At 70.5% G+C, this 56218-nt stretch carries 51 protein-coding genes and 2 pseudogenes (1 of these 53 cut by a window edge); 27 read left to right on the top strand and 26 right to left on the bottom strand.

Annotated elements, in window-relative coordinates; translation table 11 throughout:
* Positions 1 to 130, top strand: partial view of a pentapeptide repeat-containing protein gene (locus tag ACO1BR_RS18825; protein WP_426796325.1) — the end only. It extends 605 nt beyond the left edge of the window; 130 of the gene's 735 nt are visible here — the last part of the coding sequence; its start codon lies off the left edge, out of view; its stop codon occupies positions 128 to 130.
* 594 nt (positions 131 to 724) lie between these two features.
* On the opposite strand, the gene ACO1BR_RS18820 is transcribed toward ACO1BR_RS18825, so the two are convergent.
* Complete coding sequence (locus ACO1BR_RS18820; protein WP_426796225.1) at positions 725 to 1261, bottom strand: ATP-binding protein; 537 nt, start codon at positions 1259 to 1261, stop codon at positions 725 to 727.
* A 211-nt stretch (positions 1262 to 1472) separates the two neighbouring features.
* Here ACO1BR_RS18820 and ACO1BR_RS18815 point away from each other — a divergent pair, with 211 nt between their 5' ends.
* Positions 1473 to 1715 (top strand): DUF397 domain-containing protein, encoded by a 243-nt coding sequence (locus ACO1BR_RS18815; RefSeq protein ID WP_159507126.1) that lies wholly within the window; start codon positions 1473 to 1475, stop codon positions 1713 to 1715.
* A 122-nt stretch (positions 1716 to 1837) separates the two neighbouring features.
* A complete protein-coding gene (locus ACO1BR_RS18810; RefSeq protein WP_426796224.1) occupies positions 1838 to 2746 on the top strand; it encodes a helix-turn-helix domain-containing protein in 909 nt (302 codons plus the stop codon).
* A 64-nt stretch (positions 2747 to 2810) separates the two neighbouring features.
* Here ACO1BR_RS18810 and ACO1BR_RS18805 read toward each other — a convergent pair whose 3' ends face one another.
* Positions 2811 to 3629: an SAM-dependent methyltransferase gene (locus ACO1BR_RS18805; protein WP_426796223.1), complete on the bottom strand. Its 819-nt coding sequence runs from the start codon at positions 3627 to 3629 to the stop codon at positions 2811 to 2813.
* Between the two features lie 318 nt (positions 3630 to 3947).
* On the opposite strand from ACO1BR_RS18805, the gene ACO1BR_RS18800 reads away from it, so the two are divergent.
* Positions 3948 to 4691, top strand: coding sequence for an ATP-binding cassette domain-containing protein (locus ACO1BR_RS18800; protein ID WP_426796222.1), 744 nt, complete (start codon positions 3948 to 3950; stop codon positions 4689 to 4691).
* Between the two features lie 10 nt (positions 4692 to 4701).
* On the top strand, positions 4702 to 5592 hold the full coding sequence (locus ACO1BR_RS18795; protein ID WP_426796221.1) for a class I SAM-dependent methyltransferase: 891 nt from the start codon (positions 4702 to 4704) through the stop codon (positions 5590 to 5592).
* A gap of 17 nt (positions 5593 to 5609) precedes the next feature.
* Here ACO1BR_RS18795 and ACO1BR_RS18790 read toward each other — a convergent pair whose 3' ends face one another.
* Complete coding sequence (locus ACO1BR_RS18790; protein WP_426796220.1) at positions 5610 to 6044, bottom strand: DUF6314 family protein; 435 nt, start codon at positions 6042 to 6044, stop codon at positions 5610 to 5612.
* Positions 6045 to 6220: 176 nt separating this feature from the next.
* Between ACO1BR_RS18790 and ACO1BR_RS18785 the strand changes: the two genes are divergently transcribed.
* The 3 genes from ACO1BR_RS18785 to ACO1BR_RS18775 are packed head-to-tail and all read left to right on the top strand — an operon-like array spanning position 6221 to position 10871.
* Complete coding sequence (locus ACO1BR_RS18785) at positions 6221 to 7690, top strand: aldehyde dehydrogenase family protein (RefSeq protein ID WP_426796219.1); 1470 nt, start codon at positions 6221 to 6223, stop codon at positions 7688 to 7690.
* Positions 7687 to 9273 (top strand): APC family permease, encoded by a 1587-nt coding sequence (locus tag ACO1BR_RS18780; RefSeq protein WP_426796218.1) that lies wholly within the window; start codon positions 7687 to 7689, stop codon positions 9271 to 9273. Before ACO1BR_RS18785 ends, ACO1BR_RS18780 begins: the two co-directional genes overlap by 4 nt.
* 26 nt (positions 9274 to 9299) lie before the next feature.
* A complete protein-coding gene (locus ACO1BR_RS18775; RefSeq protein WP_426796217.1) occupies positions 9300 to 10871 on the top strand; it encodes a GMC family oxidoreductase in 1572 nt (523 codons plus the stop codon).
* A gap of 269 nt (positions 10872 to 11140) precedes the next feature.
* On the opposite strand, the gene ACO1BR_RS18770 is transcribed toward ACO1BR_RS18775, so the two are convergent.
* A complete protein-coding gene (locus ACO1BR_RS18770) occupies positions 11141 to 12286 on the bottom strand; it encodes a HoxN/HupN/NixA family nickel/cobalt transporter (protein ID WP_426796216.1) in 1146 nt (381 codons plus the stop codon).
* A gap of 155 nt (positions 12287 to 12441) precedes the next feature.
* Positions 12442 to 12963 carry a GtrA family protein gene (locus ACO1BR_RS18765; protein WP_426796215.1) on the bottom strand — a complete coding sequence of 174 codons (522 nt, stop codon included), beginning with the start codon at positions 12961 to 12963 and terminating at the stop codon, positions 12442 to 12444.
* A gap of 116 nt (positions 12964 to 13079) precedes the next feature.
* On the opposite strand from ACO1BR_RS18765, the gene ACO1BR_RS18760 reads away from it, so the two are divergent.
* The 4 genes from ACO1BR_RS18760 (at position 13080) to ACO1BR_RS18745 (ending at position 17920) form a co-directional block, all read left to right on the top strand.
* The gene (locus ACO1BR_RS18760) at positions 13080 to 14162 is read left to right on the top strand and encodes a sugar phosphate nucleotidyltransferase (protein WP_426796214.1); all 1083 of its coding nucleotides are present in this window, start codon (positions 13080 to 13082) and stop codon (positions 14160 to 14162) included.
* Positions 14163 to 14215: 53 nt separating this feature from the next.
* Positions 14216 to 15028, top strand: coding sequence for a polyprenol monophosphomannose synthase (locus ACO1BR_RS18755; RefSeq protein ID WP_426796213.1), 813 nt, complete (start codon positions 14216 to 14218; stop codon positions 15026 to 15028).
* Entirely contained in the window at positions 15025 to 16437 is a 1413-nt protein-coding gene (locus tag ACO1BR_RS18750; RefSeq protein ID WP_426796212.1) for a hypothetical protein, read from the top strand. Before ACO1BR_RS18755 ends, ACO1BR_RS18750 begins: the two co-directional genes overlap by 4 nt.
* Positions 16438 to 16543: 106 nt before the next feature.
* Positions 16544 to 17920: a phosphomannomutase/phosphoglucomutase gene (locus ACO1BR_RS18745; RefSeq protein ID WP_426796211.1), complete on the top strand. Its 1377-nt coding sequence runs from the start codon at positions 16544 to 16546 to the stop codon at positions 17918 to 17920.
* An 11-nt stretch (positions 17921 to 17931) separates the two neighbouring features.
* Here the strand turns inward: ACO1BR_RS18745 and ACO1BR_RS18740 are convergent, their stop codons facing one another.
* Positions 17932 to 18519 (bottom strand): GNAT family N-acetyltransferase, encoded by a 588-nt coding sequence (locus ACO1BR_RS18740; protein WP_426796210.1) that lies wholly within the window; start codon positions 18517 to 18519, stop codon positions 17932 to 17934.
* 258 nt (positions 18520 to 18777) lie between these two features.
* On the opposite strand from ACO1BR_RS18740, the gene ACO1BR_RS18735 reads away from it, so the two are divergent.
* On the top strand, positions 18778 to 18966 hold the full coding sequence (locus tag ACO1BR_RS18735; protein WP_426796209.1) for a hypothetical protein: 189 nt from the start codon (positions 18778 to 18780) through the stop codon (positions 18964 to 18966).
* A gap of 158 nt (positions 18967 to 19124) precedes the next feature.
* On the opposite strand, the gene ACO1BR_RS18730 is transcribed toward ACO1BR_RS18735, so the two are convergent.
* From ACO1BR_RS18730 to ACO1BR_RS18720, 3 genes and pseudogenes are all read right to left on the bottom strand, one after another.
* Positions 19125 to 20306 carry a serine hydrolase domain-containing protein gene (locus tag ACO1BR_RS18730; protein ID WP_426796208.1) on the bottom strand — a complete coding sequence of 394 codons (1182 nt, stop codon included), beginning with the start codon at positions 20304 to 20306 and terminating at the stop codon, positions 19125 to 19127.
* 520 nt (positions 20307 to 20826) lie between these two features.
* Positions 20827 to 20928, bottom strand: a pseudogene (locus tag ACO1BR_RS18725) (LPXTG cell wall anchor domain-containing protein); the annotation flags it as partial.
* Between the two features lie 216 nt (positions 20929 to 21144).
* A pseudogene (locus ACO1BR_RS18720) lies at positions 21145 to 21372 on the bottom strand (chaplin); the annotation flags it as partial.
* Positions 21373 to 22452: 1080 nt separating this feature from the next.
* Here ACO1BR_RS18720 and ACO1BR_RS18715 point away from each other — a divergent pair.
* Positions 22453 to 22740, top strand: coding sequence for a hypothetical protein (locus ACO1BR_RS18715; RefSeq protein WP_426796207.1), 288 nt, complete (start codon positions 22453 to 22455; stop codon positions 22738 to 22740).
* A gap of 378 nt (positions 22741 to 23118) precedes the next feature.
* On the opposite strand, the gene ACO1BR_RS18710 is transcribed toward ACO1BR_RS18715, so the two are convergent.
* Positions 23119 to 23466: a hypothetical protein gene (locus ACO1BR_RS18710; RefSeq protein WP_426796206.1), complete on the bottom strand. Its 348-nt coding sequence runs from the start codon at positions 23464 to 23466 to the stop codon at positions 23119 to 23121.
* Between the two features lie 129 nt (positions 23467 to 23595).
* Positions 23596 to 24144: a hypothetical protein gene (locus tag ACO1BR_RS18705; protein WP_426796335.1), complete on the bottom strand. Its 549-nt coding sequence runs from the start codon at positions 24142 to 24144 to the stop codon at positions 23596 to 23598.
* Between the two features lie 748 nt (positions 24145 to 24892).
* On the opposite strand from ACO1BR_RS18705, the gene ACO1BR_RS18700 reads away from it, so the two are divergent.
* From ACO1BR_RS18700 to ACO1BR_RS18690, 3 genes are all read left to right on the top strand, one after another.
* Complete coding sequence (locus tag ACO1BR_RS18700) at positions 24893 to 25144, top strand: hypothetical protein (protein ID WP_426796205.1); 252 nt, start codon at positions 24893 to 24895, stop codon at positions 25142 to 25144.
* A gap of 325 nt (positions 25145 to 25469) precedes the next feature.
* The gene (locus tag ACO1BR_RS18695) at positions 25470 to 25757 is read left to right on the top strand and encodes a hypothetical protein (protein WP_426796204.1); all 288 of its coding nucleotides are present in this window, start codon (positions 25470 to 25472) and stop codon (positions 25755 to 25757) included.
* Positions 25758 to 25883: 126 nt separating this feature from the next.
* The gene (locus tag ACO1BR_RS18690; protein WP_426796203.1) at positions 25884 to 26234 is read left to right on the top strand and encodes a hypothetical protein; all 351 of its coding nucleotides are present in this window, start codon (positions 25884 to 25886) and stop codon (positions 26232 to 26234) included.
* Between the two features lie 583 nt (positions 26235 to 26817).
* Here ACO1BR_RS18690 and ACO1BR_RS18685 read toward each other — a convergent pair.
* The 4 genes from ACO1BR_RS18685 to ACO1BR_RS18670 form a co-directional block, all read right to left on the bottom strand.
* Complete coding sequence (locus ACO1BR_RS18685; RefSeq protein ID WP_159507147.1) at positions 26818 to 27093, bottom strand: hypothetical protein; 276 nt, start codon at positions 27091 to 27093, stop codon at positions 26818 to 26820.
* Between the two features lie 390 nt (positions 27094 to 27483).
* Positions 27484 to 28338 (bottom strand): hypothetical protein, encoded by an 855-nt coding sequence (locus ACO1BR_RS18680; protein WP_426796202.1) that lies wholly within the window; start codon positions 28336 to 28338, stop codon positions 27484 to 27486.
* A gap of 821 nt (positions 28339 to 29159) precedes the next feature.
* On the bottom strand, positions 29160 to 29441 hold the full coding sequence (locus tag ACO1BR_RS18675) for a hypothetical protein (protein ID WP_159507149.1): 282 nt from the start codon (positions 29439 to 29441) through the stop codon (positions 29160 to 29162).
* Positions 29442 to 29764: 323 nt separating this feature from the next.
* Entirely contained in the window at positions 29765 to 30268 is a 504-nt protein-coding gene (locus ACO1BR_RS18670; RefSeq protein WP_426796201.1) for a hypothetical protein, read from the bottom strand.
* 1513 nt (positions 30269 to 31781) lie between these two features.
* On the opposite strand from ACO1BR_RS18670, the gene ACO1BR_RS18665 reads away from it, so the two are divergent.
* Together ACO1BR_RS18665 and ACO1BR_RS18660 are read left to right on the top strand one after the other, a co-directional pair.
* Positions 31782 to 32021 (top strand): hypothetical protein, encoded by a 240-nt coding sequence (locus ACO1BR_RS18665; protein ID WP_159507151.1) that lies wholly within the window; start codon positions 31782 to 31784, stop codon positions 32019 to 32021.
* Positions 32022 to 32216: 195 nt separating this feature from the next.
* The gene (locus ACO1BR_RS18660) at positions 32217 to 33158 is read left to right on the top strand and encodes an NAD-dependent epimerase/dehydratase family protein (protein ID WP_426796200.1); all 942 of its coding nucleotides are present in this window, start codon (positions 32217 to 32219) and stop codon (positions 33156 to 33158) included.
* A gap of 84 nt (positions 33159 to 33242) precedes the next feature.
* Here ACO1BR_RS18660 and ACO1BR_RS18655 read toward each other — a convergent pair whose 3' ends face one another.
* Positions 33243 to 33437, bottom strand: coding sequence for a hypothetical protein (locus ACO1BR_RS18655; RefSeq protein ID WP_426796199.1), 195 nt, complete (start codon positions 33435 to 33437; stop codon positions 33243 to 33245).
* 73 nt (positions 33438 to 33510) lie between these two features.
* Entirely contained in the window at positions 33511 to 34923 is a 1413-nt protein-coding gene (locus tag ACO1BR_RS18650) for an amino acid permease (RefSeq protein ID WP_426796198.1), read from the bottom strand.
* Positions 34924 to 35463: 540 nt separating this feature from the next.
* Between ACO1BR_RS18650 and ACO1BR_RS18645 the strand changes: the two genes are divergently transcribed.
* The 6 genes from ACO1BR_RS18645 (at position 35464) to ACO1BR_RS18620 (ending at position 43972) form a co-directional block, all read left to right on the top strand.
* Complete coding sequence (locus tag ACO1BR_RS18645; RefSeq protein ID WP_426796197.1) at positions 35464 to 37950, top strand: SpoIIE family protein phosphatase; 2487 nt, start codon at positions 35464 to 35466, stop codon at positions 37948 to 37950.
* 10 nt (positions 37951 to 37960) lie between these two features.
* Positions 37961 to 39061, top strand: a complete 1101-nt coding sequence (locus tag ACO1BR_RS18640) for a sugar ABC transporter substrate-binding protein (RefSeq protein WP_426796196.1) — start codon at positions 37961 to 37963, stop codon at positions 39059 to 39061.
* Between the two features lie 11 nt (positions 39062 to 39072).
* A complete protein-coding gene (locus ACO1BR_RS18635) occupies positions 39073 to 39852 on the top strand; it encodes an ATP-binding cassette domain-containing protein (RefSeq protein WP_426796195.1) in 780 nt (259 codons plus the stop codon).
* Positions 39849 to 41141 (top strand): sugar ABC transporter permease, encoded by a 1293-nt coding sequence (locus ACO1BR_RS18630; RefSeq protein ID WP_426796194.1) that lies wholly within the window; start codon positions 39849 to 39851, stop codon positions 41139 to 41141. The genes ACO1BR_RS18635 and ACO1BR_RS18630 overlap by 4 nt, the downstream gene beginning before the upstream one ends.
* A 221-nt stretch (positions 41142 to 41362) precedes the next feature.
* Positions 41363 to 42292, top strand: a complete 930-nt coding sequence (locus ACO1BR_RS18625; protein WP_426796193.1) for a phytoene/squalene synthase family protein — start codon at positions 41363 to 41365, stop codon at positions 42290 to 42292.
* Between the two features lie 696 nt (positions 42293 to 42988).
* On the top strand, positions 42989 to 43972 hold the full coding sequence (locus ACO1BR_RS18620) for a terpene synthase family protein (protein ID WP_426796192.1): 984 nt from the start codon (positions 42989 to 42991) through the stop codon (positions 43970 to 43972).
* Between the two features lie 301 nt (positions 43973 to 44273).
* Here the strand turns inward: ACO1BR_RS18620 and ACO1BR_RS18615 are convergent, their stop codons facing one another.
* From ACO1BR_RS18615 to ACO1BR_RS18595, 5 genes are read right to left on the bottom strand one after another with little or no spacing between them, the layout of a single operon-like run.
* Entirely contained in the window at positions 44274 to 45716 is a 1443-nt protein-coding gene (locus ACO1BR_RS18615) for a cytochrome P450 (RefSeq protein ID WP_426796191.1), read from the bottom strand.
* Entirely contained in the window at positions 45713 to 46336 is a 624-nt protein-coding gene (locus ACO1BR_RS18610; RefSeq protein WP_426796190.1) for a GTP-binding protein, read from the bottom strand. The genes ACO1BR_RS18615 and ACO1BR_RS18610 overlap by 4 nt, the downstream gene beginning before the upstream one ends.
* Positions 46317 to 46691, bottom strand: coding sequence for a DUF742 domain-containing protein (locus ACO1BR_RS18605; protein ID WP_426796189.1), 375 nt, complete (start codon positions 46689 to 46691; stop codon positions 46317 to 46319). Before ACO1BR_RS18605 ends, ACO1BR_RS18610 begins: the two co-directional genes overlap by 20 nt.
* Positions 46688 to 47095 carry a roadblock/LC7 domain-containing protein gene (locus ACO1BR_RS18600; RefSeq protein WP_426796188.1) on the bottom strand — a complete coding sequence of 136 codons (408 nt, stop codon included), beginning with the start codon at positions 47093 to 47095 and terminating at the stop codon, positions 46688 to 46690. The genes ACO1BR_RS18605 and ACO1BR_RS18600 overlap by 4 nt, the downstream gene beginning before the upstream one ends.
* 4 nt (positions 47096 to 47099) lie before the next feature.
* Positions 47100 to 48599 carry a sensor histidine kinase gene (locus ACO1BR_RS18595; protein ID WP_426796187.1) on the bottom strand — a complete coding sequence of 500 codons (1500 nt, stop codon included), beginning with the start codon at positions 48597 to 48599 and terminating at the stop codon, positions 47100 to 47102.
* Positions 48600 to 49790: 1191 nt separating this feature from the next.
* Here ACO1BR_RS18595 and ACO1BR_RS18590 point away from each other — a divergent pair.
* Entirely contained in the window at positions 49791 to 51395 is a 1605-nt protein-coding gene (locus ACO1BR_RS18590) for a multicopper oxidase family protein (RefSeq protein WP_426796186.1), read from the top strand.
* Between the two features lie 186 nt (positions 51396 to 51581).
* Here ACO1BR_RS18590 and ACO1BR_RS18585 read toward each other — a convergent pair whose 3' ends face one another.
* The 4 genes from ACO1BR_RS18585 to ACO1BR_RS18570 form a co-directional block, all read right to left on the bottom strand.
* Positions 51582 to 52106, bottom strand: coding sequence for a MepB family protein (locus tag ACO1BR_RS18585; RefSeq protein ID WP_426796185.1), 525 nt, complete (start codon positions 52104 to 52106; stop codon positions 51582 to 51584).
* Positions 52107 to 52179: 73 nt separating this feature from the next.
* Positions 52180 to 53316 (bottom strand): agmatine deiminase family protein, encoded by a 1137-nt coding sequence (locus ACO1BR_RS18580; protein WP_426796184.1) that lies wholly within the window; start codon positions 53314 to 53316, stop codon positions 52180 to 52182.
* Positions 53317 to 53514: 198 nt separating this feature from the next.
* Positions 53515 to 54471, bottom strand: coding sequence for an agmatine deiminase family protein (locus tag ACO1BR_RS18575; protein WP_426796183.1), 957 nt, complete (start codon positions 54469 to 54471; stop codon positions 53515 to 53517).
* Positions 54472 to 54974: 503 nt separating this feature from the next.
* Positions 54975 to 55532: a TetR/AcrR family transcriptional regulator gene (locus ACO1BR_RS18570; protein ID WP_426796324.1), complete on the bottom strand. Its 558-nt coding sequence runs from the start codon at positions 55530 to 55532 to the stop codon at positions 54975 to 54977.
* A gap of 310 nt (positions 55533 to 55842) precedes the next feature.
* Here ACO1BR_RS18570 and ACO1BR_RS18565 point away from each other — a divergent pair.
* Positions 55843 to 56218 (top strand): bile acid:sodium symporter (locus tag ACO1BR_RS18565; RefSeq protein WP_426796182.1); only part of this gene is annotated, 376 nt, incomplete at its 3' end.

The following is a 56218-nucleotide window of genomic DNA, read 5'->3' as shown; positions in this document are numbered from 1 at the left end:
CCGGGAGGCGATCTGCCGGGAGGCGATCTGCCGGGAGGCGATCTGCCGGGAGGCGCCGGCGCCCCACCCCCACACGCCGCACTGGCCGCACTCCGTGCCGTCGCCACGGACGCCGACCACCCCGCCCTGACCGACGCCGTCCGGGCACGGGTACGGACCACGGTGACCGAGCACGGACTCCGCCCACCCGGCGGCGAACCGACCAGCCGTCACCCCGCGGCCCGGTCCTGGCTCTACGACGCGCTCACCGGGCTCCGCGGCGCCGACCGCCCGGCCGCTGCACTGGCCCTGCTGACCGCCCTCGCACCGGACCAACTCACCGCCGGGGACGTGGAGTTCTGGCGCTCCACGGCACCCATCGACTTGTCGGGCGATGCCGACCTGGTCCGCCTCGCCGCGTTCGGCGCCCAGACAGCCGTCGACCGCGTCGAGGCGCGCCTCGCCCCGCCGCCCCGCCGCACGGATACTCACCGGCGCACCTGAGTATCCGCACCCATGACGCGTCCGAACCGGATGCCGAGTACGTCGGGTGACCACCCTCCGACCGGTCCGGGGAGCCATCATGGGGGCAGGCGGCTAGCCGCAGGACGTCGCGCGCGGGCTCTTCGACGGCAATCCACGGAAACCCTCTGAACTTGGTTGCATAGAAGGTGCGTTGCCGCCATGGCGCATGCCACGCCCGGATCCCGGAAGCGCACCGCCGCCTCAGCCACGCACCGCCGCCTCAGCCACGCGCCGACACCGTCGCCCACACCGTCTTGCCCGCGCGGTCCGGCGGTGTCCACCCCCAGGCGTCACTGAGCAGCTCGACGAGGTGCAGCCCGCGTCCGGACTCGGCCAGCTCGTCCCGGTCCCGGAGGACGGGCGCGGTGGCACCGGCGTCCGAGACGGCGCACAGCACGCCGCGCTCCTGCCGGGTCAGCGCCAGCCAGGCATGACAAAACGGTTCGGGGCCAGCATAGTTGAGGGTGCGTCGGGTCTCGCCGGCGCCGTGTCGCAAAGCGTTGGTGACGAGTTCGGAGACGACCAGCACCGCGTCATCGGCGAGTCCGGGGCACATCCGCCAGCCCTGGAGCGTGGTCCGGGTGAACTGCCGCGCCTCCGCCACGGTGCACGCCGATCCGCTGAGCGCGCAGGCCGCGAAGCCGTTCGCCCCCGGCATCCACCAGCCGCCGTGCGCCGCGCCGTTGCCCCGCTCCGCTACCGGTACCGCTCCCTCCCGGAGGGCGTCGTGCTCGGGCTCTGCCGGATATGTGGTCATCACGATCTCCGCGAAGGGCGTACGGGGCTGGGCGCGTCGGCAACTCTGGGCGGGGCTGCTCCGGAGGGCTAATATCCTCGTCAACCGTCCCTCGCTGCAAGTGCATCTGCAATTACCTCGGCAAGGACGGCAGTCCAGGGGCGGGATCACGCCACGGTGATCGCGCCCCGGACCGGTACCGAGAGCACCATCCGGCAAGGGAGCAGCTCTGATGGAATCGATGACCAACGGCATGCCGGCGACCGGCATCGACGGTGCGGTCTGGCGCAAGAGCCGCCGCAGCAACCCCAGTGGCAACTGCGTTGAACTGGCGCTCCTTCCCGACGGGGGAGTCGCGGTACGCAACTCGCGTCACCCCGCGGGCCCCGCGCTGATCTACACCCACGACGAGATGGCGGCCTTCGTCCAGGGCGCCAAGGACGGCGACTTCGACCATCTGATCGCCCGCGACTGACCGCGGGACGGCCAAGGACCGACGAGACTCAGGCATATGTCGGCCGGATAGTCGGCGCGGCTGCACGACCACAACAGGCAATGGGACACTGGGCGTTCGCCCGACCACTCAGGGGAGTCAGCATGAGCGCCGCGCAGCCGAGCAGCGAACCGTCCCTGCGCCGCTATCTGGAACACCCGAGGGGCGGCCCGACCGTACTGCGCATCGTGCTGGGCACCCAGCTGCGCAGACTCCGGGAAGCCGCGGGCATCACCCGCGAGGCCGCCGGGGACCACATCCGCGCCTCCCACGCCAAGATCAGCCGGCTGGAACTGGGCCGGGTGGGCTGCAAGGAGCGCGATGTCGCCGATCTGCTGACGCTCTACGACGTCACGGACGCCGAGGCCCGCGCCGGATTCCTCACCCTCGCCCGCCGTACCAGCACCCCAGGCTGGTGGCACCAGTACAGCGATGTGCTGCCCAGCTGGTTCGAGACCCACATCGGCCTCGAAGAGGCCGCCTCGGTCATCCGCACCTACGAAGTCCAGTTCGTACCGGGCCTGTTGCAGACCGCCGACTACGCCCGCGCCGTCTCCCGGCTGGGGCACCCCGGGGCCGGCCCCGAGGAGACCGAGCAGCGGGTGCGGCTGCGCCTGGAGCGGCAGAAGCTGCTGACCGTCAAGGACGCGCCGCGCTTCTGGGCCGTCATCGACGAAGCGTGCCTGCGGCGTCCGCTCGGCGGCGACGAGGTGATGGCCGATCAGCTCGGCCATCTGCTGACCGTCGCCCAACTGCCCAACGTCACCCTCCAGATAGCCCCCTTCGCCCTCGGCGGCCTCGCCGCGGCGGGCGGCCCGATCACCATCCTCCGCTTCCTGGAGCCGGATCTCCCGGACATCGTCTACCTGGAGCAGCTGACCAGCGCGCTCTATCTCGACAAGCGCGACGACGTCGATCACTACCTGGCGGTGATGGACCGGCTCAGCGCCCAGGCCGAGTCACCGCGCGAGTCGCTGGCGATACTCGACCGGCTGCTCGGGCAGTACAGCTGACACCACCGCCCGAAGGGGAGGTGACGTCCTCGCCTCCCCTGCCGGCTCACCGCCCGTGCCGGGACTACGGCTTCCGCGCGACCCCGCCGAACTCGATCCACTCCTTGGTCAGCTGCTTCGGGCCGACGTCCGAGGCGTCCGGCAGCCACGTCGACACCTCCACCAGCCCCGGCTCCTGGACCTCCAGCCCGTCCAAGAACGCCCGCAGCTCGTGCTCCTGCCGCACCCGGCCCCAGTTGCCGTGGGTGCTCACCCGCATGAACTCGGTGACGAATTCCCGGGTCGCGGCGTCCTCGCTCACCAGCTGACACACCACCAGGAAGCTTCCCGGCACCAGCCGTTCGGCGACCCGGCGGACCAGCGCCGCCGGGTCGTCCGCGTCCGGGATGCAGTGCAGCACCGACACGAACAGCGCGGCGACCGGCTCCTTGAGGTCGATCAGCCGCTCAACCTCCGGGTGGCCGAAGATGCCCTCGGTGTCCCGCATGTCGGCCTGGATGACGGCGGTGTTCTCGTTCTCCTCCAGCAGCGCCCGGCCGTGCGCCAGCACGATCGGGTCGTTGTCGACGTACACCACACGGGAGTCGGGGTCGATCTGCTGGGCGACCTGGTGGACGTTGTCCTGGGTCGGCAGGCCCGATCCGTGGTCGACGAACTGCCGGATGCCGTGCTCCTGGGCCAGCCAGCGGACCACGCGCCGCAGGAAGCGCCGGTTGTTGATCGCCAGCACCTGGGTGCTGGGCACGACCTTGCTCAGCTCCTCGCACGCCTCGCGGTCGACGGCGTAGTTGTCCTTGCCGCCGAGGTAGTAGTCATACATCCGTGCGACACTCGGGATGCTCACATCGACGGTGCTGGACTGCGGCTGGACATCTTGGCTCATTCCACACTCTTCCCGTCGGGGCACGGCGCCGGTAACTGCACGACCACTCTGTGCGGCGTCCAACATACCCACCGCAACAGGGGTGTTGCGGTCCGCAGCGGAATTCCGTTGCGCGACGCCAGTGGCGGGAGAGGCCGATGCGGCGGGACCCGCACCCCGTCCGGGCTCGCCCGGGCCCGTCCCGGTTCACCCTTCGCCCGGAACGCCCCGTTTTCTCATCGACCTCTCACTCTCCGCTCATCACCCGGTCACACCCCGCCCCTACGGTGACACCAGGCCCGCGGCCCACAGCCCCGCGGTCCTGGAGGAGCGTGCACCATGTACCACCTGACCGGCGTGACCAAGTGCTACCGCGACGGCGGCGACGTGGTGCGGGCGCTGGACGGCATCGGGCTCTACGTCGAGGACGGCGGCACCCTCGTCCTCCAGGGGCCGCCCGACGGGGGCAGGTCGACGCTGTTGCGGATCCTGGCGGGGCTGGAGCGCCCCACGCACGGCAGCGTCGAGCTCGACGGCACGGATCTGGCCACGGTGACCGAGTCCCGGCTCGCCCGGATCCGCACCGAGTCCATCGGCCTGCTCGGCCCCGGCCCCGACGCCGGGCTGGTACCGGGCCTCACCGCCCGCCAGAACGTGTCCGGCGCCCTCGTCCCCCTGCGGCTGCATCCCGCGGACCGCTGGGAACTGGCCGGCGACGCGCTGGACGAGGTCGGGCTGTCGGGCCACATGGACTTCCTGCCGGGCGAGTTGGACGCCCAGGCGCGGCGCCGTACCGCGCTGGCGCGGGCTCTCGTCAAGCGGCCCACCGCGCTGTTGGCGGACCGGCCGACGGCCGCCCTGCCCGCCGCCGCGCGCGCGGAGTTCACCGAGCTGCTGGCCAGGTTGTGGAGCGAGCGACGGCTCACCTGCGTCATCGCCACCGAGGACGACGCCCTGGCCCGGCGCGCGCCCCGGCGGGTGACGCTCGCCCGGGGGACGGTGACCACCGTCGGCAGCGACGACCCGCAGGGGGCCGGGGCGGCTCGACCCGCGCCCTGGTGTGCGAGCGGGGGCGCCCGATAGAAGAGGGGGTATGACCACAGAGCAGAGCGAGCCCCCGACCACCGCTCACCCGGCCCCGTCGCCCCGCGCTCCCAGCACCGACGAGATGGTGCGCGCCAACCAGGCCAACTGGGATGCCCGTACGCCCGTCCATGTGGCCAGCGCGTTCTACGGCCTGGACGGCTCGCGGACCGCCGAGGACTGGTTCGCGCCGTTCGAGTGGACGGACCTCGGTGAGCTGGCCGGGCGCGATGTGCTGCATCTCCAGTGCCATCTGGGGACCGAGACGGCGGCCTTCGCCGACCGGGGCGCGCGGGCGGTGGGGCTCGACATCTCCGCCGAGGCGGTCGCCCAGGCCCGTCGGCTGGCCGGCGAGGCGGGCCGGGACATGGAGTTCGTCCGGGCGGATGTGCACCGGGCGGTCGAGGCGCTCGGGGACCGCCGGTTCGATGTGATCTACACCGGCAAGGGCGCGCTGTGCTACATCCCCGACGTCACCGTCTGGGCGGGCATCGTCGCCGAACTCCTGCGGCCGGGCGGGACGTTCTACCTGGTGGAGTTCCATCCGCTGCTCGACTCGCTGGGCCCGACGCCGGGCCCGGACGAGGACGGCCGCCGCCTCGTCCTGCGCCATGACTACCTGGCCGGCCGGGGCGCCATCCGGAACGACTCCCCCGCCACGTACACCGACGGCCCGCCGCTGCGCGGCGCCACGACGAGCTACTCCTGGCGGCACGGCGTCGGCGAGGTCGTCTCGGCGGTGGTCGGAGCCGGGCTGACGGTCCGGCGGGTCCGCGAGACCGAGCTGCTGCCCTGGCCGCGCTTCCCGTCGATGGTGCCGTCCGAGAACGGCTGGTGGCGGCTGCCGCCGTCCGAGCCGATCATCCCGCTGCTGTACGCCCTGAAGGCGGTGAAGCCGTAGCCGGCCGACGACAGGGGTCAGGCGCCGCGGCGGTACACCGACCGCAGCAGCTGCTCCTTGGCCGGGCCGCCGACCCGCCACTCCAGGTCCCAGCGGTCGGCGCCGACCGCGGTGAAGGTTCCCGCGTAGTGGTCCTCGGCGCAGGGGTGGCCGGCGGTCCAGCGGCCGGTCCGCAGATCTAGGTCGTGGAAGGGGCGGCCGTCGGCGAAGGTGACGGCGGCGGTGCCGTCGGGCCGGGGCAGCAGCCGCAGCGTGCGGGTGGCCGGGTGTACCGCCCCGCCCCAGGCAAGTTCGCCCTCCTCGACGTGCAGCAGCGCGCCGCCGGCGCCGTCCGGGCGGAAGTCGGCGGTGCCCCGGAAGCTGCCCTCGGCGCCGGTCCGCAGGTCGTACACGGCACGCTCGATGTGCCAGCGGCCGGCCAGATAGGCGGCCGCGTCGGGAACCGGATGCATGCCGCCATTGTCCCGGAGGGCCGCGCCGTCACCCCATCGGCCCCAACCCGCCCCGCGGGCCTCTCCCCCGGCCCCGCGCGCCGTGCGGTCTTTTGGCACCCGCCCTACGCTCGGTACCGAGATCGCTACCGCTACGCATCCGCCCGCCCGGAGACCGAGACCGGAGGCCCCACCCCATGCCGGAGCTGTTCATCGGCGGTCAGTGGACCGCAGCGGCCGACGGGCGGGGGCGGGAGATCCGCTGCCCGGCGGACGGCCGGCTGGTCGCGACCGTCGACGAGGGCGGGCCGAAGGACGTGGCGGCGGCGATCACCGCCGCCCGTATCGCGTTCGACGACGGGTCCTGGCCGCGTACGCCGGCCGCCGAGCGGGGCCGCATCGTCCTGCGGGTCGCCGAACTGCTGGAGCGCGACAAGGACACGCTGGCCCGCGCCGAGTCCCTGGACACCGGGAAGCGGCTGGTGGAGAGCGCGTACGACATGGACGACATCGCCAACTGCTTCCGGTACTTCGGCAATCTCGGCGCGGCCGGCGGTACCGACCGGGTGGTGGACACCGGCGACGCGGAGACCGACAGCTCGGTGCGGCACGAGCCGGTGGGGGTCTGCGCGCTGATCACGCCGTGGAACTACCCGCTGCTGCAGACCGCCTGGAAGGTCGCCCCGGCCCTGGTCACCGGCAACACGTTCGTCCTCAAGCCGAGCGAGCTGACCCCGCACACCGCGATCCACCTGATGCGGCTGCTGGCGGAGGCGGGGGTGCCGGACGGGGTGGCCAACCTGGTGCTGGGCACCGGCCCGGACGTGGGCGCGCCGCTGACCGAGGATCCCCGGGTGGACATGGTGTCGTTCACCGGCGGGCTGCTCACCGGCCGCCGGATCATGGCCGCCGCCGCGCCCACCGTCAAGAAGATCGCGCTCGAACTGGGCGGCAAGAACCCCAACATCGTCTTCGCGGACGCCGACTTCGACACCGCGGTCGACTACGCCCTGATGGCGGTCTTCCTGCATTCCGGGCAGGTCTGCTCGGCGGGGGCCCGGCTGCTGGTCCAGGAGCAGCTGCACGACAAGTTCGTCGAGGAGGTGGTGGCCCGGGCCCAGCGGATCCCGCTGGGCGGGCCGTTCGACGAGCTGGCCCGCACCGGTCCGCTGATCTCCGCGGCGCACCGGGCGAAGGTCGAGGCGTATGTGGCGGCCGGGATCGCGGAGGGCGCCGTCCTGCGCTGCGGCGGCAGGGCGCCGGACGACCCGGAGCTGGCGGACGGCTTCTACTACCTGCCGACGGTGCTGGACGAGTGCACCCCGGACATGTCCGTGGTGCGCGACGAGTCGTTCGGGCCGGTGCTGACCGTGGAGCGCTTCCGGGACGAGGACGAGGCGGTGTCGCTCGCCAACGACACGGTGTACGGGCTCGCCGGCGCCGTGTGGACGCAGGACGGCGAGCGTGCCCACCGGGTCGCCGCCCGTTTGCGGGCGGGCACCGTGTGGATCAACGACTTCCATCCGTACGTCCCGCAGGCCGAGTGGGGCGGGATGAAGCAGTCCGGCATCGGGCGCGAGCTGGGGCCGGCCGGACTGGCGGAGTACCAGGAGGCCAAGCACATCTGGCGCAACACGGCCCCGCGTCCGCAGAGGTGGTTCGAGTGACCGGCGCCGAATCCGACTCCGCTCCCGGTTCCGTACGCCCGGGTGCCGGCGCGGACGGTGCGCCGGACGGCGGTTCCCACGACGACGGCGCGCTCGCCGAGCTCGGCTACAAGCCCGAACTCAAGCGCACCCTCGGCAACTTCCACACCTTCGCCGCCGGCATCAGCTACATCTCGATCCTCACCGGCACCTTCCAGCTGTTCTACTTCGGCGTCAGCCACGGCGGGCCGGCGTACTGGTGGTCCTGGCCGATGGTCTTCGCGGGCCAGCTGATGGTGGCACTGTGCTTCTGCGAGCTGGCCGCCCGCTATCCGGTGGCCGGTTCGATCTACAACTGGGCCAAGCAGCTGGGCGGTCCGCACGTGGGCTGGCTGGGCGGCTGGATGATGCTGACCGCCTCGATGGTCTCGCTGGCCGCGGTGGCACTGGCGTACCAGGTGACGCTGCCGCAGATCTCGTCGTGGTTCCAGTTCATCGGCAACGGCACCGGGCAGACCGACGCGGCGGCCAACGCGGTGCTGCTCGGCGCGGCGCTCATCGCCTTCACCACGCTGATCAACGCGTTCGGCGTGAAGCTGATGGCACGCATCAACTCGGCCGGTGTGGCGATCGAGTTGATCGCCGCCGTCGTGCTGATCCTGCTGCTCGCCGCGCACATCACCCGCGGGCCCGCCGCGGTGACCCAGACCTTCGGCCTGGGCCGCGGTGAGAGCCTGGGCTACTTCGGCGCGTTCCTGACCGCCTCGCTGGCCTCCGCGTACGTCATGTACGGCTTCGACACGGCGTCGTCGCTCGGCGAGGAGTCCAAGGACCCGGCCCGCAACGCGCCCCGCGCGATCCTGCGGGCGCTGGTCGCCTCATTCGTCATCGGCGGCCTGATCCTGCTGTTCGCCCTGCTGGCGGTCCCCGATCTGCACTCCCGGCAGCTGTCGGTGGACGGACTCCAGTACGTGGTGCTCTCCACCCTGGGGTCGACCGTGGGGCAGCTGGTGCTGTGGTGTGTGGTCATCGCGATCACCGTCTGCGAACTGGCGGTGCACACCGCGGGCATCCGGCTCGCCTTCGCGATGGCCCGGGACAACAACCTCCCGGCGTCGTCCCTGCTCGCCAGGGTGAGCCCGCGCTTCCAGACGCCGGTGCTGCCCGCGATCGTCATCGGCCTGGTCGGGGTCGGCATCCTGCTCATCAACGTCAACCAGCCGCAGATCTTCTCGGTGATCACCAGCATCGCGATCATCATGATCTACCTGGCGTATCTGCTGGTCACGCTGCCGATGCTGGTGCAGCGGCTGCGCGGTCGGTGGACGCCGGTGCCCGGCCGGTTCTCGCTCGGCAGGTTCGGGCTGCCGGTGAACGTCGTCGCCGTCCTCTGGGGCCTGGGGATGTCCGTCAACCTCGCCTGGCCGCGCGCCGCGGTCTACAACGCGACCGGCCCGCAGCACTGGTATCTGCGCTGGGGCGCCTTCCTGTTCATCGGCGTCGTGGCGCTCGGCGGCTTCGCCTACTACTGGTGCGTCCAGCGCCACCGCACCGGCGTCCTCGCCGCGCATGCCGCCGACGCCGGCGGCGACACCGCCCCCTGACCCTCCCCAGACCTGGAGACGGCACGATGGACCGAGAAGCCCCGGTGGACCAGCTCGACTCGTTCGACTACGTCGTGGTCGGCGGCGGCACGGCCGGCGCCGTCGTCGCGGCCCGGCTCAGCGAGGACCCGTCCGTCACCGTGTGCCTGCTGGAGGCCGGGCCCTCCGACGTCGGCGACGAGAACATCCTGCGGCTGGACCGCTGGATGGCGCTCCTCGAATCCGGCTACGACTGGGACTATCCCGTCGAGCCGCAGGAGAACGGCAACAGCTTCATGCGGCACGCCCGCGCCCGGGTGCTGGGCGGCTGCTCCTCGCACAACTCCTGCATCGCCTTCTGGGCCCCCGCCGAAGACCTCGACGAGTGGGCCGCCAGGGGCTGTACGGGCTGGAGCGCGGCCGACTGCTTCCCGCTGTTCCAGCGGCTGGAGACCAACGACGCCCCCGGCGGCCACCACGGCCGCAGCGGCCCGGTCACCCTCCGCACCGTCCCGGCCAAGGACCCCTGCGGGGTCGCCCTGCTGGAAGCCTGTGCGGCGGCGGGCATCCCCACCACCCCGTTCAACACCGGCGAGACCGTCGTCCGGGGCGCGAACTGGTTCCAGATCAACTGCCGCCCCGACGGCACCCGTTCGTCCGCCTCGGTCTCCTACCTCCACCCGCTCCTGGGCACCCGCCGCAACCTCGACGTGCGCACCGGAGTCCAGGCCAAGCGGCTGCGCTTCGACTCCGCGCGGCGCTGCACCGGAGTGGACTACCTTGCGCCCGACCTGATCCGCACCCGCACCGTCGGCGCCCGCCGCGAGGTCGTCGTCTCCTGCGGCGCCATCGACTCCCCCAAGCTGCTGATGCTCTCCGGCATCGGCCCGGCCGACCACCTCCGCGCCACCGGCATCGAGCCGCTGGTCGACTCCCCGGGCGTCGGCGCCAACCTCCAGGACCATCCCGAGGGCGTCATCATGTGGGACGCCAGGCAGCCGATGGTGGACTCCTCCACGCAGTGGTGGGAGATCGGCATCTTCTACGACACCGAGCCCGGCCTGGACCGCCCCGACCTGATGTTCCACTACGGGTCGGTGCCCTTCGACATGAACACCTACCGCCGCGGCTACCCCACCTCGGAGAACGCGTTCTGCCTCACCCCGAACGTCACCCGCGCCCGCTCCCGCGGCACCGTCCGGCTGCGGACCCGCGACTTCCGCGACAAGCCGAAGGTCGACCCCCGCTACTTCACCGACGAGCACGACGTCCGGGTGATGACCTACGGCCTCCGGCTGGCCCGCGACATCGTCTCCCAGCCCCCGATGGCCGACTGGGCCGGCACCGAACTCGCCCCGGGCCCCGCCGCGCGCACCGACGACGATCTGCTGGACTACATCCGCACCACCCACAACACCGTCTACCACCCGGCCTGCACCGTCCAGATGGGCGCCCCGGGCGATCCGGCCGCCCCGCTGGACCCGCAGCTCCGCGTCAAGGGCGTCACCGGGCTGCGGGTGGCGGACGGTTCGGCGATGCCGCTCCTGACGACCACCAACCCGTGCATCACGACGATGATGATCGGCGAGAAGTGCGCCGACCTGATCCGCGCCGAATGACACCGAACTCCCCTCCCCGAGGCTGAGTTCCCCCCCGTTCACCCGCCCTCCCACCGCCCGGTCCGCGCCCGTCCCCCACTCCTGTGAGCCTCCTTCCGTTTCCCGAGGCCCAGGAGGCGACATGTGACGCAGCCCGCATGCCGACCCGGCTCCCCGTCCCGTGCTCTTCGACCGCTTCACCCTGCACCGCAACCGCCGCGACGGCTTCCCCCACCAGGGCGCCCGGCCGGGCACGGTGGCGGCCCCGGTGGCGGGCCGACGTCAGGTCGTCACTCGGCCCGCTCCGCCGCCGGCCGGACCTGCGCCGACCACTTCTCCTCGATGCGGCCGAACTTCCAAATGGCGAGCGCCACCACCCACGTGGCGAAGAAGACGCCCACGATGGCGAAGCCGATGACGTTCAGGTCCAGGCCGGCGATCCAGTCCCAGAAGAAGCCGTGCAGCCCGAGCTTGTCGGCGAGCAGCCCCAGGAGTTCGACGGTGCCGATGATCAGGGCCACGGCGACCGACAGCCCGGTGATGGTGAGGTTGTAGTAGACCTTGCGGACCGGCTTGGAGAAGGCCCATCCGTACGCGAAGTTCATGAACGACCCGTCGATGGTGTCGAGCAGGCTCATGCCCGCCGCGAACAGCACCGGCAGGCACAGAATCGCGTACCACGGCAGTCCGGAGGCCGCGCCGGAGCCGGCGAGCACCAGCAGCGCGATCTCGGTTGCGGTGTCGAATCCGAGCCCGAAGAGCAGCCCCAGCGGGTACATCTGCCACGGCTTGGTGATCGACTTCATCACCCGGCCCAGCAGCCGGTTCATGAACCCCCGGTTGTTGAGCTGCTCCTCCAGCGCCGCCTCGTCGAAGTCACCGGCCCGCATCCGCCGGAAGACCCCCCAGATGCCCACCAGGATCACGATGTTGATCGCGGCGATCACATAGAGGAAGACCCCGGAGACGGTGGTGCCGATCAGCCCCGTCACCGCGTGCAGCTGGGAGTTGTCGTCCTTCACCGGACCGGCCAGCGCCTTGACGCCCAGCGAGAGCAGCAGGGCCAGCGCGAACACCACGCTGGAGTGCCCCAGCGAGAACCAGAAGCCGACCGACAACGGCCGCTTCCCCTCGTGCATCAGCTTCCGCGTGGTGTTGTCGATGGCGGCGATGTGATCGGCGTCGAAGGCGTGCCGCATGCCCAGCGTGTAGGCGGTGACGCCGATGCCCACCCCGAAGCTCTTGGTGCCCAGGCTGTAGTGCTGCGGCGCCACGATCGCCACCAGTGTGAACCAGCCGATCACATGCAGCGCGAGAATGAACCCGGCCATCCCCGCCATCCGCCCCCACTCGGCCCGGCTCATCGAGCGGGCGATCCGCTGCCGGCGCGAGGGCGGTGCCGTACTGGCCGGCGTGAGGGAGGGGGACGTCGTCATGTGCGGCGCTGCTCTCTTCCAAGCTGTCCCGGCCGCCGCCGGGAGACACGTGTACGCCCCTACCCTCCTGCGAGCTGGTTTTACTTGCAACAAACTCGCAGTAAAGCCCGTGACAGGTTCGGACCACGGGGCGGCGCCACGCACCCCGGCGCGACTCAGCGCACCAGCTGATCCGCATCCTGCCGGCGCGCGGCGGGCAGCCCGGTCGAGTCGGCCGGCCCGGCCGGCGCAGGCGCCGGCCGCCGGAAGACCAGGGTGCGGTAGGTCCAGAAGCGGAACAGGGTGGCGACACCGATGCCGAGGAACTTGATGATGTTGCTCTGGAGCGGGCCGTTCCAGCCGAGGCCGTAGGTCGCCGCGTAGAGCACGCCGTTCTCGATGACCAGGCCGATCGCGCTGAAGACCGCGAAGAGCGTCAACTCCCGGGTACGGCCGCCCCGTTGGCGGTCACGATAGGCGAAGTACCGCAGGCCCAGGTAGTTGCAGGCGATCGCGACGACCGTGGCGATCACGCCGCACCGGACCACCGCGAGGCCGGTCACCGCGCGGCACAGGTTGAACACACCCAGGTTGACCAGCACCCCGAGCCCGCCCACCGCGCCGAACTTGACGAGTTCGCCGATCAGGCGGCGCAGCCGCAGGCCGGCACGGTCGGGGACGGAACCAGTGGGTCTCATATGGCCTTACTCCGGGTGAAACGGCCATTTGCCGCACTTGATCCGTTTGATGTAAACATACTGCAAAGAAGTTTAAAAGCTGTGCGATGTTAACTTATCTCGACAAGGAGTAGCGAGTGACGGAAGCGGTGCTGCTCGTGGGCGGCCGGGGGACACGGCTGCGCCCGCTGACGGTGAACACCCCCAAGCCGATGGTCCCGGCAGCCGGTGTGCCGTTCCTGGCGCATCAGCTCGCCCGGCTCAAGGAGGCCGGGGTGGATCATGTGGTGCTCGCCACGTCGTATCTGGCCGAGGTGTTCGAGCCCTACTTCGGCGACGGCACGGCGCTCGGGATGCGGCTGACCTACATCACCGAGGACGAGCCGCTCGGCACCGGCGGCGCGATCCGCTCCGCCGCCGACGCCCTGGAGTCGGGCCCGTCGGACCCGGTGCTCGTCCTGAACGGCGACATCCTCACCGGCCTCGACATCGCCGACCTGGTGCGCCGGCACCGCGCGGCCGGGGCGGCGGTCACCCTGCACCTGACCCGGGTCGACGACCCGCGCGCCTTCGGGCTCGTACCGACCGACGACACCGGCCGGGTGCTCGCCTTCACCGAGAAGCCCACCAGCCCGGAAGAGATCGTCACCGACCAGGTCAACGCCGGGTGCTACGTCTTCCGCCGGGACGTCATCGACGCGATCCCCGCCGGCCGCGCGGTCTCGGTGGAGCGGGAGACCTTCCCCGGTCTGCTGGCCGACGGTGCCCACCTGCTGGGTGTCGTCGACCGCACCTACTGGCTGGACCTGGGCCGGCCCGACGCCTTCGTCCAGGCGTCCGCGGACCTCGTCCGCGGTGTGGTGGCCTCATCCGCCCTGCCTGGTACGCCCGGTGAGTATCTGGTGCTGCCCGGGGCCCGGGTCGCCGAGGGCGCCAAGCTCGGCGGCGGCACCGTCGTCGGCGCGGGCGCCGAGGTGGCCGCGGACGCCGTCGTCGAGGGCTCGGTCCTGCTCGCCGGCGCCCGCGTCGCGCGGGGCGCCTGGATCGGCCGGAGCCTGCTCGGCGCCGGCGCCCGGATCGGCCCGCGCACCGTCATCGACGGTGCCGTGGTCGGCGACGGCGCGGTGGTCGGCGCCGACAACGAACTGCGCGGCGGAGTGCGGGTGTGGTGCGACACACGCCTCCCGGACATCTCCGTGCGCTTCTCCTCCGACTGCTGATCCCGGCCCACGCGCCGCGCACCCTTCCCGTACTCGACGAAAGCAACGTGCACGTGCCCGCTTCACCCCCCGCCACCCCGGCCGTACGGTTCCCGGCCCCGCTCACCGACGACTGGGCGGCTACCGCCCTGACCGTCGTGATGCCGACGTACAACGAGGCCGAGAACCTGCCCCGTATCGCCCACGACCTGATGGACCTCGGCCTCACGGGCCTGCGCCTGCTGGTCGTCGACGACAACAGCCCCGACGGCACCGGCCGGGTCGCCGAGCGGCTCGCCGAGCAGTACCCGGGGCGGATCGGCGTACTGCACCGCACCGCCAAGGAGGGCCTGGGGAAGGCGTATGCGGCGGGCATGAGCCAGGCGGTCGCCGACGGCGCCGCCTATGTGCTCCAGATGGACGCCGACGGCAGCCACCCCGTCGAGTACGTGCCGCAGCTGCTCGGGGGCGCGCTGTCCACCGGCGCGGCCGTCGTGGTCGGCAGCAGGTATGTGTGCGGCGGCCGGCTCGCCCCGGAGTGGGGGCTGCACCGCAGGCTGCTCTCCCGCTGGGCGAACCGCTACGTCAGCGGCGTGCTGCGGACCGGACTGCGGGACGCCACCGCCGGTTTCGTGCTGTGGCGCGCCGACGCGGTCCGCACCGCCCGCCTCGACCGGGTCCGCTCCAGCGGCTACAGCTTCCAGGTCGAGCTCAAGTACCAGGCGGTCGGCGCCGGGTTCACCGCCCTGGAGGTCCCCATCCACTTCGAGGAGCGCCGGATCGGCGCCTCGAAGATGTCGGCCGCCGTCCAGATCGAGTCCGCGATCATGCCCTGGAGGATCCGGTTCGCGTCCCTACGTACGCCGCGCGGCGGGGCCGAGCGGTGAGTGTCGACACCGAGCACGTCCCGAGCTGGGTCGCGGACGCCCCCGGCCGGTCGCCGGAGCGGCCGACCGCCGTCCGGCGCTCCCGGCACCGCCGCGGAGACCGCGGACGGCACCCCCTCACCCTCCCCGGCCTGGTGGCGGTGGTGTTCGTGGTGCTGCACGTCTTCGCCTTCCCGGCCTCGCTCTTCTCCAACGACTCCTACCGCTACGCCCGTCAGGCGTACGAGTACCTCGGCGACAGCCGGCCCGAGGCGCAGCACAAGGCGCTGGTGGCGTACTGCAAGGACGAGGCGAACCGCCGGTACCGCGGCCAGCTCCTGGACGAGATGAAGTTCCAGCAGCCGCGCGACCCCAAGGGCCACCAGCGCTGCCTGAAGTCCGCCGAGGCCGACGGGCTGAAGCCCAACGACCCGCGCTACGAGCGGATCTTCGAGACCCGGCCGCTCTACCCGCTCATCGCGGCGCCCTTCGTCGGCCTCATGGGCGCCAAGTCCGGGCTGAGCGCGGTCTCCCTGATCTTCACCACAGCGGGCGGCTTCTTCCTCCTGGCCGCGCTGCGCCGGATCGGGCTCTCCCCCGCGCTCGCGCTGCTCGGCCAGATCCTCTACTACGCGACCCCGCTGGCCACTTGGGGCACCCTGCCCCTGGCCGAAGGGCCGCTGCTCGCGATGCTGGCGTCGATGCTGTACGGGGCCGTGTGCCTGCTCCAGCGCCGGGTCCGTACGGGCGCGGTGGTGTACGCGGCGTCGCTGGCGGTGTCGGCGGGCGTGAAGTACTCCAGCGCGCAGATGGTGGCGGTCACCATGACGGCGGCGGCTGCCGCGATGCTGATCTGGGTACGCCGCACCCGGCACCGGGGCACCTGGTGGCTGTTCGGCCTGTCGGCCGGCACGGTGGCCGTCGTCACGGTGACCGGCAAGCTGCTGCAGCTGCCCGGCACCTCGGCCACCCTCCAGGACACCTTCAGCAAGCACTGGACCAAGCCCGAAGTCGCCACCCCCTGGCAGGACCTGCTCCACCTCAACCACAACTTCTGGTGGCAGTGGGCCCAGCACCAGGCCCTCGCGCCGGCACTCGTCCTCCCGCTCGCGCTGGCCCTGTGGGGCCTGTGGCGGCGCTCGGTCCCGCTGGCCCTGACGGTCGCCGGACTCGGCGTCACGGGCATCGCCACGGTCGTCGCCCACCCCGTCACCTTCCAGGCGGAGCGGCTGTACGCGGCGGTGTGGCTGATCGTCGCCGCCGGTGTACCGGTCCTGGTGGACGAGGTCGTCCGGCGCGCGGTCCGCCGGCGCTGCGGCAGCCCCGCCCACCCGCCCGGACACCCGCCGGCCGGACCGTTCGACGCGTCCGGGGCCCCCGCCGACGCCGCCGGACTCCGGGATTCCGCACCCCAACCGAGGGTGCCGTAGACAGTCTCCGGGACGCTCTGACGCATGGTCAGGGCGTCCCGGAGACCGCCCGCCCGCACCCGCACCCCTGCCCGCCCCTCCCCGAAAGACAGGCAACGCACCGCTCATGCGCGACTACTCCCGCCTCGTGAAGGCGTACGACATCCGGGGCGAGGTCCCCTCGCAGCTCGACACCGGCATCGCCGCGAAGGCCGGCGCGCTGTTCATCCGCCTGACCGGCGCCGACCGGATCGTCATCGCCCGGGACATGCGCGCCACTTCGCCCGAGCTGGCGGCGGCGTTCGCGGCCGGCACCAACGCCGCCGGGGCCGATGTGATCGACGCCGGGCTCGGCTCCACCGACTACCTCTACTACTGCTCGGGCAGCCTGGACCTGCCCGGCGTCATGATCACCGCCAGCCACAACCCGGCCCGGGACAACGGCATCAAGCTCTGCCGGGCCGGCGCCGCCCCGATCGGCGAGGACACCGGACTCGCCGATATCCGCGGCTGGCTGGAGAACGACGACATCCCCGCCCCGGCGCCGGTCCCCGGCACCACCGTCCGCCGCGACCTGCTCGCCGCGTACGCCGCCCACCTGAACACCCTGGTCGACCTCGGCGGCATCCGGCGCCTGAAGGTCGCGGCGGACGCCGGCAACGGCATGGCCGGGCACACCGTCCCCGCCGTGTTCGCCGACCTGCCCCTCGACCTGGTGCCGCTCTACTTCGAGCTGGACGGCACCTTCCCCCACCACGAGGCCAACCCCCTGGACCCGGAGAACCTGCGCGACCTCCAGGACCTGGTCAAGCGGTCCGGCGCGGACATCGGGCTGGCCTTCGACGGCGACGCCGACCGGTGCTTCTTCATCGACGAGACCGGCGAGCCCGTCTCCCCGTCGGCCATCGTCGGCCTGGTCTCGGCCCGCGAACTGGCCGACAACCCCGGCTCGGCGATCATCCACAACGTCATCACCTCGGCCGCCGCCGTGGAGATCATCCGGGAGCACGGCGGCACCCCCGTCCGCTCCCGCGTCGGCCACTCCTTCATGAAGGCGCAGATGGCCGAGCACCAGGCGGTGTTCGGCGGCGAGCACTCCGGCCACTACTACTTCCGCGACTTCTGGCGGGCCGACACCGGCATGCTCACCGCCCTGCACGTCCTCGCCGCCCTCGGCGAACAGGACCGCCCGCTGTCCGAACTCGTCGCCGGCTACTCCCGCTACGCGGCCTCCGGCGAGATCAACTCCCGGGTCACCGACATCGCCGGCACCCTGGATGCGGTCGAGGCCGCGTACCGCGACCGCGACGGGGTCACCACCGACCGCCTGGACGGGCTCACCGTCGCCTTCGCCGACGGCCGCTGGTTCAACCTCCGCCCCTCCAACACGGAACCGCTGCTGCGCCTCAACGTCGAGGCCCCCGACGGGAGTTCGCTGACGCCGCTGCGCGACGAGGTCCTGGAGATGGTCCGCCGCCCCGCCGCGGGGCCGGCCGCCGGCTGACCGTCCGGCCCTCAGACGTCGCCCTGTACCAGGGCGTGCAGATGCTCGTCGTGCCACCCGTCCGCGTGCAGCAGCGCACTGCGCATGGTGCCTTCGAGGGAGAACCCGGCCTTGACCGCCACCCGGCAGGAGGCCGGGTTCGCCGTCGAGTGGCACAGCCGCAGCCGGTGCAGCCCGAGGTCGTTCAGCGCCCAGTCGCTCACCCGCCGGGTGGCCTCGACCACCACACCGCTCCCCCGCACCTCGGGCAGTATCCAGTACAGGATTTCGGCACTGCCGCCGCTGAGGTCGATATCGCCCCAGCCGATGAGCCCCACGGCCTCGCCGCCCGGCTGCGCGATGGCCCAGATCGCGCTCAGCTCGTCCTGCCAGCGCCGGCGCATCCTCGCGATCCGCTCGCACGCGTCGTCCGTCGTCTCCACAACCAGCCGGTTCCACCGGCGGATTGCCGGGTCCTGGCCGGCCGCGAACAGGGCGCCGGCATCGGAGAAGCGCCACGGGCGCAGCTCCATACCGCCCGGGAGGCCGAGGACCGGCTGGCCGAGCTGCGCCATCCGGCCCGCCGGTACGACGGCGGGTATGCGTGGGGGAATCGTCATGGCGGCATCGTGCCACGGCCGCGCCCGGCGCCTGCCATGCCTCCCGCCGCTCCTGAGGGTCCGTCAGAGAATGCGCATGAAGGGCCGACCGCTCACGAACTCCCGTGCTTTCAGGACCGCCACGGACACCCGGGCTCCCAAGCCGCAGGGCACCCCGCCCTCCGACGGCGCCGACTTCCACAACGAGCTCCCCTCTGGCGCTACGAGAATCTCGCCGAGGTCTTCGGCTCCGCCAAGCACCCCGTGCACGGAGTCCCCGTGACCGCCCACGACGAACTCGCCGCCTTCCTCCAGCAGATCGGCAAGCCCCATGCCCCGATCAACCGGGGCCCGATCGTCGTACGGGTGTGCCTCTCGCGCCACGACTACCCCGAGGCGCTCACGTACCAGATCCAGGAGAACTGCCCGCCCCCGTCCGGCGCGGTCCTGAAGGAGAGGGTGACATGAGCAGCAACTACCCCCGCACGCCCACTCCCAGGGCTCCCCCCCCGGGCGACTCACGCGGACCCACCCCCACCGCATGCCGCCTCCCGACCACCCGGGGGCGGCATGCCGCTCACGGCCGCGTACCGCCGTCACCCCTACCGGCACCGTCACTGCCACTGTCACCGACACAGGACGCCGTCGAGGAAGTCCAGGGAGTCATCGGGGTCCTGCGCCACGGGCGCGGGGTCGGCGGTGACGGCGAGGGTGACCGCACGGCCGTCGTCGGTGACACCGGTGCGCGTACGGTAGCCGGGGATGTCGCCGCCGTGGCCCCACATCAGACCGCCGCACCGCAGCGGCGTGCTGATCACGCCGAGCCCGTACCGGGCCCCCGGCCACAGACCGTGGCCGGCCGGAACGGTGGAGCGCATCTGGGCGAGCTGTGCGGGACGCAGCAGCGCACCGCCGAACAGCGCCGTGAAGAAGCGGTTCAGATCGCTCGGGGTGGAGACGAGCTGTCCGGCTGCCCAGGCCCAGGACGTATCCATCTCCGTGACGTCCTCCAGCGGCCCGCCCCCCTTCACCGCGCGGTAGCCCTCGGGGTGCGCGGCGCGCAGGCGCTCTTCGCCCGCCCCGGGCAGGTAGGTGTGGCGCAGCCCGATGCGGTCGATGACCCGCCGGGTGATCTGCTCCGCCAGCGGGCGGCCGGTGACCTTCTCGACGAGCAGCCCGGCCAGGAGGTAGTTGGTGTTGCTGTACGACCAGTTGGTCCCCGGCGCGAACACCGCCTTGTGCGCCAGCGCCCGGTCGAGCAGCACCCGGGGACTGAGGTGCGCATGGCGGTACGTGGCGAAGTCACCCAGGAAGTCGGTGTAGTTCGGCAGTCCACTGGTGTGCTGGAGCAGTTGGCGCACCGTGATCCGCCGCCCGTCGATCCCCTCGCCCCGCACCAGGCCCGGCAGATACCGCTCCAAGGGCGCGTCGAGCGCCACCCTGCCCTCGCCGACCAGTTGGAGGACGACGGTGGCCGTGAACGCCTTGGTGTTGCTCGCCACCCGCACCTGCCCGTCGACCGGCACCCTCGCCCCGGTCCGTACGTCCGCCACGCCCGCGGTGTAGTTGCGGTCGCGCCCGTCCCGCCCCGTGACTGCGGCCAGCGCTGCTGGGTATCGGTCCTCGTGCACCAGCCGATGCAGCCCCTGCCGCACAGCGTCATCGGACCCATGGGCCTGCGCCACGACCGCCGGCAGGGTGCCCCCGGTGGCCAGCGCGGCTGCAGCCACCGCCGCCATCACGATCGCCCGGCGCCCCGCCGACGACGCCCCGCGCACCCGCACCGGCCGTCGGCAACGATCGGTCATGGCAACCCCCTTGTGGTGCGGCCCACCGGCCGCGGCGGCATTCCGGACCTGCCCAGGCTGCACCCTCATGGTGCTCCGCCCCATCCGGTCAGCGGGACCACGCGACGTAGGGCCGGCCCCCGGACCCGACTCCGCGTGAACGCGGGCCGGCGGCTCCCCGCGCCCCTCGATCACGCCCCTCCGCCTGCGCTCCGGCAGGTCGGACGGACCCCGTGCCTCAGCACGTGCCGCCCCCTCACAGACCGGCAGTTCACCACCGACGGCGGTGAACTGCCGAGAAAGACCAGCTGACGCCCGGACCCCCAAGGCCCGGGCTCTGCTGGATTTCGCTGAACGGCCGGCCGGATGCGCGCGCCGCGGGCCGGACGCACGCCGACCACCTCGTCACCTGTTCACAGCCCGAGATGGCCGACCGCGAGTCCTACCGTGTCAACGCCCACGTCCGCGCCGGGCGATTCCTGCCGGCGCGACGCTCCTGCACAACCGAGCGCCGCCGCCGGACAGTTACCGCTACGCTCGTTCAGTTGTTGGCGGCGCGACGGCCCCGGCGGTAGAGCAGGGTGCCACCCGCCAGCAGCCCGGCACTGGCCGCGATCGCCATGCCGGTCTGCGCCCCACCGGTCTTCGCCAGCTGGGGGCGGGCGTGAGACACGAGATGGTGGTGTTGATGGTGCCGGTGGAGCCTGGCCTCTTGAGTGACGGCCGGAGTCTCCGGCGCCGCCCGGTGGTGGACCTCCGGGCGCTCGTGGCGCAGCTGCGGCATGTGCTCCTGCTCACGGTGATGGCGCCGCCGCTCGTGGCCCTTCTTACCCTTCTCGACCTTCTCGACCTTCGATACGTTGGCGCAACGGTTGCCGAAGGCGGGGTTGAGCGCGCCGACCACATTCACGGTGTTGCCGCAGGCGTTCACCGGGATGTGCACGGGCACCTGAATCTGATTGCCGGACAGAACGCCGGGAGAACCGACAGCAGCCCCTCCAGCACCGGCGTCGGCAACGGACGTGCCCGCGCCGGCGAGCAGCAGGCCGCCCGTGGCCACCGAAGCGGCAATGACCTTTTTGATCACGTGACTCCTCCTAGACAGTGCGGTCACGTCCGCGGACCGCACAACACACAACGAGCCCGAAGGAGGAAAGCTCCGAATGCGTCATTTCGATCACTCTTTCAGCTTGATATGTATGCTCACGCGGCTGAAGAGTGACACATATTCCTATTTTACTGAGATGCGTTCCCCACGATAATCAGCCCCGTCGAATTCGACGGGGGAATCCGCCTCCACCGCCCGAATTCGATCTTGCTTTCCGCGTCTCGCGAAGCCCTCCGGCGCATCTCACCGTCATCCCGATTCGGCCTTCGCACCGCCCGGCGCGGCTTCACGCGCGCCTCTTGACGGGCACAGACTGCATCGCACCCACCCCGCCCCCTCTTCGCCCTGCACCCTACGGGCAACTCACCGGCCGGCCGCGGCAATCCCGCGCCGCGGCCAACCGAACGAGCCAACCGGTAACCGACCCGGCCTGCGACGGGCGATCACTTCCCGCCGAGCAACGGCAGTCGACCGATGTGCACGGGACCGATATCAGAGGTGGCCTTCACAGGGTTTCCGAGGATTCCAAGAACGCCCGCACCAGGACCGTCGGCGTGGGCGGGCACGGAGAGAGCCCCGGCGAGAGCAAAGGCCCCCAGAAGGGCGGCACATACACGGCGCATAAGCAGCTCCTGCTTCATTTCGTGACTTGGCGTGCTCTGGCACTCGCCACCCTCGCACCCGCCCGCCACAGGCTCCGCCGCCCACGCCACGCGGTCACCTGATCGCGCGAGCACGGAGAGCGCGCTACCGAAGCGCGACCACCCACCACCCCGAGGATGCCGACGAACATGCGGCATGCCGCCATGAGGCCGCTGTGCGGCACCGTCAAAAAAGAGTCGGCACATACGGCCGACCAGGTGGGTTGCCACACGACGACGGCGGCCGACAGGGCCTGAAGGGGCTTCAAAACCCCGCCTGACCTGCACAGATCACAAAACCTCAATCATACAATCCGGCGCGTCGTTAAGCGACTTCACGGACATTTAGCACTATCCTCACTACAAGTACGAACTCGGTACTTCAGCGACACCATCCGCTCAATCCACCGGAGAAGAAATGCGCAAGCTTCACAAGGCCGCTCTCGTGGCCGTCGCCCTCGGCAGCGTCAGCATCCTCGGTACCGGCACCGCCTTTGCCGGTGGCCAGGGAGGCGGCGGATCCCACTTCGACATCAAGCAGAGCGCCCAGTGCAGGTCACACGACACCAACGTCGATGTCCTCGGTGAGGTCGGCATCGCGAACGGCTTGGCCGGCAACCTGCTCGGCGGTGAAGGCGCACCGGGCGCGCAGTCCACCCACATGGGCTCGACCATGGGTTGCGACAACGAAGCATTCGGCAAGTAACGGAAAACGAGTCCGGCGCCCGAGCCTCCGGCCGGGCGCCGGACTCATGCCTGCCCTCCCCCAACGCCCGACCGATCCCCGGGGATTGGGCAACTCCGAACCGGGCTTCCTGCGAAGTGGACCGTCCGCACGCCGAGTCGGCCCCGACCCGTCGGCCGCACGGAACAGGATCAGCCCTCGCGCACAGAAGTAGCCACCGACTCCGGGGCGACGGCCGCGCCTTGCGCCCTCGCCCCGGAGTCTTGTGTGCGGGCGGCACCCCGCCGGCGGCCGGCGCACGGAACGCCGGGACATCGCCTGCGCGCGGGCCTCACCCTCTCCGCGGCACGGCAAGGCCGGGCACAGGATCAACCTGGCCCGGCTATCGATCGCGTGAGGTCAGAACTCGGCGCGCAGCCGCTTCAACTCCTTGGGGGCGGGGAGCCTGTTCGAGCAGTTCAGGTGCGGACCGATCTCCGTGTCACCCCGGCTCAGCAGGCCGCTCTCGGGCCAGATCAGTCGCTGCCGCGAGGCCGACGAGCACCTCTGCGTCTGCCTGACGACGATGTCCCTGCCGTCCTTGGCGATGAAGGCACCCCCGCTCCTGTGGACGCAGCTCCCGTGGCCCGCGGCGACGCGGTTGCAGTCATCCGCTCCTGACGCGTACGCCTGGGGGGCGACGACAGAGGCCGCGGCGACGCCGCCGAGGAGTGCCGCGATGGCTGCGATCTGATTCCGAGTGAACATCTGCTGCGTTCCTTTGCGATCGATGCCCGGGCGCGAAGTACCGTGTGCCGGTTCGCGCCCGAGCCTGAGGAATACCGGAAGGGGGTTCTGGTGCCCGACCTGCCGGCCGGACACCAGAACCCCTTCCGGTTACTTGCGGAGGGCGACGTTGTCGCAGCCCATGCGCGAACCCTGGTGGGTGTTCTGCGCACCGGCGGCACCCTCGCCGTTGAGCGCGTTGCCCAGCAGGCCGTTGAGTACGCCGACCTGGCCGAGGACGTCGACGTTCAGGTCGTGCGACCGGCACATGGTGTGCTGGTTGACGTTGATGTCTTCACGGCGGCCCTCGGACTTCTCAGCCGGCCCCTGCTGCATCGGCTGCGGGGCGACCTGCGGAGCCGGAGCCTGCGGCATCGGCTGCGGGGCCGGAGCCTGTTGCATCGGCTGCGGGGCGACCTGCGGAGCGGGGGCCGGCTGCGGAGCGGCCTGCGGAGCCGGGGCCGGCTGCGGGGCAACCTGCGGAGCGGTCTGCTCACCGCCGTACCCGCCGCCGCCACGCGAAGTGGCTCCCGCGGCGGACGACGAAACGGCCCAGGCGTTGGCCTCCGGCCCGCCGTCAGCAAGGCTGACTCCGGCACCTACGGTGGACAGGCAGCCGACCGCTGCGACGACGATGGCGACTCGTTGAAGTGTGCGCATGGAACCCTTGATCCTTGGTTGCGTGTGGATGGAGATGACATGCCTTGACTACTTAGTGTGAGTATATGCACACCGAGTGTAATCAATCGCGCATTTCCCCCCGCTACACACTTCGTGTCGGGCCCGCAACAGGAGCACTCCTCCCTTAGGCCCGCGGCCGGCGCTCGCCACCACACATTCCGGCGCCCCGAAAAACGAACGACAAACCCCATCACCTCTCCTGCGAATTCCATCCGAAAGCCGCCCAACGAGGCAGGCACAGCAGGCCACTTGGCGTCGGCAAAATTCACCGAAGGTGCGCATCGCGAACCTTCGGCCCAGAAGAAGGGCGACGCCACCGCAACCCCTTCCCCTACTCCCTCCGGGGGAGAAACGACACGCCCCCCCGACAGGGTCACGGAGGTCGCTCCACAGTCACCCATTTGCCTCTGACGTCAACACGGAGCTCGCGCACACCCCTCTTCACGCACCCCCACCACTGCGTCAGCCGCACTCACCGAATTCCCCGCGAAGACAGCGATTTTCGACCGCGCACCCTTCCCTCATCACCCACGAAAAGAAAGCCCGCCGACACCGAATACGCCGCCGCTGCCGACCCGTTGCCGCATAGTGTGCAGAAACTCTCCGCCAAGGCTCGACACAAGACGCACAACGAAGTGGAACGCCTAGTTTGACTACTGCTAGTGTTCGCGCGGTCACAACCAGCAACTAGGTCTCCTTGTATAGGGACCGAAGGGTCGAGGGTTCCATGCGCAAGCTTCAGCAGGTCATGCTCGTCGCCGCCGCGGCCGGCAGTCTGTCGGCCATCGGTGCCGGCGCCGGCACCGCCTATGCCCACGATGGCGCCAAGGCGCGGGCGAACGACGTCTTCCGCCCCTACCAGGAGTGCAGCCCGCAGACTTTCGCCGCGGCGAACTTCCCGTTCGGCGTGCTCGCGGTGCCCGAGACGGAGGGGTTCGCCTGCGGCCAGTTCAACCACGCCTTCGCCAAGAAGAGGTAGGCAGGTCGCCGGGGCAGCCGCACCCGACACCGACCGCGGGCCCTTCGGGAATGTTCCCCGAAGGGCCCGTTCGCTTGCGCCCGACCGATCGAGTCGTATGCGGTACGACCGAACGGGTGGTTCACCACGGAGCTCCTGAGCCCGCCCCGGCCCGTTGAGCCCGCTGCCCGCGCGGAACATGGGACCGTTCCGGGGCCGATGCCGGTTCCCAACGCTCATAACATCCGGCGCGTCGCTCAGCAACTGCGGATCTTTCGTATTAACTTTCCGCAACTGTACGAAGTCGATCGCTCACAGATCGCTCCGCTCAATCTATGGAGAAGAAATGCGCAAGCTTCACAGAGTTGCTGTCGTCGCCGTTGCCCTCGGCAGCGTCGGCTTCTTCGGCGCCGGTACCTCGTACGCCTACGGCGGGCAGGGCGGCGAGAACCACGTCAGCGTCGGTCAGGGTTCCCAGTGCCGGTCGCACGACCTGAACGTCGATGTCCTCGGCGAGGTCGGGATCCTCAACGGCCTGCTGGGCAACGCGATCAACGGCGAGGGCAACGCCGGCTCGCAGGCCACCCCGATCGGGTCGAGGGTGGGCTGCGACAACAGCGCCCTCAACAAGTAGCCGGAACGGTTCTGGTGTCCGGTGCACACGCCCGGACACCAGAACCCGCCGGCATTCTCCAGGCTCGGGCGCGGACCGGCACTCGCCACTGCACACCCGGGCACCAATCACAAAGGAACGCAGTACATGTTCAGTCGGAAGAAGATCGCAGCCATCACGGCACTCCTGGGCGGCCTCGCCGCGACCTGCGCCGTCGTCACCCCGGCGCACGCCGCGGACACCACGGGGCTGTGCCGCCGCGACGTCCAGGGCAACGTCACCTGCCTCCAGAGAAGCAACGGCCCGACTCAGGACGGGAGCTACACCCTCAACCAGACGCAGAGCTGTAATCCGACGAAGCCCGTGTCAATCCCCGCGCAGGGCGTACTCAACCCGGGCAGCACAACGGTCGGACCCGCGGTGACCTGCTCCAACGTGGCACCGGCACCCGGCGAACAGGCATCTGCGCCCGGCGACCAGCTCCCCGCGATGGACTGAGGCCCACTGGCGAGCCAACACCGCCTGCTTCTCCCGTTCCGGTTGAACATGGGTGAAGGCTGATAGCACCTCCTCAAAGAGTGGATGGCCGGACCGAGTTGATCTCGGTCCGGCCATCCACCGTTCGCTTCCCTCACCAATACAGGATTCCGGAGACCCGCCGGCACCGGCGCCGGCGGGTCTCCGGAATCCTGTACTGGTGAGGGAAGCGAACGGCGGATGGCCGGACCGAGTTGATTTCGGTCCGGCCATCCACCGTTCGCTTCCCTCACCAGTACAGGATTCCGGAGACCCGCCGGCGCCGGCGCCGACCGCTTCCGGATCGGCCGCCCCGGCACGTCCACTGCCCGCCACTTCCCCGCCGACTGCCACCGCGTCCCAGCGCCCAGACCTCCTGACACCACGTCACTCCGGCCCGCCAACTTCCCTGCGCAGCAGCCGCATCCATCGCGACAGCGGTATCGGTACGACCGGCAAGACGTTCTCCACCCTGCATACACGACACCGAAAGGGGTCCTGGCGCCGGGCTCGTGGCTCGGCTCCGGGACCCCGGTCGATCGGCTTCTGCGCGATGGTCCGCCGCTCAGAACGCCGCGTTGTCGCAGCGGAAGTTCGAGCCCAGGTGGGTGGGCTGCGCACCCGGCGAACCCTCGCCGTTGAGGGCGTTGCCCAGTGTGCCGTTGAGCGCCCCGACCGCCCCGAGCACATCGACGTTCATGTCGTGCGACCGGCACTCGGTGCCCTGCCTGACGTCGACGTCATGGCCAGGCTCGCCATGGGCGTAGGCGGTGCCTCCGCCGATTGCGCCGACGCTGCCGAGGGCCGCAGCCACGACGACAGCCTTGTGGAACTTGCGCATTTCTTCTCCGGTGATTGAGCGGATGAGATGTGGAGTTGGTCGGCTTGTTGCCGTTACGGAAGCCGAATGAGCCGTACCGCACGGCGCGGCATCGGCAGACCGGAACGGGCGGGAAACCTCCCGCGCGCCGAGCGCAGGAGGCACCCGGGAATCGGGCGCGGCAGGCGGGCCGATGGGGAAGGACGGTGCCGCGCAACGCCCGTGGCATGCACCTCTGTACGGGGGCGAACTGGTTCTGGCGGTGCGGACGGATCTGCGGGTGCCGCCGGTCATGGCGAACCCGATGCGGCGTCAGGCGTCGGCCCCTCCAGGGGCCGACGGCACTCACCCTTGTCCCGTCGTCACTGCCGGGACGGCCCAACGGCGGTGCTCCGAACCGCCGTTGAACGATCAGGCCATGCGAGGCAGGTCGAGGTTGCCCACCGGAGGCGCCGCGAGCCGCCCGAGCCCGAGCGGGTTGACCTGCGGAACGTCCGGGGAGACCAGCGGGTTGACCAGTGGGTTGACCTGCGGGTTGAACTGCGGGTTGACCTGCGGGCCTACCTGGGGAGCGGGCTGCGGGGAGAAGACCTGCGGCACGGCGACCTGCGGCGCGACCTGGGGGGTGACCGTCGGGGCCGCCTGGGGAGCGACCTGCGGAGCGGACTGCGGAGCCGGTGCGGGGGCAGCCGCCTGCGGAGCGGCCTGCGGGCCCGAAGGTGACCCGACGGAAGCGCGCGCGGCGCCGCCCGAACCGGCCCATGCGCTGGCGTGGGGGCCTTCCTCATGCTGGGGCTCGTACTGCGGCTGCGGGGCGGGAGCCGGAGGGGCCGGCTGCGGAGCCGGCTGCGGTACGTACTGCGGCTGCGGCTGGGGAGCGTACTGCGGCTGCGGAGGAGGAGCCGCCTGCTGCGGAGCCGGCTGCGGTACGTACTGCGGCTGCGGGGCGGGAGCCGGAGGGGCCGGCTGGGGAGCGTACTGCGGCTGCGGAGGAGGAGCCGCCTGCTGCGGGGCCGGCTGCGGTACGTACTGCGGCTGCGGGGCAGGAGCCTGGGGAGCCGGCTGGGGAGCCGGCTGCTGAGCGTACTGCTGCGGCGCAGGAGCCGGGGCGTACTGCTGCGGCGCAGGGCCCGTCGCCTGCGGAGTGGTGGGCGCGGCGGCACCGTTGTACCCGGCTGGAGCATCGGCGAAGCTCACGCCGGCGCCGATGGCGGACAGACCGCCGGCCGCTGCGACGACGAGAGCGGCCTTGTGAAGCTTGCGCATGGAACCTTCGGCCCTTCATTACCTGTATGGAAAACTGATTACTTATCGCTGTCTTGAGTGCGCGAACAGAGGTAGTACCGGGCTTCACACCCTGCGCACCCCACGCAAAACCACGACGGAAGCCCCCCGCAGGGCCGCGACAACACCCACCGCAAAGCTCTCCGACGTTTCTCGAAGTTGACGACGCCCCCCTCCTCCGATTCACGTCGGACAACAAGCCGACATCATCACCGCAGACCACCCGACGCCAGGAAGGGAACAACCCCGGCGGCCGGCCCGCAGGCCCATTCACTGTCCTCTCCCAGCGAGGAACGGCAATTCGCCCGACCCGGTCACGGGAACCCATGAACGGTCACCCATTTGCCGAGCAGCATGAATCATTTGGAGTGCCGGCAGCAGACATCGCAAGGGCGCGGCGAACGGTGCACGCGGACCACACCCCCCAACCCCGCTACATTTATTGAGCGTTGCCGTCATCAGCCGGTTGAATGGCCGGCATCCGGACATCTGATCCGCTTGGCGGGCGTGTCAAGGAACCCGAGCCACCGGTGAGCTGGATCGATTCAAGTACCTCTCCACATAGCGAAGTTGTCTACGCAACGGCGGACACTCCACATCTGGGGGCGCACCACGTGTGAAGATCGGGCGAACTCACAGGTGAACAACGGGCACTGGTTCGACATCGCCGTGCCGCGGCACCTCACCCGTACTGGCTACGCGATCGTGCGGGCATCACACGACGGGACGTCAAAAAGGGGTCCCGGCACCGGCCTTGCGGCTCGGCGTCGGGACCCCTTTGGGTGACCTGCGTGACTGATCGCTCAGAATGCGCTGTTGTCGCAGCCCATGGTCGAGCCCATGTGGGTGGACTGAGCGCCCGGGGAACCCTCACCGTTGAGCAAGTTGCCCGCCAGTCCGTTGAGAATCCCGACCTCGCCGAGGACATCGACGTTCAGGTCGTGCGACCGGCACTGGGAGCCCTGTTTGATGTTGAACTCGCCGGCGCCCGGCCCACCACCGCGGGCATTGGCGGTGCCGGCGCCGAGGAAGCCGACGCTACCGATGGCGGCGGCCACGACGGCAGCCTTGTAAAGCTTGCGCATTTCTTCTCCGGAAGGTTGAGCCGATGTGATGTGCGATACGCCGATGCGTCTCTGATGTACCGACTTCGTACTATCGGAGAGGCTAATACGAAATATCCAATGATTTTGAGCGACGCGCCGGATCGCGAGATCGAGACGTGGGAAGTTGCCCCGGAAGCCAAGTAGTTCACGCATAAACCGGCGCGAACGGACACGGTCCCCTGCGGTGGGCCGCCGCCCTCAACTCGTAGCGCAGGAGTTGCTGGCTCACGACGCACGAACGGGCCCTTCGAGGAATCTCCTCGAAGGGCCCGCAGCGAGCGTGGCGAACGACCCGAGTCGCGCTACTTTGCCGTGGCGAAGGCGTTGGCCTGGGTGTTGTCCTGGGTGCAGCTGAAGCCCCGGGTTTCCGGGGTGGCCAGCAGGCCGATGGGGACGTTGGCGTCGAGCAGCGTCTGCGGGCTGCACTCCTGGAACGGACGGAAGAGGTTGTTCTGTTCCCGCGGAGCGGAGTGCGGCAGTGCCTGCGAGACCTGCGGGGAGAGCTGCGGGTTGAACTGCGGGTTGAGCTGCGGGTTGACCTGCGGGCCGGGCTGCGGCGGAACGACAGATTGCGGGGCGGCGGCCTGGGGGGCGGCCTGCTGCGGACCGCCGTGCGAGCCGTAGGCGTGCGACGTGGCTCCGGCGGCCGTCCAGGAGGCGGCCTGGGGGCCTTCGTTCTGCGGAGCAGTGGGCGGGATGGCGCCGTTGTAACCGACAGGAGCGTCGGCGGAACTCACGCCGGCGCCGACGGTGGACAGACCGCCGGCCGCTGCGACGACGAGCGCGATCTGCTGAAGCTTGCGCATGGAACCTTCGGCCCTTCATTGCCTGTATGGAAAACTGATTATTTATCGCTGTCTTGAGTGCGCGAACAGAGGTAATCCTGGGCTTGAGACCCTGCGCACCCCATGCACATTCACGGCGGAAGCCTCCCGCAGATCCGCGACAACACCCGTGGCACAGCTTTCCAACGCCCTTCGAAGCCGGCGGCGCACCCCATCGTCCCTCCTCCGATTCGCGCGGGAAAACATGCCCGTATCGTCACCGCAAGACCGGCCGAAGCCAGGAACGACGACGGTCCCGGCCGGCGGCCCGCAGGCCCATCACTGTTCTCTCCCAGCGAGGAACGGCAATTCCCCTGACCCGGTCACGGGAACCCATGAACGGTCACCCATTTGCCCACGAGCATGAATCATTTGGAGTGCCGGCGGCCGTATCCCCTCAGACGGACGTGATCTCAGCCTGGGTTCCGGGGAGTTGCCGGTGGCTGCTACGGAGCACGCACCGGCAGACGTCCGTGCGGGCGGCGGCCACGACGGGGCCGCCCGTCGCGGCTTCGACGCCCCCGGGGAATCCCTCTGCGGTCCGGCACGGCGCGGCCCGGTCGACGACCGAGGGCTTCGTGATGGGGATGACGCGACCTGGCGTCAACTCCGGTGGGGAAAGGGGGCTTTCTGCAGTAGGAGTGCTGGAACACTCGGTGATTGCTCGCCCGGGGAAGCGGCGTCCACGTGCGGGGAACAGATGACGGCCAGCGTGGAAGGGCTGACAACACGCTGACCGCCGATGTTCTCCCAGTGGAAAGAACGTCGCCATGCTAAGCCACCGGCATCCCCTCCCCGCGACGGCGGCTCCGCCCAACTCGCTGCGGATTTCGGCGTCGACGCCCGGAGGACGGGCCTGTCCGTAGCGGTCGGGAACCTTCCGCGCCGCGAGCCGTTGTGGTCAACCGCCCTGAATCCCCAACCCGAGTGAAGGCATCCGCCAGCGGCTCGCGCGGTCGCCCGTGCGTGGACCGTGGTCAGTTCCGAGTGCTCGGCACGGTGCCTCGGGTCGCCCGGAGCGTGGAGGAGTCCCTCCGGTCGTAGGTCGTGCGCGGCGGCGCCGAGGGGCGCCTGCCGCCGCCCCGTGAGCGGCGGCCCGGCCTGGGTCTCGAACAGGTGGACGCCGGCCCCGTGGCGGTTCGCCCGCCGCGGGGATGCGACGTGGGGCGGGGGTGCCGTTCGTCCGACGCAGCTGACGGGTGCGCAGTGCCTCCGGGACGGTTACGACGGTCGGATGACCTCACGTCAGCAGACGGGGATCGCCCATTGGGGGGCAATGGCCGGGCGCCACAGGCCGTGACCGCAGTGGATGTGACCTGCGGCGATCTGACGCGCGGAAGGGCGAAATGGGTGCGCGGCGGCAGCGGGCACGGCCGGGCCCGCGCCCTCGGATGGCGGTACCGATGAGCGATATGGAGATTATCTGATTAACCTCCTATATCAGCGCGAAGTGGATCTTTTGATACCTAGCTCTGAACGACCCAAGGAGGAGAAAATGCGCAAGCTTCACAAGGCTGCTGCTGTGGCCGCCGTCATCGGCAGCGTCGGATTCTTCGGCGCCGGTACGGCGTCCGCGCAGCCCGCAGGGGGCCACGGCGGCGGGTGTCACAACCACGAGATCAACGTCGACATCCTCGGCGAGGTCGGGATTCTCAACGGCCTGCTGGGCAACGCGATCAACGGCGAGGGCAACGCCGGCGGGCAGGTCACCGGCATGGGCAACTGCGGCATGTGACGATCGCGCAGTCGCGTCACCCTTGTGACCGAAACGGGTCTCGGTAGCCGGGCCGCAAACCCGGCGCCGGGCCCGTTTCGGCGTTCGTGGTCCCGACCCCTCGACGGGCAGGATCGGGACAGGCCCGGTCCGTGTCCCCGGCCCGGCTGACACAGGGACGACAAGAGCGACCTGCCCACGCGCTAGTGTGCGCGCGTGAGTCTTCATGTCGTCATAGGGTTCGGGCCCGCCGGGGCGGCCACTGCCCGGCTGCTGGCCGAAGAGGGTCATGCGGTGCGGGTGGTCACCACGTCGGGGCGGGGCCCGGAGCCGGGAATCGAGCATGTGGCGTTGGACGCGACGGACAGTGCGCGGCTGATCGAGGTCGCGCAGGGCGCCACCGCCATCTACAGCTGTGCCGCACCGCCGTACCATCGCTGGGCGAGTGACTGGCCGCCCCTGGCCTCGTCGGTCTGTGCGGCGGCCGAGGCGACCGGGGCCACCCTGGTGATGCTGGGCAACCTCTACGGCTACGGGCCGGTGGACGGTCTCCTGACCGAGGAGTTGCCGCTCGCGGCGACCGGCCCCAAGGGCCGGGTGCGCGCCGCCGTTTGGGAGCAGGCGCGGCAGCTGCACGAGCAGGGCCGTATCACGGCGGTCGAGGTGCGGGCCTCGGACTTCTTCGGACCCGGTGTCACCGACGGCGGGCACCTGGCCGGGCGGGTCGTGCCGCGGTTGCTGCACGGGAAGCCGGTCTCCGCGCTCGGGGATCCGGACGCCCCGCACAGCTGGAGCTATCTCCCCGATGTGGCCAGGGCCCTGGTCGAGGTCGCGGGTGCGGAACGGGCCTGGGGACGGGCCTGGCACGTTCCGACGGAGCCGGCGCTGTCCACCCGGGAGATGGTCGGCCTCCTCGCGGCCCAGGCGGAAACGGGGCCGGTCGCGGTGCGCCGGCTGTCACCGGTCGTGCTGGGGATCGCAGCGGTCTTCTCCCCGCTGTTGCGCGAACTGAGGGAGATCCGCTACCAGTTCGACCGTCCGTTTGTCGCTGACTCGCGCGCGTACGAAGCCGCGTTCGCCGTGCGGGCCACCCCCGTCGAGGAACAGGTCAAGGCGACGGTGGAGTGGTGGCGGGGGCGTCTGGCCGACGCCGGGTGACGTCCGGGTGAGCCGGGGCTCCCGGGTAGGGGCGAGGGCGATGGGGGCACGGCGGCGGTTGCCGTCGTAGGACGTGGCGGGTGGTCATGGCTCGGCGGGCGGTGTGATCGCGGGCTCCGCGTTGTTCGCGGAGGCTTGCGCGGGGCGCAGCTCGCGGAGGATGCGGGTCGGGTCCGCCGGGGCGGCGGCGAGGCGAACCGGCGTACCCGCGTCGTCGAGTTCGGCGATGTGCCGGCTGCGGGAGACGGTGTCGCTGCCGCGGGCACCGGCGATGCGCACCACGGCGGGGGTGCCCCGACCGCCCCGAGCCCGGCACTCCGCCGTCAACGCGACGACGGGTGCCGGGTGACGGCTACGGGGTGGGCGCGGTCCGCTGGTCGCGGCGGCGCTTGAGGTGGGCCGCGCCGGCCAGCGCCGCCACCACGACGGCGGTGCCGGCGAGCTGTTGGAGGCCGTCCGAGGTGGCGGCCATGACGGCGAAGACACCGAGGATCGCGGCCAGTGCCAGCCAGGTGAGATAGGGGAAGCCCCACATCCGCACCGAGAGCAGTTCCGGTGCCTCGCGCTCCAGGCGGCGGCGCATCCTCAGCTGGGTGAGGCAGACGATGGACCAGACGACCAGCACCGAGCAGCCGGCGATGTTCAGCAGCCAGGTGAACACGGTGGTCGGCCAGATGATCCCGGCGATCACGGCCGCGAAGCCGAACACGCAGGATGCCAGCACCGCCGCTGCCGGGATGCCCCTGGTGACCTTGCCCAGGAAGCGCGGGCCCAGCCCCCGGCTGACGAGGGAGTACGCCATGCGGGACGAGCCGTAGATGTTGGCGTTCATCGCCGAGAGCAGTGCCACCAGCACGACGACCTGCATGATCGTGCCGGCGGCCGGGATGCCGAGCCGGTCGAGCACGGTGACGTACGGGCCGTCGGTGGCGACCTTCGGGTCGTTCCACGGCACCAGGGTGACGACCACGGCCATGGAGCCGATGTAGAAGACGGCGATGCGCCAGACCGCGGTACGCACGGCACGGGCCACGTTGCGGCTCGGCTGGTCGGACTCCGCCGCCGCGATGGTGACGGTCTCCAGCCCGGCGAACCCGGAGATGGTGGTCAGCAGCCCGGCGGCGAGTCCGGCGGCGCCGGTCGGGAAGAAGCCGCCGTGGCCGGTGAGGTGGTGGGTGCCGGGTGCCTTCCCGAACACTCCCAGGATGCCGAGCACGCCCAGCACCAGGAAGGCGACGATCACGGTGACCTTGATGGCGGCGAACCAGAACTCGAACTCGCCGAAGTTCTTGACCGCGGTCAGGTTGCTGGCGCAGAAGAACACCATGAAGACCGCCACCCAGCCGTAGGCGGGGAGGAACGGCGCCCAGGTGTGCATGATGCCGCCCGCCGCGGTGGCCTCGGCGGCCACGCCGGCGCAGAGCATCAGCCAGTACATCCAGCCCGAGACGGTCCCCGCCCAGAGGCCGAGTTCCTGCTCGGAGTGCACCGAGAACGAGCCGGTGGAGGGCCGGGCCGCGGACATCTCGCCGAGCATCCGCATGATCAGCATGACCAGCGCGCCGGTCCCCGCGAAGAGGAGGACGATGGCCGGCCCCGCCGCGGCGATGCCGACGCCGGAGCCCACGAAGAGGCCGGCGCCGATGACCCCGCCGAGCGCGATCATCGACAGATGCCGCTGCTTGAGGCCGTGCGACAGGGCGGGCGCAGAGTCCTGCACGGCCTGCGGGGAGCCCTGGGGTGACCGGGTGATACTCCGAGTCATGGTCGTGCCTGTCCATTGCTTGAGACGATCGATGAGCGACCCGAGTGTGCGGGGGCACGCTGCGTGAGTGGCGTTAACGCCCGCTATTCGGACACGGCCATCACTCGTGGTGAAGGCGTGGACACGGCGGCGGCCCGCCGGGCCGCGGAGCGGGGGATCGGCACGATGCCGTCGCCCCGGGCCGGCCGACGGGCCGGGGCGGGACGTGGGACCGCGGGTCCTCGCGCTCGCCGCGGGCAGCCGACTCCTCGACGGAGGTCCGCCGGCGCCTCGACGGAGGTCCGGGCGATCGCCTTCGGGGCGGACCTGAAGTGGCCCCGGCCTGACCGCCGATGGCCGGCCGGCGCCGCGGGCGGGCTCCACGGCGGTCGACCGGGCGAGGGCAGCGCGGTCACCCACCGTGACGGGCCGTGTTCCGGTTGCCGACTGGCTGGGGTCTCCGTCCATGCCGCACCATGGAGTGAGGGCGGTAAGTGGCGAAATATCCGATGAGGCGGTGGCCGGGCTGCGGCTCCGGCCCCGAGGGCGGATACGGCGACCGTGGCTTACGACGACGGCTTCCCCCGTACGGAGGCGGTGCAGGAAGTGACCGCGCGGGTCCTTGGGGCTTCCGGGGCTGAGCTAACCGCCGTCTACGTGCTGGCCGAAGGGCACGACGACCTCCAGCTGGCCGAGATGGTCGGCGGCTCCGGGGTCCGGGTCAGTCTGCCGACGAGCTACCCGCTGTCCGGCGACTCCCCGGTGACCCGGGCCTTCCGCACCGGACTCCCCCAGTGGCCGGCACCGGCGGAACTCGCCGGGAAGGAGGCCACTCCTCCCCCGGACCACGGCGGCGAGGAGCGCCGTGCCGGCACGCCGGCCACCGGCTCGGCCGGGGTTCTGCCCCTGGGCGGGGGCACCAGACGGCTGGGCTGCCTGGTCGTGGTGGACCAGGCGGTGAACTCCTTCGACGCCGACCGCCGCCATCTGCTGGAGCTGCACGCCGACCAGGTGGCCGCGGGGCTGGAGGCGGTCGCGGCGCGGACCATGGCGCGGACGGAGCGCCGTTCGCTGCTGGGTCCGGGCCTGGACACCCTGCGCGGCGGCGCGTTCAGCCTGACGCTGCGCACCGGGCGGATGGACGCGGACGCCCAGGTGCTGGAGCTGTTCGGCATCGCCCCGGAGGACTTCGACCGGCGGGTGGAGACCCTGCTGGAGCGGACCGCCCCCGACGACGTACCGGCGCTGCTGGCGATCGTGGAACCGGGCGGGGTGCCGGTCACCGGACAGCAGCTGTCGTTCCGTATCCGCCGGCCCAACGGTGAGCTGCGCTGGCTGAGTCTGCGCTGCCGGGTGCTGATCGGGGCGGGCGGTGCGCCGGAGCGGATGCTGGGAGTCGTCGCGGACGCCTCGTATCTGCGGCCCAGCGCCGACGAGGTCTCCGTCGTACAGCGGCTGGCGGCCGCGCTGGCCAACGCGGCCACCATCCGGGACGTCAGCCGGGCCGTGGTCGCGACGCTCCGCGCGCCGCTGTCCGCGGACCGGATCGCGGTGGCGGAACTGGAGGCCGACCGGATGGTGGTGAGCGTTCTCGACCCGCCGGCGCCCGAGGCGTGGCCCGCGTCATGGCAGTCCGAGTGGCGGTCCGAGTGGCCGGACGCCTCGTTGCACGCACTGCCGACGCTGGAGAGCGTGCTCCGGGGCGGGCACGTGGCCGTATGGCCGCCGGGCGCGGACCTCGAACCGGGCCTGGGGGGTATCGGGCCGGGCGGCCTTGCCGTACTGCCGCTGCCGGCCGAGGGCCGGATCGTGGGCGTCTGCCTGATCGGGTGGGACGCGGAGCACCGGTTCGGGCCGGAGGAGCGGTCGCTGCTGACGGCGACCGCCGGTCTGGTGGGGCAGGCCCTGGTGCGGGCCCACGCACAGGACGCCTGGCACGAACTCGGCACGATGCTCCAGCGCAGCCTGCTGCCCCGCAAGTTGCCGGAGCTGGCCGGTGGGGTGGCCGAGGTCCGCTATCTCCCCGCCACGATGGGGCTGGAGCTGGGCGGCGACTGGTACGACGTGATTCCCCTCTCCGACGGCCATGTGGCGCTGGTCATCGGCGACGTGGAGGGGCACAGCGCGGGCGCCGCGACGATCATGGGCCAGATGCGGACGGCCATCAGGGCCTACGCGGTGGAGGGCCATCCGCCCGACGTGGTGATCGCGCACGCCAACCGGCTCCTCCTCGGCATGGAGACCGACCTCTTCGCCACCTGCTGCTATGTCGACCTGGACATGGAGGAGGGCATCGCCTGGTTCGTCCGGGCCGGGCATCTGCCGCCGCTGCTGCGCTACCCGGACGGCAGTACGGAGGAGTTGCCGGTCGAGGGCGGGCCGCCGCTGGGGGTGTCCGAGGAGGCCGAATTCCCGCTGACCGAGGTGGGGCTGGCCCCCGGCGCGGTACTGGTGCTGCTGACCGACGGCCTGGCCGAGTCGGCCAACCTCCCCCTGGAAGAAGGGCTGCGCCGGGTCCGCGAGGTGCTCGGTGCGGCCGACCCCGCCGATGCCGGGCGGCTCGCCGACGACCTGGTCGGCAGCGGCAAACGGCGCGACGACGACGTGGCGGTGCTGGTCCTGCGCTACGACGGGATGCGGGTCCGCCCGACCCGGGCCCGCTGGGCGGTGTGGCGGCTCCCCGACGCCGTCATGCACGCCCGCCGCTTCACCGGACGCACGCTGCGCACCTGGGGCGTGCAGGAGCTGGACGTGGCGCTGCTGGTGGTCTCCGAGTTGGTCACCAACGCCATCGCGCATACCCAGGGCGAGGTGCGGCTGGATCTGACGCTGGTCGCCGGCCGGCTGCGGATCGCCGTCAACGACGCCTCTCCCCGGGCCCCGGTCAAGCCCGTCAGCGTGGACTGGGAGGCGACCGGTGGCCGGGGGCTGCTGCTGGTCGAGGCGATGTCGGAGTCCTGGGGCTCGGTGCCGCTGAGCGGCGGCAAGCAGGTGTGGAGCGAGATCTGCCTGCCCCCGGGCGAACGGATCGGCGGGACGGGAGCGTGAGGAGGTTCCCATGCAGCGAACACGCCGGCGCGCCACCGTCGCCGCCCTGGCCGGACTGTGCCTGGTGGCGGTCCCGGTGGCCTGCGGCGAGGCCCCCGGGGCGCATGCGCCGGTCGGGACGTCCGGCGGGCCGTTGCGGATCGGCGTGCTGCTCCCCGACAACACCTCGCGCTTCTACCACTTCGACAAGCCCATGATCGAGAAGAGGATCCACCAGCTGTGCCGGGAGTGCCGGGTGGAGACCGTCAGCGCGCAGCACGAGGTGGCCACCCAGCAGGAGCAGATGGACGCGATGATCACCAAGGAGGTGAACGTGCTGATCCTCGACGCCGTCGACACCAAGTCGCTGCGTGAACCGGTCGAGAGCGCACACCGCGCCGGCATCCGGATCGTCGCCTACGACCGCCTCGTGGAGGGCCCGATATCGGGTTACGTCTCCTTCGACGGCGCGCAGGTCGGCCGGCTCCAGGGCGAGGCGCTGCTGACGGCGCTCGGCGCCCGGGCGCACGGCGACCGGATCGTCATGATGAACGGCGCGGCCACCGACCCCAACTCCGCCTGGTTCAAACGGGGCGCGCTGTCCGTGCTCCAGGGCAGGGTCCGGATCGCGAAGTCGTACAACACCGCCGGCTGGCGGCCGGAGTCGGCCAACAGCAACATGGCCGCCGCCATCTCGGCCCTCGGCCCCCAGCAGATCGACGGCGTCTACTCCGCCAACGACGGCCTCGCCGCGGGCATCATCGCCGCCCTCAAGGCCGCGAAGATCAGTCCGCTGCCCCCGATCACCGGCCAGGACGCCGAACTCCCCGCCATCCAGCGGCTCGTCAGCGGCGAGCAGTACATGACCGTCCAAAAACCCTTCGCGCCCGAGGCCGACACCGCCGCCACCATGGCCGTCGCACTGGCCCGCGGCCGGAGCCTCGGCGGCATCGCCACCCACCGCGTCAACAGCCCCACCACCCGCGGCATCCCGGCCGTGCTGCTCACCCCGGTGGCGGTGACCGTCCACGACATCAAGGACACCGTGGTCAAGGACGGAATGTACACCGTCGCCCAGATCTGCACCCCCAAGTACGCGGCCGCCTGTGCGAAGGCGGGTCTCACCACGTAAGGCAGGTACCCATGGCCGCACCGCAACTGCTGGCGCTGCGCGGGATCTTCAAGCGATTCGGCGCCGTGCAGGCCCTCGCGGACGTCGAGTTGGAGGTCCGCGCCGGGGAGGTCGTCGCGCTCGTGGGCGACAACGGCGCGGGCAAGTCCACGCTGATCAAGGTGATCGCCGGGGTCGACGCGGCCGATGCGGGCGTCATCGAGTGGCACGGCCGGCCGGTCCAGATCACCCGGCCGCACGACGCCCGGGAACTGGGCATCGCCACCGTCTACCAGGACCTCGCGCTGTGCGACAACCTCGATGTGGTCGGCAACCTCTTCCTCGGCCGGGAGATCTGCCGGGCCGGCGTGCTGGACGAGGTGGAGATGGAGCGCCGCACCCTGGAACTGCTCGGCACCCTCGCCATCCGGATGCCCAGTGTGCGGCTGCCGGTAGCCTCGCTCTCCGGGGGCCAGCGGCAGACCGTCGCGATCGCCCGCTCGCTGCTGGGCGAGCCCCGGATGGTGCTGCTGGACGAGCCCACCGCGTCCCTGGGCATCGAGCAGACCGCCCAGGTCCTCGACCTCGTGGACCAGCTGCGCGAACGCGGCCTCGGGGTACTGCTGATCAGCCACAACCTGGGGGACGTGAAGGCGGTCGCGGACTGGATCGCGGTACTGCGGCTGGGCCGCAACAACGGGTTCTTCAACGTCATGACCACGTCCCAGGAACAGATCATCTCCTCCATCACCGGGGCCACCGACAACGCGGTGACCCGGCGCAAGGCACCCGGCTGGGAGGTGGAGCGATGAGCCGTCCTCGGATACTGACACTGCCGCTTCCGCTGCGCCGCAACCGGGCGGCCGGCCCGAACCACCGGCCCCCGTCCGGGCCGGACCACCAGCAGCCGTCCGGGCCGGGCGTGCAGAACCCGCTCCAGGCGCTCTCCCGCAGGTTCCACAGCGGCGAACTCGGCGCGGTCCCCGTCGTCCTGGGCCTGGTGGTGGTGTGGGTCATCTTCCAGAGCCTCAACGGGAACTTCCTCTCACCGCGCAACCTGTCCGCCCTGAGCGTGGACATCGTCGGCATCGGCATGATCTCGACGGGCGTCGTCTTCGTGCTGCTGCTCGGCGAGATCGATCTGTCGGTCGGCTCGGTCAGCGGCCTGGCCGCGGCGGCGTTCGCGGTGCTCAACGTGAACGAGGGGGTGCCGGAAGGTCCGGCGCTGCTGCTCACGGTGCTCGCCGGCACCGCGATCGGAGCGATCCACGGGTTCTTCTTCGTCAAGGTCGGCGTGCCCGCCTTCGTGGTCACCCTCGCCGGCCTGCTCGGCTGGAACGGGCTGATGCTCTACCTGCTGGGCGCGAGCGGCACCATCAACCTCGACGACAAGGGTCTGGTCGCCATGCTGACCGGCTACTACTTCACCCATGTCGCCGTCGCGTACGGCCTGGCGGCCCTCGGCACCGCCGGCTACTTCCTGGCGTCCTACCGCGACGTACGGCGCCGGCGGGACGCCGGGGTTCCCACCCGCTCGCTGCGCGAGATCATCCTGCGCACCGGCGTCATCGCGGTGATCTCCCTGGCCGCGGCCTATGTCCTCAACCAGTTCCTGGGCCTGCCCCTGGCCCTGCTGATCTTCCTCGTCTTCCTCGTCGGGCTGGACCACGTCCTGCTCCGCACCCGCTACGGACGGATGATCTTCGCGCTCGGCGGCAGCGTCGAGGCCGCCCGCCGTACCGGACTCAACGTGGACCGGGTGCGGATCTCCGTCTTCATGGTCTCGGGCACGATGGCCGCGATCGGCGGTCTGTTCCTGGCCTCCCGCGTCACCTCGGCCACCCAGACGTCCGGCGCCGGCAATCTGCTGATGGACGCCATCGCCGCCGCGGTCATCGGCGGCACCAGCCTCTTCGGCGGCCGCGGCCGGACCTGGTCGGCGCTGCTGGGCGTGCTGGTCATCCAGTCGATCGCCTCCGGCGTGGCACTGCTGGGCGTGCAACCCGCCGTGCAGTTCATGATCACCGGCGGTGTACTGCTGGTCGCGGTGGTCATCGACTCCCTCTCCCGCCGGGCACAACGGGCGCATGGGCGGGTGTGAGGCGCCGGTTGCGCCCTCTTCCCGCCACGGGGTCACCGTGGGCCACGCCCCCACGCCCCCACGCCCGGCCGCACGTCCCATGGTGACCGTCGAGTCCTGCTCCGGCCCGTCGCCGTCCGCCCCGCTGCGACCGGTCCGCCCGCCGGATGGGATCATCGGCGCCTGTACGCTCCCGGTCCACTCCCCGGCGGCACCACCCACACCCCAGGAGGAACGACCCGATGAGTACGTGGACCACCATGCTGGACGCGGCAGGCGTCCATGACCCCCAGCTGCGCGACGACTTCACCCGCCAGCGCTCTCTGGTGGCCCGTTACCGACGCGCCTCGTATGTCGCGGTCCGGCTGCTCCTCCCGCGCCCCTTGGTCCCCCACGTGGTAGCCGCCGTGGCTTTCATGCACCACACCGACAACCTCCTCGACCACGGCTCCGCGGCCGAGCGCCGCGACGCCTACACGGCATGGGAGGAGTCGGTACGCAAGGCCCTCGCCACCGGCACCAGCGACCACCCCATCGTCCGCCCCCTCCTGCACACCGCCGCCCACCACCCCCAACTCACCGGCCACGTCGAGGACTTCCTCGCCACAGCCACCACCGACCTCGAATTCACCGGCTTCGCCACGGAGTCGGACTACCAGCGCTATCTCGACGAGTACTCCCTGCCCGCCTTCCTCATGGTCGCCAGTCTGCTCGCCTCCGGCGAAGAACCGGACGGCTACCGCGCCGCCTGCCGCACCTACATCGACGGCAGCCAGCGCCTCGACTTCGTCAACGACCTCGCCGAGGATCTGGCCGACGAACGCCTGACGATCCCTCAGGACACCTTGCAGCGCTATGGCGTGACCCGCAGCGATCTCGAACGCGTCCAGGACACCCCCGAAGTCCGCGCCCTGCTGCGCGACCTCCTCCAGCAGGCTCGCACCGACCTGGCCGACAGCCAACACGTGGCCACACTCCTGCCACCCGCCCACCGGCCGTTCGTCCGGGCCCTGACCGCCCTCGAAGTGGCCACCGCAGACGCAGCCTTGGCCAAGGGCCCCACCCTCCTGACCGCCTCGGCCCGCCCTCCCGTCACCACCGTGCTGCGGATCCTCCTGCGCGAGTACCGCCACGCGCGCCGATTCCGCCACTCCCCTACCGGGCGTCTCTAACGGGCGTCTCCGGGCGCCGGGGCGAGGATGCGGGCCATATACCACGCCCTGTTCAGGCCCCCCGCCCGCCGGTACAGTCATCAACGGTTTTTTGTTCCCACGAGGTAAAGGGCTGGAACCCGCAGCCGATACGCGCCCCCGCATGCCCAGAGCAGGGGGCGTATGCGCCAGATGCTCTGCCACACCAGCAAGAAGCTCTGTCATGTCGGCACCAATGAACGCGCCGGGCGCGTAGAGGACTTGGCGATCCACCCCGGTATTCGCGTGTTTGGCATGGAGGGCCTCACCACGCAGGACACCCTCGGAGGACGCCATGCAGGAGATCGAACTCCGTATCCTCTTCGCTCGGCGCATCAGCCCGGACCTGAGCACGTACGCGATCTGCCACGCGATGGCGGTGTTGGCCCACCGGCTTGTGCAGGTACCTCAGCCAACGCCTGCTCGGTCATCGACATGATGGTCCCGAGCGGAGCGAGGCGCAGGCTCTGGAGCACCGCTCACGAGAGGGCCGTCACAGCCGCCACGTCTCGGAACAAGCTGTACGTGCTGCCGTACAAGACTGATCCGCGTACCCACTCACGCCAAGGAACTCTGTTCGAGGTCCCGGTTTCTTCCGAGAATCGCTGTGCGTAGGCCACCACCGCGAGGCGCCTTGATCGCCGTGGGGGCCTTGTCGGCCTGCCACAAGGAGGACTCGTGTCTCATTCCTACAAGCTTCCTCTCGTTGACATGCACCTTCCCCAGTACGGAACTGCTGCCGCCATGGACGCTGTGGAGAAGGACATGTGGAGATGGCTGGAAGGCCACCGGCTGATCGGCAACGAGGCTAAACGAGAGCGCCTGGTCCGTACGCGGCCGCAGTACACGACAGCCCTCTACTTCCCCTACGCCGATGAGGACCGCCTCATAGTGATCAACCGGTTCATGGCACTGGCGTTCCTCGTCGACGACATTGATGACGAGCATGGAGTCCACGACGACGATGCCGTCTCGGAGTTCTGCGAGAACCTGATCGCCATCGCCTACAGAACCCGCGCTCCCTCCAGCGGTGTCGAACGCGCTGTAGCGGAGGTGATGGGGGACTTGTCAGCGGGCCGCTCGTCGGCCTGGCACGACGCGCTGAACGAGTCCTTCGCCCAGTGGCTGAGGACTTACCCCGTGGAGGTCCGCTTGGCGCGCCTCGGAGAGGCCATGCCTTTCCAGGAGTACGTGCCGCACCGGCGATACAGCGTTGGCGAAATTGGCTTCCTGCACATGCACGAGTACGTGCAGGGCATCGACCTGCCGGCCCACGTCCGGAATCTGCCCGCCATGACCGAAGCCAGGAACCGGGCCAGCGAATGGATCGGCCTGTACAACGACGTCTACTCCCTGGAGAAGGAAGAAGCAGTCGGCTACCCGCACAACGCCGTGCTCGTGGTCCGTCGGCAGCGCGGCCGCGGCACCCAGGACGCTGTCGACGTCGTAAACGGCATCCTCAGCGGACTCCTGGACCAGTTCGAAGCAGCCTGCCATGCCATCCCAGGACAAGTCCGCGCAGTCGTTGACGATTCGTGCATCGTGGACGACGCGATGCGAATCGTCGACGGCTACAGGCAGATCCTGCGGGGCAACTTCGACTACCACATCGGTACCCCCCGCTACCTGACCGGCTACGTGCAACTCCAGCAGGTTTCCTGAAAGCATGCCGAGGACGCGATCGCGGACTCTCTGAAACCAGCGATCTCGGCTCCTGCTTCCGAGCAGACGAGGCCAACGGCGAGCCCAACGACATCATCCTGATTCTGCTCCGTTACGGCTGGGGCCGGTCAACCGCCCGCTACGACCAGACCGGCGTCCAGTACGTCGCGAGGTCCCGCCCGTAGGAGACGGGGTTTCCGCGTTCTGACAGGCGATTGCCGTTGCCGGCTCGCCGGTTCAGGGCACCGCACCGCTCCCTGAACCGGCGCCTCTCACCGGGTACGGCCGCACGACCGTCACACTACGAGCGCAGCAACCGCCGCTTCACCGCCTGCCACCAGGACCGCCGGGGCTGCCGCGTGTGGACGGACGGCGACTGCGCGGTTCCGGCGGCCGCTACGGAGTCCGAATCCAGAGTGGGCCGTTCCGCGGTACTCCGAGAGCTACGGACCGGGGCGGTGTCGACCCGGCGCGGAGCGAACTGCACGGGCAGCGCCACCAGATGGCGGGTCCAACTGGTGGATCGCCAACTCAAGTCGTCCTCAAGGACCAACAGTTGGACGTCAGGCAGCCGCATCAACAGGGTGTCGATGGCCGTGTCGGCGATGGCACGTGCCACGTCGCGGCCAGGGCACTCATGCGGCCCACCTCCGAAGGCAAGGTGGGAACGGTTGCCGTGCATCGGCGTGTTGAGATCGGGACGGACCGCCGAGTCGAGGTTCCCGGCAGCCACGCCGAGCACCAGCATGTCTCCGGCCCGGATGGAATGCTCGGCGAGCTCGGTGTCGTCCGTGGCCCAGCGGGCGGGGACCACGGTGGTCGGCGGCTCGTCCCACAGCACCTGTTCCACGGCATCGGGCAGCGTCATATGACCACCCGTCAGCGAGGCGCGGAAACGCTGATCGGTGAGCACCATCCGCAGCGTGCTCGCCATCAGGCTGGTGGTGTTCTCGTTGGCGGCGATGAGGACGAGCCACAGGTGATTGACGATCTCCTCGTCGTTCAGCTTGGCGGGGTGGTCGATGAGCCACGACGCGAGGTCGGGGCCAGGCGCGGTGTGCTTGCGCGCCACGAGTTCCGCCAGCACCTGCATGATGTACTGGTTGCTGGCGACCGCCTTCTCGGAGCCCTTTACCAGCTCGGTGGCCGCCTCCACGATGCGCGGCCCGTACTCCTCCGGCATCCCCAGCATCTGTGTGAGGACGATCATGGGGAGTTGCTGCGCGAACTGCGTCACCAGCTCTGCGCGGCCGTCGGCGGCGAAGGTGTCGATCAGCTGGTGGGTGAAGCGGGTGACATAGCGGCGGATCCCGCGCCGGTCGAAACGCCCCATGCTTTGGTTGATCGCGTCGCGCAGGCGCTGATGCTCCTCGCCGTCAGCGAACCGACAGTCGGGCCGCCAGGCGATCACCGGCAGCATGGGGGAGTCCTGCGGAACCCTGTTCTCCCTCAACTGGTTCCAGATCCGGGAGTCGTGGGAGAACCGGCTCGGCGTCCGCAGCACCTCCAGGATCTCGCGGTAGCCGAGGACCAGCCAGCCCGGCAGGTCTCCGGTGAGCAGGACCGGGGCCACCGCGCCGTGCGTGGCGCGCAACTGCTCGAAGACGCGCATCGGGTCGGCTTCGTACTCGGGGCCGTACAACCGCACCGTGTCGCCGGGAGCCGGGTAGGCGTGGGCGGGGCAGCCAGGGGGCGGGGCGAGTGTCGAGTCGCGGTGGGAGGAATCGGGGGAAGGGGGCGTCACTGGGGCTCCGGGGTTGCGGTTGAGAGGGAGTGCAGGTAGCGCATGAGCGTCAGCAGGGCGTCACGGCACGAGGTGCGGTGGCGGGCGTCGCAGTCGAAGATGGGAACGTTCTCGGGAAGGTCCAGCGCCGCGCGGAGGTCCGAGATGGGGTAGGCCGGAGCGTCGGGGAACGCGTTCATCGCAACGACGAAGGGGACACCGCGGTCCTCCAGGCGGCCGATGACGTCGAAGCTGACTTCCAGTCGGCGGGTGTCGACGAGGACGACGGCGCCGAGTGCGCCTTCGAAGAGGCCGTCCCACAGGAACCAGAAGCGCTCCTGGCCGGGCGTGCCGAACAGGTACAGCACCAGTTGTTCGTTGAGGCTGATCCGGCCGAAGTCCATCGCCACGGTGGTCGCGGTCTTGCGTTCCACCCCGGCGATGTCGTCCACATCGGCTCCGGCCTTGGTCATCATCTCCTCGGTGGTCAGCGGCCGGATCTCGCTCACCGAGCCGACCATCGTGGTCTTGCCGACCCCGAAGCCTCCGACGATCACCACCTTGACCGCGGCAGCGGCCGAGGCCGGCAACTGGTCCTCGATCCGAGGCCCTACGAGGGCCTCAGAGACGTTGCAGTCCATGCATCACCGCCTCCAGAAGTTCGACATCGGGCAGGGCTGCGGCCGGGATCGGGGCCCGGGCCTCGACGTGTCCGCCGTCGAGGAGATCCGCGAGGAGCACCGTCACCGTGCTGGCCGGCAGGTGCAGGTAGGCGGAGATCTCGGCAACGGAGAGCGGGTAGTTGCACATGCGTATGATCGCGGCGTGCTCGGGTGGCATGCCCGCGGCGGGCGCGTTGCGGGACACGATCAGCGTGACCAGGTCCAGGGTGGCCTGTTCGGCGGGGCGGCTCCGGCCCGCCGTGACGACGTAGAGCCGCTCGGGACCGCCTTCCTCCCAGTCTTTTCGTCCTTCGTCTTGGGGACCGTCGCTCATGTGACCTGCCCGTCGGCACGCGGCGGACTGGTGAGGTGCTGACCGATCCTCGCCACCAGGTCCCGCATGCGCTGCCCCATGAGGCCGGGGTCCACCCCTTCGTCGGCCAGCACCGCGAGATAAGCTCTGGCGCCGGCCGCCATCAGGTAGAAGAAGCCCCCGCTGACCTCGATCACGACGAGTCTCATGGTCCCGTCACCGTCCGGGAACTCGGCGGCCACCGCCCCCGACAGGCTCTGCAGTCCGGCGCAGGCCGCGGCCAGGCGGTCGGCGGCGTCCGTGTCGGTGCCGTACTTGGCCATGCACAGGCCGTCAGAGGACAACACCACGACGTGGCGGGTGAACGGAACGCTGGACGCCAGGTCTTTGAGCATCCAGTCCATATTGAGCCGCTGCTGCGTCACGTGCTCATTCATCCTTTCCTGGCGACTCGTCACTGTTCGGTCGGTCGTGGCCGGCCGAAGGCGCCTCTCCGGAAACCGCCTGCTGGAAGGCGGCCAGCCACATCCCCGGCTGGGCTGGGGTGTCGGCCGACTTCGGGGCCCCGGACATAGGCCCGGGGCCCGCGGGAGCCGACCTGGGCCGGGGATGCACCGGTGCACCCGCGATACGCCTCCGCCGGCGCTGCGGCAGTCCGTTGACATCGGTCGCGGGTGCCGCCGCCTCCGCCGCCTCTACCTCCTGGGGCCTGGGCGTGGCCAACGGCCTGATCCGCGGCCTGGGTGGTGGCAGGGTGGCCGCGCGGGCGATCTGCCCGCCGGGCGTGGGAGTCGCGGTGGTCGCTTCCTGAGGAACCGTCAGGACGGCCCGCACCCCGCCGTATGCGGAAGGGCGCAGCGAGACTGAGAAGTTGTTGGCCTGGGCGAGGCGGCCGACAACCGCCAGGCCGAGGCGCGGGGTTTCCCCCAGGTCGTCGAGGTCCAGTCCGGCCGATGCCTGGGCCAGCACCCGTTCGGCACGTTGGCGTGCTTCGTCGGTGAGGCCGACCCCGGCGTCCTCGATCTCGACCGCGACGCCGGACTGCACCTCGATCGCCGTGAGATGGACCCGAGTCTGCGGCGGCGAGTAACGAGTGGCGTTGTCGAGCAGCTCGGCCAGGGCGTGGATCAGCGGTTCGACCGCGGGCCCGACGATGGCGATCTCGGCCACCGAGTGGAGGTCGACCCGCTGGTAGTCGATGATCCGCGACATCGCACCGCGCAGTACGTTGAACAGCGGTACGGTCTGCTGCCATTGGCGCCCCGGGCGGGCCCCGCCGAGTACGGCGATGCTGTCGGCGAGGCGTCCGACGAGCGCGGTGGCGTGGTCGAGGTGGAGCAGGTCGCCGAAGACATCCGGCATGTTGCCGTGTTTGTCCTCCATCTCCCGCAGGTCCTGGGCCTGTTGGTGCACGATGGCCTGGACGCGACGCGCGATGTTGACGAAGGCCCGCTGGGCCGAGTCGCGCAGTCCTTCCTCCGCCTCGACCGCTTCGACCACGGAGCGCAGCACGGCTTCGTGGGCGGCGGCGAACTCGGGGCTGACCCGGGAGTCGTAGTCGATGTCGCGCAGCACCTCCTCGCCGAACTCGCCCCGTTGGAGCCGTGCGACCAGGACCGGCAGCAGCTCCTTGGCGAGCCGTACGGTCTCGATCTCCTGGTCGACCAGGTATTGACGTAGCTGCGCTTCTTCTTCGGCATGCTGCCTGTGCAGTTCGGCGATCGTGCGCCCCCTGCGCACCGCCTCCCCGGCCACGACGGCCGCGGTCGCGGCGGATGCCGCGCCGCACAGGGCAACCGGTGCGATGGCGCTCGACGGCGCCATGGACAGGGCGGCGGCGGTACAGGCGGCAACCAGGGCGGGAGGGATTATCCACAAGGAGGTTGACGTGGACCGCCAGCCTCCGGGTGACGAGCCAGCACGAGCCATCGGCATCCTAAGGGCGTGATAAAGGGACGGAGCGACTGTCCGGTGTGTGTGGGTACACACCATCGCGCGGGGCCGCGTGAACAGGCTCGACAGCCACCGGATCACACGCGCGGCACTGGCCGCGGCGCGGTCGCGGTGGTGTTCCGCCCACATGGAAGCCGGGTCCCAGGACACCCAAACCTTCGTGCAGTCGGCGGCACCGCAGCAGCAGGCGACGACTAGCTGTAGTCGCCACAACTCGCTGCGCAACAGGGAGCATAGCCCTTTCAAGACCGTCGGGTAGCCCTACTGCATATACCATCGGTATGTACTCGTGTACGAAAAACAGAAGTTGCACAAGCGTTCAACTTCCTTGCCTTCATGGGCAGTTGAATCAAACTGATGTGCCGGTGGGTGTCGTGCACCGGCGCACGACACCCCGGCGGGAAGCGCACAGCCGTCGGCCCACCTGCAGCGACCCCGACCCGGTCTTGGTGCGGCGAGATGGACCACCACCGCGGGCGCACGGTCGAGACCGGCACCCCGGCGCACTTTCCGAGACCCAGTCACCCCCGGACGGCGCGACCGAACCCACCGCACTCCCCCACCGCGCCCGGATCGCCGAGCCCGTCTCCGTAGCGGGCAACAAGCGGACCCCTGTCGAACAGGTCATCGAACGGGAGCCGCCCCGGCGTGTCGGCGGCGATGCGAAGGCCGGGAGCGGCGGCCCGCCGGGAGCCGGGCGGCGGATACGAGAAGCCGGCGGGCTGCACCCGCCCGACCGCCGAGCCCAGACCTGCCCGGGACGGCGGCCCAGATGGCGCATCTCGGCATGACGGTGCGCCAAGAGACGGCTGATCATGACGACATGACGGTGCACCAGCAGGCCCGCCGGTCGGCCGCGGACACCGAGAGCGGCGCCATGGACCCCGCCTCGGTCCGTACGGCCGTGCCCTCCTTCCGTACGCCGGCTCGACGCTGCCTCCCCGGTACCGGCCTGCGCTCCGTCCCCCGGACGTACGGTCCGGAGGCCGTCCGCCCCGCCTACCGGCTGTGCGGCCGTCGGTCGATACGTCCGCTGCCGCGCCGGAATCTCCTCGCCCGACTGTTGGTGCCGCGCGTGGCGGAGCGCGCCTCGTCGCCGACGCCCCCGGCAGTGCCCCTCACCGACCCCACATCACACCGACACGATCGCCACGAGGTGTCTTTCCTATGCGTACGCACTCCAGACGCGCCCTGCTCGGCGCAGGTATCGCCGCCGCCGGCAGTGGGCTGCTGACCGCCACCGGGGCCACCGCCCTGGACGCCAAGAACGGCAGGCCCCACCCCTACGGCACGCCTCCCCCGCCCGACCCCGGCTCGAACGGCCACAAGGCCCCGTCCGGTTACGTCGCCCCGGACGGTCCGGAGGTCATGGAAAGGGAGAGCCACCGGGGGTCGGGCCCCGTGCGCCGCTTCAAGCTGACCGCCGCCGAGAGCAAGTTCGACATGGGCGGCCAGATCGTCGACACCTGGGCGTACGGCGGCCTGCTGCCCGGCAAGGAAATCCGGGCCCACGTCGGCGACAAGCTCGCCGTGACCCTCCACAATCGCCTTCCGCACTCCACCACCTGCCACTGGCACGGGGTGCAGATCCGCAACGACATGGACGGCTCTCCCGACATCACCCAGCGCGCCGTGAAGGCCGGCGCCACCTACGACTACCTCTTCACGGCCAACACGCCCGGTACGCACTGGATCCATCCGCACGTGGGCGTGCAGCTGGACCGCGGGCTGTACGCACCGCTGATCATCGAGGACCCCCGCGAGCCCCTCTCGTACGACCACGAGTGGGTCGTCATGATCGACGACTGGCTCGACGGGGTCGACGGAATGACTCCGGACGCGGTGCTGGCCGAGCTGAACAAGAACAAGCCCGGCGGGGCCATGGGCACCATGGAGATGCAGATGCGTGGCCGCCGGTCGGCGGCGGCCGCGGTGTCCCGGGCGCGCAGACACGCCATGCACCCGACGGCCGACGACGACCCCTCGGACAGCGTGGAGCACCCGTTCCACCTGATGAACGGCCGGGTGGCCAGGGACCGGGAGACCTTCCGCGCCAAGCCCGGCGACCGCATCCGGATCCGCCTCATCAACGCGGCCGCCGACACCGCCTACCGGGTCGCGCTCGGCGGTCACAACATGACCGTGACGCACATCGACGGCTACCCGGTGCAGCACAAGAAGACCGACAGCCTGCTGATCGCCATGGGCGAGCGCTTCGACGTCCTGGTCACCGCGAAGGACGGCGTCTTCCCGCTCACCGCGCTCTCCGCGGGCAAGAACAACAAGACCGCACAGGCTCTCCTGCGGACCGGCGACGGCGACGCGCCGGACGAGAAGCTCCGCCCGACGGAGCTGAGGAGCGGCGGGCTGAGCGCGGACAAGTTCAAGGCCGACGACTCGGTACGGCTCTCGGACACCGCACCCGACCGCACCATCAAGATGGACCTCACCGGGACCATGGACGACTGGAACTGGGCGATCAACGGGAAGCCGTACACGGATTCCCAGCGCTATCCCGTACGGGAAGGCGAGCGGGTGCGGCTCACCTTCCACAACACGACGGAGATGTGGCACCCGATGCATCTGCACGGGCACACCTTCGCGCTCGCCGACGGCGGCCCCCGCAAGGACACCACCATCGTCCTGCCGGACAAGAAGGTCTCGGTCGACTTCGACGCCGACAACCCCGGCCTGTGGATGCTGCACTGCCACAACGTCTACCACTCGGAGTCGGGGATGATGACGGTCCTGGGCTACAAGTCGAGGAGGTGACGTCGGCCGCGCTGTCGTCACCCATACCCCGAAATGCCTGGTCACAGCGGTGACCAGGCATTTCGGGGTGTCTGGCCGAGGGGGACGTGGGCCATGGGCACATGCAGGCGGGCAGTTCGGCGCGCCCGCCCCGTATGCGATCGCCGCGTTGGCCCAGCGGTCGGGCTCCGCGGCCGCCGAGGGCGCCTACGGGTGGTAGAGGGCGCGGGCGCGGGTCAGGTCGGCGGGTCCGTCCTGGCCGAGGTGGAGGAAGTGGTTCACCTGCCATGCCTGGGTGCTGCGGGCCTGCCGGCTGGTCGTGGTCACCCACGGCGGGTAGACGCGGAATCCGCGTTTCCCGCCGGAGCCGTTGCGGGAGACGATGTCGCGCTCGCACAACACCTCGCGCGGGAACACGAACTGTCCGAAGCCGTTGTCGTCGCGGCTGCTGATGACGAAAAGGTCCACCCCGTCGTCGGCGTCGAAGGGCCGGATCGGCCCCTCCTCGGACCGCTGCCACACGGTGACGAACTGGCCCACCTTCGTCGGGGTGGTCTTGGCCACGCGGAACCGGACCGAGTAGCCGTCGAGCGTGAAACCGCACGCCGCGTACTCCGCGCTCTCCGGTTCGGGCTCCGGCGGCGAGCAGGCGAATCCGCTCGGTTCGTACACCAACGCCTGGGCCGCCAGCAGGTCCCCGTGAAGGCCCGCCCACGTCTGATTCGCAACCATGCCGTCATCCTGCCATCGCGACCGCGTGCGTCGTCCTGCCCCTCGTGCCGCGGGCCGCGCGGCTCGCGGCTCGCTATCTGGCCGGCTTGCCGGGCTGGTCGTGGGTCGAGCAGTGGATGCCGCCGCCACCCGAGGCGATGGTGTCGATCTTCACCTGCACGATGTCGCGCCGGGGGAAGTGGTCCTGCAGGATGCCCTTCGCGCGGTCGTCCGCCGTGGCGTCGCCGAAGCGGGGCATGAACACCGCGCCGTTGGCGACGTAGAAGTTCGCGTAGGTGGAGACGAAGGCGTCACCCCGGCCGGTGATCTTGTCCAGGTCGGGCTGGGGCAGATCGACGACCTCCAGGGACCTGCCGCGGGCGCCCGTGGCGTCCTTGAGCACCGTCCTGGCCTGGTCGGCCGCGCGGGACCAGACGTCCGGAGGGCTGTTGGGAAAGGCGCGGTCCACGAGGACGACACCCGGCGCGGTGAACCGGGCGATGCTGTCGACGTGCGCGTCGGTGATGTCCTTGCCGCGTACACCGGCCAGCCAGATCACCTTCTCGACGCCCAGACCGCTCTTGATCTCGGCCTCGATCTGGTCGCGGCTCTTCCCGGGGTTGCGGTTCTCGTTGACCACCGAGCTCTCGGTGATCAACAACGTGCCCTCACCGTCGGTCTCGAAGGAACCGCCCTCGGCGACCAGCGGCGCCTTGGCGCGCGGGATGTCGTACTTCCCCAACAGGAGGCGGCCGACCTGGGCGTCGTTGCGGTGCTCCTGCTTGCCGCCCCAGCCGCTGAAGTTGAGGTCGACGCCCAGGATGCCGCCGGAGTCCTCGACGAACAGGGGAACGGTGTCGCGCGCCCAAAGGTCGTCCACCATGAGGGGGATCACCTCGACCTGGGAGCCGCAGGCGCGCTGGGCCGCGTCCTGGTGTTCGGGGCGGGCCATCAGCACCACAGACTCGTACTCCGCGACGGCACGGGCCACCCGCGCGATGTCCTCCCGCACGGACGGCAGTTGCTCGCCCCAGACCGACTCCAAGGCAGGCCAGGACATGAAGGTACGGGTGTGGCTCTCCCACTCGGCACCGAGCCGGCGGCCCTCCTGCTTCCGGGAGGACGGCAAGGAGGGGGGTGCGGCCGGGGTACCGCGCGGACCGCAGGCCACGGCCCCCAGGGCGAAGGCACCGACGCCGGCGAAGGAGCGCAGGACGTTGCGGCGGGACATGGGGAGATGGGACACGGAGAACTCCGGAATTCGGCTGGCGAGACTGCTTTCAGGAGGGATGGATCATCCTGGTTTTCCAGCGCCAGAGGGCAGGGGGCATACGACGGCTGCGACGTGTTCGGGAGGGTGTGAATAGGGGGTGCAGAGGGAGATCTGCAGAGGGGGTGTGTCGAGGGAAGTGGTGCGGGTGTTGATGGGTTACGGAACAGGTTCGTGCATGGTGGAGCAGTGAATTCCACCGCCGCCGCTCATGAGCCGGTCGACGTCGAGTTGTACGACCCGGCGCCCGGGAAACGCCTCGGCCAGGACGCGGCGAGCCGCCGCGTCCGTCCTCTCGTCGCCGAACTGCGCCGTGATGACTGCGCCGTTGACGAGATGGAAGTTGAGGTACGAATCCACGAACGCCGCACTCCGCGATCGCACGGTGTCCGGGCCGTCCACGCGGATCACCTGGAGGCGCCGCCCCCTCGCGTCGGTCGCGGCGGACAGAGTGGCGAACTGCTCGCGCGCGTCCCGGGCCCAGACGTCGTTCCGGTCGTCCGGGGGAACCTGCACCAGGACCACTCCGGGCCTGACGAAGCGGGAGGTGACGTCGATGTGGTTGTCGGTGATGTCCCGACCGCGGACGCCGGGAACCCAGATCATCTTCTCGGCGCCATAAGCCGCCAGCACTTTCTCCTCGATCTCGTCCCGGGTCATTCCGCGATTGCGGTTCTTGTTGACCAGGCTGCTCTCGGTGGCCATCACCGTGCCGTCGCCGTCGGTCTCGATTGATCCGCCTTCTCCGACGAAATCCGCCTCACTGATGGGGATTCCGTTGAACTCGGCGACGTGCCAGGCCACTTCGGCGTCGTCGCGGTGCGTCTGCTTACCACCCCACCCGTTGAAGTTGAGGCTGACGGCATCGAGATTCCCCCGGCCGTCGCGCCGGAATACGGCGCAGGTGTCGCGCATCCAGAGGTCGTCCGTGGGGATCGAGCCGATCACGGTGACGCCGGAGCCGCAGGCAGCCCTGGCATCGCCGGCGGCGGCTTCGTCCGGCGCGCACATGACGACGGGCTCGTATGCGGCGACCGTGCGGGCGGCGAGGGCGATGTCCCGCTGGACTCCTGGAAGTCGACGGCCCCAGAGGGACTTCCGTGACGGCCAGGACATCCAGGTGCGGGTATGCGGGACATCGTCGGCCGGCACGCGCCATCTGAGACCTCCCGCTTCCGCCGGACGCGACTCCCTGCGACGGGCGCGGACCGAGGAAGGCATCGAGCAGCCGTCTGCCCGCGGGGAAGTCGTTCATGGGGGCTCCACATCGAATCCGTTACTGCGGGCGGTGTTCGGGGCGTCGGACCCTGGGCGGACCAGCGGCATGAACCTCCCGCCCCGTCCAACGACGTCCACCCCGGCGGCGCGGCGACACGGGCGGCGGGCTCGGGGACCGCCCGCGCCGCCGGCTCCGCGCCATGGCGTCGAGGTGGGGTGGGGCGCAGTGCATGGCCCCGAGGCAGGTCAGCGGCGCAGCACGCCATGTCCCACACTGTGCCACTGACTGAATTTTCAGTCAACTCGATGGACGCGAGTCGACCGCGAGACGAGCGACTCGGGGATACCCCTCCCCTCGGGGATACCCCTCCCGTCGTCCCGCCCGGACCGAACCTCGGGTCCTACCGGCGCCCGAGTCGCTCCAACTCCGCGTCGACGGCGTCCAGCACCAACTCGCGGGCATGCTCCAGGGGCAGGATGCCGCTGAGCCAGCGCATGCTGAGCCCTTCCACCAATGCCGTCAGCCGCTCGGCGGCGACGGCCAGGCCGGCGGCGGTCGCCATGGGGCGCACCCGGCCGAGCAGGTCGGCGATTTCCTGGACCCAGATCAGCGTCGCCTTGGCCAGGTCCTCGCGCAGGTGGGGCTCGAAGATGGCGCTGGCGCGCAGCTCTCCCCATGCGGTGCTGTTCTCCCGGACGGCCTCGTCGTCCTGGAGCTCCAGCAGCAGGGCCTGTTCCAGCTCCTGCCGGGGATCGAGAGGGGGGGCGTCGGGGTCGCGCTCCGTGGTGTAACTCCCGGCGCGGTCGTTGATGAACTCCAGGGTCCGGCGCAGGATGCCGGCCCGGTCCTTGAAGTGGTAGTAGATGAGCGCGGTGGACACCCCGGCCTCGGCGGCCAGCTCCTCGACCCGCAGCCCGCGGACCCCGCGCCGGGCGATGACCCGCGCAGCCGCCTCCATGATCGCTGTTCTACGGTCGCTCACGGTTACCCAGCTTAACCAGCCCTGATACGTCCTCTCCTCCGGGCGGGGGGCTTGCCTGACATTTCAGTCAGGCCCCCTCCCTCGACGGCCGGACGCGGGCCGGCACGACGGACGCCCATCCGGGACACTCGGCCCGCAGATCCGAGGGGATACGTAGCGCGCTTTATCGCGATCCGTGATGGCAGTCACCATGGTAATCGGGGTTCCCGATCGCTGCCGGGTCCGGCACCCTGATGAGGGTCCCGTCCAAGCCACTGCCGTGAGCCGCCGACCGCGAGGAGAGACCATGCGCCGCCCTGTTTTCCGCCTCCCCTCCTGGCTCCCCGTGGACGGTTTCCTGCTCGCCCTGGTCGGTACGGTCGGCCTGGCCGCGTTGCTGCCGGCCGCCGGACGCGCCGCCACTGTCGCGGACGGGGCTTCCACCGGCGCCGTCGCGCTGCTCTTCTTCCTCTACGGGGCGCGGCTCTCCACCCGGGAGGCGATGGACGGGCTGCGCCACTGGCGCCTCCATCTGGCCACCCTGGCCTGCACCTTCGTCGCCTTCCCGGTGCTCGGCCTGGCCGCCGGTGCCCTGGTTCCGCAGGTCCTGCCGCCGAACCTCTACACCGGTCTGCTGTTCCTGTGCCTGGTGCCGTCGACGGTCCAGTCCTCCATCGCGTTCA

This window comes from Streptomyces sp. YGL11-2, assembly GCF_050054615.1.
Taxonomy (GTDB): domain Bacteria; phylum Actinomycetota; class Actinomycetes; order Streptomycetales; family Streptomycetaceae; genus Streptomyces.
Note: the sequence above shows the minus strand (reverse complement) of the source record. Positions and strands in the feature narration are given on the sequence as shown.

What these genes read in the sequence shown, in the direction of transcription:
- ACO1BR_RS18820 (WP_426796225.1), bottom strand. Translation starts at nt 1,261, where the DNA reads ATGACCACATATCCGGCAGAGCCCGAGCACGACGCCCTCCGGGAGGGA.
- ACO1BR_RS18815 (WP_159507126.1), top strand. Translation starts at nt 1,473, where the DNA reads ATGGAATCGATGACCAACGGCATGCCGGCGACCGGCATCGACGGTGCG.
- ACO1BR_RS18810 (WP_426796224.1), top strand. Translation starts at nt 1,838, where the DNA reads ATGAGCGCCGCGCAGCCGAGCAGCGAACCGTCCCTGCGCCGCTATCTG.
- ACO1BR_RS18805 (WP_426796223.1), bottom strand. Translation starts at nt 3,629, where the DNA reads ATGAGCCAAGATGTCCAGCCGCAGTCCAGCACCGTCGATGTGAGCATC.
- ACO1BR_RS18800 (WP_426796222.1), top strand. Translation starts at nt 3,948, where the DNA reads ATGTACCACCTGACCGGCGTGACCAAGTGCTACCGCGACGGCGGCGAC.
- ACO1BR_RS18795 (WP_426796221.1), top strand. Translation starts at nt 4,702, where the DNA reads ATGACCACAGAGCAGAGCGAGCCCCCGACCACCGCTCACCCGGCCCCG.
- ACO1BR_RS18790 (WP_426796220.1), bottom strand. Translation starts at nt 6,044, where the DNA reads ATGCATCCGGTTCCCGACGCGGCCGCCTATCTGGCCGGCCGCTGGCAC.
- ACO1BR_RS18785 (WP_426796219.1), top strand. Translation starts at nt 6,221, where the DNA reads ATGCCGGAGCTGTTCATCGGCGGTCAGTGGACCGCAGCGGCCGACGGG.
- ACO1BR_RS18775 (WP_426796217.1), top strand. Translation starts at nt 9,300, where the DNA reads ATGGACCGAGAAGCCCCGGTGGACCAGCTCGACTCGTTCGACTACGTC.
- ACO1BR_RS18770 (WP_426796216.1), bottom strand. Translation starts at nt 12,286, where the DNA reads ATGACGACGTCCCCCTCCCTCACGCCGGCCAGTACGGCACCGCCCTCG.
- ACO1BR_RS18765 (WP_426796215.1), bottom strand. Translation starts at nt 12,963, where the DNA reads ATGAGACCCACTGGTTCCGTCCCCGACCGTGCCGGCCTGCGGCTGCGC.
- ACO1BR_RS18745 (WP_426796211.1), top strand. Translation starts at nt 16,544, where the DNA reads ATGCGCGACTACTCCCGCCTCGTGAAGGCGTACGACATCCGGGGCGAG.
- ACO1BR_RS18740 (WP_426796210.1), bottom strand. Translation starts at nt 18,519, where the DNA reads ATGACGATTCCCCCACGCATACCCGCCGTCGTACCGGCGGGCCGGATG.
- ACO1BR_RS18730 (WP_426796208.1), bottom strand. Translation starts at nt 20,306, where the DNA reads ATGACCGATCGTTGCCGACGGCCGGTGCGGGTGCGCGGGGCGTCGTCG.
- ACO1BR_RS18715 (WP_426796207.1), top strand. Translation starts at nt 22,453, where the DNA reads ATGCGCAAGCTTCACAAGGCCGCTCTCGTGGCCGTCGCCCTCGGCAGC.
- ACO1BR_RS18710 (WP_426796206.1), bottom strand. Translation starts at nt 23,466, where the DNA reads ATGTTCACTCGGAATCAGATCGCAGCCATCGCGGCACTCCTCGGCGGC.
- ACO1BR_RS18705 (WP_426796335.1), bottom strand. Translation starts at nt 24,144, where the DNA reads ATGCGCACACTTCAACGAGTCGCCATCGTCGTCGCAGCGGTCGGCTGC.
- ACO1BR_RS18700 (WP_426796205.1), top strand. Translation starts at nt 24,893, where the DNA reads ATGCGCAAGCTTCAGCAGGTCATGCTCGTCGCCGCCGCGGCCGGCAGT.
- ACO1BR_RS18695 (WP_426796204.1), top strand. Translation starts at nt 25,470, where the DNA reads ATGCGCAAGCTTCACAGAGTTGCTGTCGTCGCCGTTGCCCTCGGCAGC.
- ACO1BR_RS18690 (WP_426796203.1), top strand. Translation starts at nt 25,884, where the DNA reads ATGTTCAGTCGGAAGAAGATCGCAGCCATCACGGCACTCCTGGGCGGC.
- ACO1BR_RS18685 (WP_159507147.1), bottom strand. Translation starts at nt 27,093, where the DNA reads ATGCGCAAGTTCCACAAGGCTGTCGTCGTGGCTGCGGCCCTCGGCAGC.
- ACO1BR_RS18680 (WP_426796202.1), bottom strand. Translation starts at nt 28,338, where the DNA reads ATGCGCAAGCTTCACAAGGCCGCTCTCGTCGTCGCAGCGGCCGGCGGT.
- ACO1BR_RS18675 (WP_159507149.1), bottom strand. Translation starts at nt 29,441, where the DNA reads ATGCGCAAGCTTTACAAGGCTGCCGTCGTGGCCGCCGCCATCGGTAGC.
- ACO1BR_RS18670 (WP_426796201.1), bottom strand. Translation starts at nt 30,268, where the DNA reads ATGCGCAAGCTTCAGCAGATCGCGCTCGTCGTCGCAGCGGCCGGCGGT.
- ACO1BR_RS18665 (WP_159507151.1), top strand. Translation starts at nt 31,782, where the DNA reads ATGCGCAAGCTTCACAAGGCTGCTGCTGTGGCCGCCGTCATCGGCAGC.
- ACO1BR_RS18650 (WP_426796198.1), bottom strand. Translation starts at nt 34,923, where the DNA reads ATGACTCGGAGTATCACCCGGTCACCCCAGGGCTCCCCGCAGGCCGTG.
- ACO1BR_RS18640 (WP_426796196.1), top strand. Translation starts at nt 37,961, where the DNA reads ATGCAGCGAACACGCCGGCGCGCCACCGTCGCCGCCCTGGCCGGACTG.
- ACO1BR_RS18635 (WP_426796195.1), top strand. Translation starts at nt 39,073, where the DNA reads ATGGCCGCACCGCAACTGCTGGCGCTGCGCGGGATCTTCAAGCGATTC.
- ACO1BR_RS18630 (WP_426796194.1), top strand. Translation starts at nt 39,849, where the DNA reads ATGAGCCGTCCTCGGATACTGACACTGCCGCTTCCGCTGCGCCGCAAC.
- ACO1BR_RS18625 (WP_426796193.1), top strand. Translation starts at nt 41,363, where the DNA reads ATGAGTACGTGGACCACCATGCTGGACGCGGCAGGCGTCCATGACCCC.
- ACO1BR_RS18610 (WP_426796190.1), bottom strand. Translation starts at nt 46,336, where the DNA reads ATGGACTGCAACGTCTCTGAGGCCCTCGTAGGGCCTCGGATCGAGGAC.
- ACO1BR_RS18605 (WP_426796189.1), bottom strand. Translation starts at nt 46,691, where the DNA reads ATGAGCGACGGTCCCCAAGACGAAGGACGAAAAGACTGGGAGGAAGGC.
- ACO1BR_RS18595 (WP_426796187.1), bottom strand. Translation starts at nt 48,599, where the DNA reads ATGGCTCGTGCTGGCTCGTCACCCGGAGGCTGGCGGTCCACGTCAACC.
- ACO1BR_RS18590 (WP_426796186.1), top strand. Translation starts at nt 49,791, where the DNA reads ATGCGTACGCACTCCAGACGCGCCCTGCTCGGCGCAGGTATCGCCGCC.
- ACO1BR_RS18585 (WP_426796185.1), bottom strand. Translation starts at nt 52,106, where the DNA reads ATGGTTGCGAATCAGACGTGGGCGGGCCTTCACGGGGACCTGCTGGCG.
- ACO1BR_RS18580 (WP_426796184.1), bottom strand. Translation starts at nt 53,316, where the DNA reads ATGTCCCGCCGCAACGTCCTGCGCTCCTTCGCCGGCGTCGGTGCCTTC.
- ACO1BR_RS18575 (WP_426796183.1), bottom strand. Translation starts at nt 54,471, where the DNA reads ATGTCCTGGCCGTCACGGAAGTCCCTCTGGGGCCGTCGACTTCCAGGA.
- ACO1BR_RS18570 (WP_426796324.1), bottom strand. Translation starts at nt 55,532, where the DNA reads ATGGAGGCGGCTGCGCGGGTCATCGCCCGGCGCGGGGTCCGCGGGCTG.